Below are 57671 nucleotides of genomic sequence, written 5' to 3' on the forward strand. Positions count from 1 at the left end.
CGGAGAGGGGCTCTGATGATGAAACGTTTTACGAAACAAGAAAACAGCTGGGTATTATATGACTGGGCAAATTCTGCTTACTCAATTGTCGTGACCACCGCGGTATTTCCGTTATTTTATAAATCAGCAGCTGCGGAAAGCGGTGTCAGCGCCGCTCAATCGACTGCCTATCTGGGCTATACCATTGCGATTTCAACGTTTATTCTTGCGATACTCGGCCCTATTTTAGGCACAATCGCCGACTATGAAGGGTGCAAGAAAAAGTTCTTCGGTTTCTTTGTGTCAGCCGGTGTCGCCAGCACCGCGATGCTCGCCTTTATCCCTAGTGAACATTGGCTGCTATTGTTGCTGTTTTATACAATATCGGCTATCGGTTTTTCCGGCGCCAATGTGTTTTATGATGCCTTTCTCGTTGACGTCACGCCTGAGAAACGAATGAATCTCGTCTCGGCACGGGGATTTGGCTTAGGATACATTGGCAGCACGATTCCATTTATCATCAGTATTGCTGTCATCCTGCTCGCACAAGCAGAGACTATTCCAGTGTCTGTATCGGCAGCAAGCCAGCTGTCCTTTTTCATAACGGCTGCCTGGTGGGGGCTGTTCACTATCCCAATGATTAAACATGTCCATCAACGCTATTACATCAAAAGAGAACCTCATATTGTCATCAACAGCTTTAAGCGGCTCGGCCAGACGATGAAACGGATCAGGCAATACCGGGCACTTTTCCTCTTTTTGCTCGCTTATTTCTTTTATATCGACGGAGTCGGCACGATTATTACGATGTCGACATCCTATGGATCAGATTTAGGGATCGGTTCCTCAAGCCTCCTGATCATCCTATTTGTCACCCAGGTGGTCGCTGCGCCGTTTTCGATTATATACGGAAAACTGGCAGAACGCTTCACGGGGAAGACCATGCTGTACGTCGGGATCGTCATTTATATAATCGTTTGCGTGTATGCCTATTTTATGGAGACAACGCTTGATTTCTGGATACTGGCTATGCTTGTCGCCACCTCGCAGGGCGGTATTCAAGCCCTCAGCCGTTCCTATTTCGCCAAGCTTGTGCCAAAGCGCCACGCCAATGAATTCTTTGGCTTCTACAATATTTTTGGAAAATTCGCCTCAATTATGGGGCCGCTGCTCATTGCCGTTACCGCCCAGCTGACCGGGAAATCCTCGACTGCGGTGTTCAGCCTGATCATTTTGTTTGTGATTGGTATTGTGATTCTTGCCTTTGTTCCCGAGGAAACCAGCACAGATGTCAGCCAGCAGCAAAATGACCTGCCCCTTTAACTGGGAGCAGGTCATTCATCATTTATTCGCTTTATTCACCTTCAGCTGTTTCCCTTTGACGGTTGTGTTCTTCATCACTTTGAGAACATGAGGGCCTTTACCATTTAAAATCTCAACGTATGAGGCGTTATCCATGATCGTGATGATGCCGATGTCGTCAGCTGACACACCGTCAATTTTGGCAATCGTTCCTACAAAATCAACGGCTCTGATTTTCTTTTTCTTTCCGCCGTTAAAATACAGCTTCATAATGTCTTTATTCAGCTCTTCGCTTTTGTCCTTTTTGCTTTCCGGACGGTCATTCAGTTTAGCTAGAAATTCTGGTTTCTTCCTTGCCACTTCCTCTTGAGAAGGGGCTTCTATTTTTTGGATTTCAAATCCGATATATTCTTCAATGTCGGCTAAAAACCGTTTTTCGAAGGCCGTGACAAACGAAATGGCCTTTCCTTTGTTCCCTGCGCGTCCCGTTCGGCCCGTGCGGTGGACATAGCTTTCTTTTTCAAGCGGCAGATCATAGTTGATGACAAGGGAGATATTTTCAATATCAATCCCGCGCGCGGCGACATCCGTTGCCACTAAGTAACGGTACTCGCCACGTTTAAATTCATTCATGACGTCGAAGCGGTCTTCCTGAATCATTCCGCCGTGAATTTTATCGCATGGATATCCTAAGTCATCCAATTCATCAGTCAGCTGATTGACGTGCTCCTTCGTTCGGCAGAAAATGATGCAGCTGTCGGGATTCTCCGTCATCAGCACATCTTTCAGCAATGAAAACTTATTCTCTTCTCTTACTTGAATCACCGCATGTTCAATATTTCTTGTGGTTAGGCCGGCCGCTTTGATTTCAATATGCTCCGGGTTTTGCATGTATTGACGGCTTAATTTCTCAATATCCTCCGGCAGCGTCGCCGAAAACAGCATCGTCGTGCGCTCAGTCGGCAGATGCTTGATAATCGCCTCCACCTGCTCGATGAAGCCCATATTCAGCATCTCATCCGCTTCATCAATGACCAAATAAGAGAGACGGTCCAACGGCAGCGTTCCTTTTTCGATATGATCCAGAACACGGCCCGGCGTACCGACAACAATGTGGCTTTTTTGTTTAAGCTCAGCTTTTTGTTTGTCAAAGGAGGATTTTCCAAATACGGCTGTCGCTTTGATCCGTTTAAATCGTCCGATGTTCGTGATATCCTCTTTTACTTGCACCGCAAGCTCACGGGTTGGTGTTAAAATAAGCGCCTGCGGCTTGTTTTCATCCCAATCCGCCAGCTCACAGAGAGGAATCCCGAACGAAGCCGTTTTCCCGCTTCCCGTCTGTGATTTGACAACAAGATCCTTTCGTTCAAGGGCAGCGGGGATCACGCTCTGCTGCACCTTGGTCGGTTCTGTATATCCTAGTCCTTCCAGTGCTCGTAAAATGTCATGACTGATTTGATAGTTTTTAAAATGACTCATGTATAAACTCCTGTCTCTTGCAGATGTTCTCATTATACTCTAATTGACGAAGGCGTATGTGTTTTGTCGAGAAAATGACGTGTTAAAAGCCATCGATTCCCTGGCGTTTTAGCTCTTGAACAGCCAATCGCGCCAGTGCGTCGGCCCCCGTGCGGTTCGGGTGCAGCGTATCTCCATCCATATAAAGCCCAAGTGTTTTTTCCGGACCGATCGATGTAAAGTATGCCGAGCTGAGGACATTTAAGTCAATGAGGTGTGTTTTTTCCTCTTCGGCCAAAGCTAAAATAGATGCCCTGTACCATCTGTTTACAGACGAATGGATGCCCTCAGAAGTAAAATCGGTCGCCCGGCCCTGGGGCGTTGATAGGATGACGTCCGCTCCTTTCGCTTTCACCTGACGAATCATATCACGCATCATCTCTTTAAATTCCGCTTCAGATTCATTATGCTTCGGATTTGTGTCATTAATGCCGAGCTGCAACATAAAATAATCCCCCGGCTTGATGTACTTCAAGATCGCCTCAAGCTGTCCATCATTTCTGAACCCTCTCGCGATCTGCCCGCCGGACGCCATGTTTCTCACTTGAAAGGTGTGTTTATCGATATAGTGAGGCAGCATCTGCCCCCAGCCCGCCTGCTTGCTGCTGTTGAGCGGATAATAATTGCACACCGTCGAGTCGCCGCCGACATAAATGGTTCGGTTCGTCACCGGCTGATCAGACAATTTCTTGATTTTCAAGGCGCTGAGCGTAAAAGCAGTGCCAGCTTTTCCCTCTGTCACCAGCAGATTCAGCTGCCCGTCGGTGACAGGAATTTGGAACGTATCCTCCGCGCCATCCCCTGTCATATTAATGACCTGAAACACGCCCTCCGCCGCCACACTGGCCCTTGCCGTATTGCCAAGCGTCACCTTCACCTCATAAAGCCCATTCGGGAGATCCACTTGAAACGTGTTATTGCTTTTCGTCCCATACGCTAAAAATTGAACCGCATCACTCTTCACACCAGTTCCGGATGCCGCCACATCCTTCATATTCTCCGGTGTTTGAAAACCGTAGCCCTTTGACCGATCATACCGATCAGACGCCCTGACACCAATGTAATCAGGCTCCACTGAACCGCTTCCAAAGTCAAACTGATACACCTTCGGCTCCGCTGCCTTCACCCTCTCATTCCCGCCAAAACACAGCATCAGCATCATCACAAAAACCGCTGCCATCCATTTTTTCATCAAGACTCCCCCTCTATGAAAACGAATACATTAATGCATACTCGGTGATTGTTTCTTTATGATGACAGAAGGGAGAAAAAAATTGCGTTGACAAACAAAAAGGAAGATTTTATTATATCAATAAGTGATATATCATTAGTTGATATAAGAAATGAGGTGACCGCTTGCCAAAGCAGCGTCCGCAGGAAATGGGTCAGCTTACCGATCCAGCCTATTATATTGTCTTAACCTTGCTGGAGCCAAAACATGGATATTCGATCATGCAGGAGATTGAAGACATGACCGATGACTCCTTCACGATCGGCCCGGCTACCTTATATACATTGTTAAAGAAATTACTGCAAGAAGGGATCATTGAGCTTGTCAACAATGACAACCCGCGCCGCAAAGTGTACCAAACCACCTTGCACGGCCAAGAACTACTCAAAAAAGAAATTCAGCGCAGAAAAGTGATGGCTGAACACGGCGAACGCGCTTATCAGCAATTGAAAGGGGATTAGTCATGAAACAGAAAAAATTTATGATGTCCGAAGGCTTGGCCTTTTCAGAAGAAAAGGATATGAAGAGACTAAGTGATATGGCCAGCAAAGGCTGGTTGCTCGATTCATTTGCGGTTATGGGGTATAAGCTTAGAAAAGCTGAGCCCCGGAAATTGATCTACAGTATTGATTATCATGATGTTGAGGAAGAAAGCTTGGCGGAATACACCGTGATGTTTGAAGCGGCCGGATGGGAACATGTTTGCTCTTCACAAGGTATGCATATCTTTTCGGCTGAGCCTGGAACTTCGCCGATATACAGTGATCAATCCACCATGAGAGAGAAATATAAAAGAAGCGAAAAAGACGTTCGAAACGTAACCTGCACCTTGAGCTTCCTGACTCTCTTGTCAATTGCACTCCATTATGTAACCGGATTATCAAATTGGGTGCCTTTGGCTTTCCTGGTTGTGACTTTTCCATTTCTCATGACATATGCGGCAACAAAAGCAAGAACGCTTGGAAAGTGGGGAAAATCAATGTGACTTCTTGTCACACTTGATCACATCCCAACCTCCGCAATAGAAACTCATCTGATCTTCTTGATCATACACATAATAACGGAGCCTTTCCCATTGATCATCAGTCGGTTCAATCTCCAACTCAACCGCATCGATGGATTCAAGGTCATCCAGCTTTGATGCACTAATGTTTTCAAACCGCAATTGAATGTCACAGGTTTGAGCAGATAGTTTTAATTCAAACACAGGAATTTGAATATAACGATCATCTTCTTTCATATAGAAAGAAAACTCGTTTAATGTAAATGGACCTGTATCCTCATCAGAAAGATGCTTTTTCAATTTCTCGTATTGTGTGATATTCAAATGAATTCCCCCTATTTTTATGAGTGATCGCTAACCATATAAATGTCCACAGCATCGAATTCAAACCACATGATCCGTTCGCCTGAGTCCGTTAGGCATTGGAGTTTGCCTTCGGAAAAATAGTTTTTATCCGGTTGAGGGTCAGTGGTCAGAAAAACATCATCATTGATAGAAGCTAACAGAAAGAGCAAATCTGCAATGTCCCGGTCTGCTTCATGTACTACGCATTGGAAATGAAATTGCCTTTTCGCCAGCTTCGTCACCTTGTAAGCATAGCCTTTGACAAACTCTTACAGGTCTTCTATAAATGAACCAGTCGTTATCACCTGTATCATGATTCGCTCACAGGTAAGCCCTTGCCAAAAACGATAAAACGACTCTGCATCTTTAAGTTCGCATGACGTAACGATTTGGTCAGGTTTAAGATCAACCATGTCCAAATTGCCGATACTTATAGAGGTTTTTTCCATAAAACCTTCCCCCTTATCAGTTGGATAGCGCAACGCAAATCTCTTGTCTGACTTGTTCATACAAGAGAATGTGATGATACAGATCCTTATCGTTTTTGATCATATCCGGCGGGATGTCAGGATACAGCTCAAAAAAGCTTTTCTCCAACGAACGCCGCTGATGCCGGGGCATCCTTTTATTCGCCAGCACATAATCCAAACTGCCATCAACAAGCATAAAAAACTCATAGATGTCTGCTTCAAATCCGTACAGTTCATCAGGATACGGCTTTTCTTCAAGCTCTCGCTGTCTCTTTTTCAGCTTTTCAAACACGCGATCCTCTCCTCACCCTATTCAACTTCCATCACCTCATATTGCCGGCAATAAAAGCGGAATGTCTGCTCTTCCCATTCTTCCACAAGGTACGTGCCTTGTGGTTGCATTTCAATATGGAGAAGTCCATCTGATAGATTCGATAGGGTTTCGATTTCTCGTATCGTAACGACTGAAACGTCTTTGAATATGACAACAATCGTACGTGAATGATAAACAGCTGCTAACTCAATCGTATAAATGGCACCAAGCACGTGATCTGTTTCTCGATAAAAACGCCATTTCTTGATATGCTGAAACAAAATAGGAGTAGCTCCTGAAATACTCAATTTTGATTCCTCCGTTGATAGCGTCTCTATACTCCATACTCACAGTAAGGCTTCAAATCAGGAAAAGCATCCTGCAACATTCTTTCTATATTTTCATCGGTCACTGTAAATACAATATCTGTTGAATCAAAGAAACCGACTTCGAAAATACATTCTTTCACAGGGGAGATATAATCTTCTTCATAAAAGTCAGCATTCCCATCAACAAACGGAACTTGTGTTATATCATACAGTATCGTCTCTTTAGGCACAGCAGTTAAAATAGAAAATATCACATAAATCTCATATTCATTTAATATACGATGAAATTCCTCACCTGTGATAAAAGATAGTCTTCACGCTCGCCAATGATATCGTTCCAATGCTCCTTATCCTCGGATACATCCATCATATTCAAAATATCGCCAATAACCCAATGATACTCAGTGATACGGAGGGGGAATTGGGTAAAAAAATCACTTAAATGAAAAAGAGTAGAATCAGCATATTCCAGACAAAATCTGCTCATATGATCTCCACCATAACTTCTTACAACTCATACTTAATCAATTCCTCCATCGAGGTTCCCTTGAAATATTGATAAAGAATATCCTCAATACTAAGGTGACCAAATAACCCAATCGGATTGCTAAAGGTCTTCCCCCGTTTTTCATCAACCTCTATTAAATCACTCTCTGCCGCTAATGAATCGTCTTGGCTAATGAGGTATTTTCCATCTTCATACATGACAAATGTTATAGCAGAATGATCAAATTTTTTCATCAAATCTATCGGCACCTTGGAAACAACCTTCCAATTCCCCTGAAGAAAGCCTGTATATCCTGTATTCGCAATAAAAAGGGTTCTTTGCTTTTCTGCCATCATGAGAGAAATGTCTTTTTTACTCAAGCGTTGATCTGTAAAAATATCAAAATACTGAATGAGAAGATCATCATTTTTATCTTTTGCTAAATCTCCTTTTACCACTAATGCATATGTAAACTGATTGATTTGCCGTAAAGGAATTTCAATGACAACACCAGGCCTAACTTCACTTAAAGTAGTTCTTTTTTTCATCTTTAGGTTGATATCAGTGACTTGTTTTCCTTCTAATTCTTTAAAAAGTGAATCGCCGTCTGAGTTTAATACCTGAAAGAGAGTATAAACAAATTCATTTAGAGTAGGCTTGCGATCCAATTGTTCAAGGAACACAGCGTGAAAATCTTCGATGGCGTCGTGACAAATATCCAAACCATCATCACTTACGAATATCTTTTTATTTTTATATTTCTCTTCCCAAAAGCCCATGTTTCACCTCCGTTTTTCAGAACACTCATCTATTTTGAAACAGGATAGACGGATCATTATCTATCGCCTCCAACAGCTCTTCACCAAACACAGTGATTGTCAATTTCCACGGGTCTCCCAAAAGTCCCCAGGAGAAGTCCTGATGAAAAAAGAAATAATAGTCTCCATTTGGAAATACGGGAACAGGCCATTCGCCAAATTCATCCTGAGGCATTGTCTGATGAGGGCTAAAGATATATCCGTCATGCTGCCAGTCTAATGCATACATCACATCGTGTTTTCCAGTACATGATTGAAATGCTTTTAAAATCGAAGTCTCTAAATCATTCAGCACTCTGACCACATCATCATTACTGGCTTTACCGCTCATCCCGCTTGAGATATCAAACACTCGATATGGATCAGGCGGAATGATGTGATGACATCTGCTTCCGGGTTTCCATTTTATGAGCTTGTTCACTTCTGACCAGATGCAGTCTTGTTTTGTCTGACTTAAGGCGCGCCAATTCATCATGATCTCATCCCTACACCTATTGGATATCCTGTTTATAAACACCAGAAGAGGCCACTGCGTAAACAGCGTTGCTTGTCAGTTTCAGATGTTGAACGTCTAGGGCTTCACCGTTCGAGTCATAGCATGTTATCTCTTCCATCTCTTGACTCACATCGGCAGAAATCAAATAAAGAGACGACTCAAGCTCTTCACTGTAACAATTGAACGTCCCAACCAAAAAACCTTCTTCAGATATCGCAAGCTGATCAAATGCTTCTGAGTTCGGCTCTTTATCCGACAGAATCCATACTCGTCTCACGACCGTTTCATCAAATGCGGCAATGACTGCATCTCCGTAATACAGCATATAAATCAAGCCGTTTTTTTCTGCAAGTCCATAACAATCATCTACAGCCGGCGCATCCATTTCTTCGAGCTTTCTATCAATGTGTATTTCCTTCTGCTGACCATCTAACGTAAAACACCACACACTATGGCCGTTGGGATTCTCATCATGATAAATCCCTTCATCACATAAACCGACCCAAAGCTGTTGTTTCTCATCCAAAAGACAGCAGGAAACCCCTGAAGGTAAGTGAAAAGCACTTTTCACCCTTCCCTCTTCTGAAAAAACCTTTACCTTCGGCTCATACGATTCGTAATAAACGAAGACATAGCCATCTGCACATTGTTGAAAGAGCAGAATATCACTGTATGCAATCTGCTCTTTCACTTTAAAATCCCGAACATCACCGGAAGGATCATAGGTTGTAATGGTGATATCACCTTTCAACCCTTTTCCAATGTAGACACGCCCCTGTGGATCAGCATGGAAAAAACAATCTTGGGTGTCCTTGTTGATGATTTTATTCATTTTTAATTTTTTCATTGGTTACGCTCCTAGGTTAGAAATGAAATGATAAGAATAAATCATTTAGTGTTTAATTGGTATGCATAAAACGATTGATCATCAAAGCAAACTGTTTCAGCTTCTATAGCAATCAGCATTCTGTTCATGTCAATGAGAAAGTTAGCATTTGATTGATACTCCGGAATGATAGAATTTGATAGATTCCCGATTCCTTCTGGATGATAACTCATCTCAAATACTTGCCAATTGTATTCTTCCGGATCTATTTTTTCCAATCTCATGTCGCCAACATCTGCACTATAATAAGCGGATGCCACATTTTGAAATAATATTTTATGGGTATATTCAGCTTCACTTTCAAAAACCTTTATATTAAGTGAGAGCTCTTTTTTAAACACATTAAAATCTAAATAAAGGACACTGCACCCCTCATCAATGTAATCAACCCATTCACTAATTGATTTGTACATTGTCATCTCCTGCCTCTTTTTTAATCAATAACACCTTACCACCAATCACAAATTACTCCATATATTGTTTGATCCAATCATTTAAATCATCTGTTGAATGTAAATAAGTTTCAGGAGAATCTTTCAAATCAATCCCACTTAGAAGGATTAACATATCCCAGACTCTATCGTCTTCTACTTCGGGGTCATCCGCATGAACATAAGTTCCAGCCCAATCCGACGCTTCTTCTCTTGTTGTTTGTCCATTTAACACACTTTTGATTTTATTTATGCATTCTAGTAGTTTTGGCTCGGTCAAATTGATCACCACGCACTCAATCTTCGTTTGGTATACCGATAATTCTATTTATTATTAAAGCCTGCTAAGCAATCAGATGATCAACAGACAATTCGGTAAAGATCCTCTACCGAATGAATTCTATTATTCGCTTTGAAGATCCAAACAAATTATTAAATAATTGTTAAATGATATTTAGAATATTTTCTCTGTTTATTGTCCCTATTCTGATAGTCTCGGTCTATTATTTCTATTTGGCAGAAGACCCCATTCAGTAAATCTTTAACAAGTGTTTTTTCTGTTAAATGAACTCTGCTCAATATATCCTTTAACTTAACGTCTTTTTAGTAAAATGATATTCTCATGAGCAACATTTGCATTTTTAGATTCTTGCAGAGTATATATAATCATTACTATCGCTTTTTAATATTAACTAAGTTTTCAATATATTATAGCTCTATTGTTTTATATTTTTTTCAAGCCAATCATAGTCATTAAGAGTTGATATTTCATCAAAATAGTACATTCACTTTTCCTTTTACTAATTGAGAAAGCTTTTTTTTGCACCAAGAATTTGAAATAACTGTATTATTGATTTAACATGTTAGCTTCATTTTCCATTATTGCATTTGTTCAATATCCGTACCCTCAGCTGTCACATTCGCCTTCCCCTGCCTCCTGACAAGCGTCAAGGCCATACCCGCAAAGATCAGCATGATGCCAAGCGTTTGATAGAGGTCAGGGCGGAAGCCTGTGAAGACGGTATCTAGCACGATCGCGACAGCGGGGTCGAGAAATACAATGATTGAAATAAATTTCGTTGATAAAAATCGCAAACTGTCAAAAAACAACAAATATACAATACCCGTATGGATGATGCCGGTAGATACCACCATAATCCAGTTTCCCTGAGATAGGTCAGCAAAAGCACCAAAGTGAATAAACGGAATCAGGATGATAACCCCTAAACCCGTCTGCAAGAAGGTGGTCGTGTAAGGACTGAGATTGTGAATGCCTTTTCCCAATAAAGTGGTGAACGCATAAAACAGTGCGGCGAGAACTGCCCATATGATCCCTGATCCCATCAGCTGTGTCAATGAAGTGCTGCCGTTAATCCCGGAAATCAGCGCAGTTCCCAGAAAGCAGATGATAATGGAGCTGACGGAGATCACATTTAATTTCTCTCTGTAGAAGAAGCTCCCCAGAAGAAGAACAAGCACCGGCGCTAGATGATAAACGGAGATGGCAATTGTAACGGACGTTTCTTCAAAAGACTTAAATAAGAACACCCAGTTGAATACAAGAAAGAAACCGCACGCCAATGTTTGCAGCACGTCTCTCTTGCTCCATTTTTCAGTTTTATACTGGCCGGACGCCAGCCAGCAAAGGCCTAAAAACAGCGTCGCGCAAAGGCAGCGGACAAAGACCAATTCAAATGACGGCAGATTGGTATGCTCTGAGAAAAAGCCGATGGAGCCGAAAATCACCATAGAGATGACCATTTTGATTACGGCTGTTGATTTTTGTTTTGACGATATGGAAAGATCCTGTTGCATCAAACGTATTCTACCTCCAATACTGTATATCATAAACTGTTTTTTGTGAATTCAGAAATCTACACATAAAATTCCTCTTTTTTACATGTAGATATTATAACACTTCTATTCTAAATAAAAAAAAGCGCCCTTGGGCGCTTTTTTTACAAATCTATCGAACAATCAAAACCGGGCATGTTGATAATTGAGACACTTTATGGCTGACGCTTCCAAGCATCATTTCTTTCAGGCCGCTGATCCCCCGGCTGCCAACTACAATCAGGCTGACGCCTTTCTCTTTTGCGTGATTTAGTATCTCATGCGCCGGCTCGCCATTCGCGTAAATGGTTTCAGCTTGAACGCCTTTTTCGGCTGCTTTTTCTTTTGCATTTTCAAGGATTTTCAGGCCCTCTTTTTTAACCTCGTTCCTGATTTCATCAATAAAGTGTTCAGGCACATAGACAATTCCCGTCAGAGAAGAAGTCGTGACGACGGCTTCTCTCCCCACATGAAGAATGCTTAGTTCCGCTTGCTGCTCTTTTGCCAAATGCACTGCGGCATCAAGCGCTTTTGCACTCATGTCTGATCCGTCAATCGCAACTAACATTTTGTTAAACATGCTCTTCCCGCCTTTCGGACTGTGGGTGGTTCATCTTTCTCTTTTATTGTCCGCCTGCATTTCGTTATTGTCAATTGAAGCGCATGAGTTTTCAAAAAATTGTCAGATACTCTCTCCGTTTGTGGCGATAACCTGCTGATACCAGTTGAAGCTTTTTTTCTTGATGCGGTTAAATGTTCCATTTCCTTCATTGTCCCGGTCCACATAAATGAAGCCGTAGCGTTTTTTCATTTCCGCAGTAGATGCGCTGACAAGGTCAATTGGCCCCCATGATGTGTATCCGATTAATTCAACGCCGTCCGCAATGGCTTCGCGTGCTTCAATTAAATGATCACGCAGATAGTTGATTCTGTAATCGTCCTGAATCGTGCCGTCCTCTTCAACCTTGTCTACAGCGCCAAGGCCGTTTTCAACGATGAACAGCGGCTTCTGATAACGGTCGTATAAGGTGTTGAGCGTGATGCGCAAGCCTTTCGGATCAATTTGCCAGCCCCACTCTGATGATTTGAGGTAAGGGTTTTTGACTCCGCCCAGCAGGTTGCCCCCTGATTTTGCAAGCTCTTCCGGATCTGTGCTCGCCGCCATCGACATGTAGTAGCTGAATCCAATATAATCCACCGTATGTTCTTTCAAGAGCTCTTCATCGCCTTCAGCCATTTCAATTTCAATATTGTTTTCTGCCAGATAGCGTTTCATATATCCCGGGTATGCGCCTCTTGCCTGAACATCTGAGAAGAAAAGTGTTTTGCGCTCATTCTCCATTGCCGCGAAGACATCCTCCGGCTTAGAAGTCATCGGATAGGTTGTCGTTGCCGCTATCATACAGCCGATTTTCGAATCAGGAATGATGTCGTGACCCGCTTTGACAGCAAGAGCACTGGCCACAAATTGGTGGTGTGCCGCCTGGTACATCGCGTTTAATTTGTTTTCTCCTTCTTCAAAAACAAGACCGCCTCCGGTAAACGGCGCATGGAGCACCACGTTAATTTCATTGAACGTCATCCAATACTTCACTTTGTGTTGATAGCGTTTGAAAACCGTTTTGGCATAGCGTTCATAAAACTCTATGACTTTGCGATTCTTCCAGCCTCCATAATTTTTCACTAAACCGAGCGGCATTTCATAATGAGAGATGGTTACGACAGGCTCAATATGATGCTTTAACAGCTCATCAAACAGATCATCATAAAATCTGAGACCGTCTTCATTGGGCTCCTCTTCATCGCCATTCGGAAAAATTCTCGTCCACGCAATCGATGTGCGGAACGCCTTAAATCCCATTTCTGCAAATAAGGCGATATCCTCTTTATAACGATGATAAAAGTCAATCCCGTTGTGATACAGATTCAAGGAAGTCATTGATTCATCAAATGGAGACATGATCCCGTTCGGCGATACGTCAGCTGTCGAAAGCCCCTTACCACCCTCGTTATAAGCACCCTCCACTTGGTTGGCAGCAACTGCGCCGCCCCATAAAAATCCTTCTGGAAATCGTTTTGCGTTTGAACTCATATTGATCACCCCATTAGTTTTTTCAAGATAAAGCAAGCAGCGCTTCTTTTGTCTGTACTTTACCGATCTCTTTCACCGGCGAAAATGAATATTGGTCTGTGTTGGTCACGATCACCGGGGTAATGACGTCATATCCCGCGGCTTTGATTTGCTCCAGATCAAAGGACACGAGCGGATCTCCCGGTGCGACCTTGTCGCCTTCATGTACGTGAGCCGTGAACCACTGTCCCTCCAGCTTAACGGTGTCCAATCCAATGTGTATGAGAATTTCAGCTCCCTGATCACTCGTAATGCCAATTGCGTGTTTTGTTTTAAAAATGGTGGTAACGCTTCCATGAACAGGCGAAACCACTTCTCCTTCTTCTGGCTCTATGGCAAATCCTTTTCCCATGATCCCGGCAGAAAACACTCCGTCTTTGACTTCGCTTAATGCTTTCACTTCTCCCTTAATCGGGCTGTGAATGATCTCTCTGCTGCCTTCATGCAGTGCCGGCTGCTGGCTGCCGTCAGAAGGCACATCCTCGAATCCAAGCAAATACGCAGCTGCTGTTCCCGCCACAAATGCAATCACGAGACCGATCATCGCGTAAATAAACGTTGGGCCGATAAAGACAGGGATGCTCGGGAGACCTGCATTCCCTCCGACGATATAGGAAGCAACACCCGTCATGCCGTAAAACGCGCCACCGGCTGCACCGCCAATCAAAGCGGCCGCAAACGGCTTTTTCAATCGCATATTCACGCCATACATCGCAGGTTCTGTGATCCCCATCAGCGCCGTGATGCTTGTGGTAAGCGCGAGTGATTTAAATTTTTTATTTCTGGAGCGAAGGAAGACGGCAAATGATGCCCCGGCCTGCCCCATATTCGCCAAAAACATAGCTGGCAGTAAATAATCGTGTCCGTTTTGAGCGATGTTGTTGATCATAATTGGCACAAAGGCATAATGCATGCCCGTCATAATGATTAAAGAGAACGTTCCCGCCAGCAAAATCATCGCCACAAGCCCTGCATGATCAAACAAATAATTGACCCCAGAAGACAAGTATTCTCCTAAAATAGCGCCAAGCGGACCGACTGTAATCAATGTCAGCGGCACGACAATCAATAGCGTGAATGTCGGAACCACAATCAATTTGAGAGATGCGTGTGTAAAACGGTCAATCCATTTTTCTACGTACGAAGCAATCCAAATCGCCAGCAAAATCGGGATGACCGTTGACGAATAAGTGGCAGCGGTTACAGGAAGCCCGATAAAGGAAATCGGTTTCCCCGCACCGAGCAGGGCTGTCAAATCCGGATGCAGAATCGCCGCCGCAATGGCTGCCGCTACGTACGGATTGCTTCCGAATTTTCTCGCCGCACTCATCGCTAGCAGGAGCGGCAGGAAGTAGAACGCGCCATCACCGACAGCCGTTAAAATGACATGAACCTGGCTCTTCTCCGCCATCCAGCCAAACGTAACTGCCAGCGCAACAAGCCCTTTGATCATCCCCGCTCCCGCAATCGCAGGCAGAATCGGAGTAAACACACCAGAAATCACATCAAAGACCGCACTCAGCACATTCTTTTTCTGAGAGGATGAACCAGCGCTCTTTTCATCACTGAGATTGCTGTGCCGCACAATCGCCTGATACACCTTTGGCACATCGTTTCCGATAATGATTTGAAACTGCTCGCCGCTGATATTGGTGCCCATCACCCCCGGCAGCTGCTCCAGCTGACTGCGATCCGCCTTCGCGTTGTCATGAAGATTAAAACGCAGCCTCGTCATGCAGTGGATCACGCGCTGAACGTTGTCTTCACCGCCTACAAGTTGTAATATGTCCTTCGATAATTTATCATAATCCATGTGTAAACCTCCTTTTTATGGGGGACTGCTGGAAGAAAGGTGGCCGCCTTTCACCAGCTTTTTTTGTATCAAATGCTGCATCACCTCCTAAAAGAGAATAAAAAAAACCTAAATGACACAGATTGCGAGAGTCTCCTCCTGCACCTGCACCATTTAGGTTTTGCCTGCTTTAGCAGTAACAATCCTGACGGGTCGTTTTATTTGTTTGTAGGTATACTTTAGCACTAGATTTAAGGGATGTCAACGCTTTCATTTTTGGTGTTGGATATCGTTTCTAGAAAAAAAGTAATCATAAAGATTTGAACATAGTATTAACTTCAATAAAAAATTATTGTGATTAAAAACCTTGAAAGGCATTTTTCCAATCAAGGTTAATAATCGTTACCATTAAATTTTATTTAAAGACTTCTTTATCTGCACTATTACATTCTTTAGCCAATCTATTGGTTCTAAATTAAACGCAGGAAAATACACGCCATCTGCGCAAGATTGAATGTATTCATTTTTCTCATTATCTGAATGCTCACTTTCAATAAAATCCGTTAAAAAGACAATAGCATCCTCCAAATATTCTTTACTTTCCTCTGTTAATAACTCTTGTATAGCGTCATCAGGAGTTTCAATATCTTGATGGAAAGTCCCAGCAAAAAATTGAAAAACAGGGTCCTTCTGTTTATTGATCAATAACATGTCATCTTGCTCCTTTAAGGGAGAGGTAACGGGATAATAACCCTGATAGTATTTTATTTTGGGGTAATTGTTTAAATCATTCATCATCTAATAAATTATAGAAGATCATTTGTTCTTCAAGTGTATGCTCACCCTTTAGAAACTCTATTGATATCCGTCTATATCATTTAATTTTTTTATAAGTATTCTTTTCCTAAATATATAAATACCTAAAGGGAACAAAAAGAAAAATACACCATATGAAAAACCAGCAATTACATATAACTCTATATCGTTAACTTGATTGGCATTTGCTAACCAGATTGTCATGATAGTTAGAACTATTCCTGCTAGGGGGAAAACAATCTGGATGATTAATAATGATTCATTTATTTTTCTCAATAAAAATTTCTCATCTATCTTCTTCACTTTTTATATTTAAACAGAATCTCTTAAAAATTCTACGCTTATCCTGTCAACCTTCATCTCAACATTTTTCCCAATTAAATAAGGATATTCAGAAAAATACTCATCTTCATCAGTAAGAACGATTCCTGCATCAATTGAATCCTCTTGTAAAACCCCCCTAATATAATATTGATATCCTAAACCAATCCGTTCTAATTCTTTTGTTTTTTCTATACTTTCACGAATAACTAACTCATCCAAAATCGTAAAACCAACTAACACAGGATATTTTTTCCCCACTTCAATTTCATAAGGACAGACAGATGAAAAACCTGTGAATTCAACCCCTTCAATTTCGAGTATCACTTCCTCTTCTATATGTGGATCAAGTCCTTTAATAAGTGCTTTATATATCATAGGAGAACCTCTTTGATTTTTATTATATTGAATGCGTTAAAACCTTGAAGGGCATTGTTGTCAATAAAAGCTTCATTATTTGCTAAGACTCAAAAGCCGTTTTTTCTGGAAATACACCCTCTTCTTTTACTAAACAAACTGCTAATCTATGTGCAGCTCGATCAAAATAAAATGTTGACGGGAAGTCTTTAATTTCTTCTAACTCTGAAAATTCCCTAATTATTTTATTTAATTTTATTTTGCCCATAGTATTTTCATGAGGCCCCAATTTGTAAACCACAGTTTCATTATCTTCATATTCTTTTAGTAATAAAATGTATACCGCCACTGTTTATTCCTCAATTAGTAAAATTCAATTCACTCCACTTTTCTTTTATCCAACCTATTCTTTCATCAGCTTCTTCTGCTGATAGAACGCCTCTTTTGTTTTTGTACTTAATACTTTCTTTTGCCCAGATTAAAATGATCTTGGTATATTCCACCGTCTCTATTGTGCATATACAATCTCCTTCATCTTCATCTGCGAAAATATCTTCAATCACTGTTTTATGTTTATCAGAACTAATTAAATTTAAATTCCCGCCACTTTCGAATATTGGTAATTCCCCAGACAATACTTTTAATAATTGTTCAATTTCTTCCTTTATGCTATCGAAATCACTAAATATATCAGATCCTAACGAATTACTAATAAGGTAACCATTTTTAAGTATTTTCTCTTTTTCCAAATCCAAAATGACTTCATCATAATCATCTATATATTCAATTGCATATTTATATCTGAGCAATATACTATCTCCGTTATTTCTTATTCACCGGTAGATGGTGTGAGGTAACGCAAGCAATATAATGAGTATTTCCCAATCATAATTAATTAAAAATTATTTTCCTCTCAGTTTCCAAAAATTCTTTCAGTAGTTCTTTTACTGTATATTTCAAATCAGAAGGATAATAGAAAACAGGCGATACAGTTCTAAAAAAATTGTTCATATGTTCAGTTGTGTTAACCATATAAACAATGTTTTCAATGTCGCTAAACATACTATCATCAGAAGAATTATTATATATTCTTCAAAACAGTGTATAACCACTTATGATACTCTCTATTCAAGACTTCAGAACGGCTATTAGAGACTATGTGGTCTAATAATGCATCTGCTCTTTCTTCAGTTTGTTCCCACGCCAATTCAAAGATATTCTCATCTTTAATATTAGGATTATTCACTAGATAATTAACCGCATAATTTGTTACTTCTTGTGAAGAAATTAACTTAAACTGCCTACTAATAAACAATGTAATCCAGTTACATTCAAATTCGTTTTTCTTGATTATCTCAACTGTATACACCATCTATCTCTTCCTTGTGGTTATTTTACCTGAGTCTTTAAAATTATAAGCTGATCCTGCAATAGGAAAAGCTTATTCCACTTCACATCACTGTGTGAGAATAAGCTTTAAAAAGTTATCATTGACTTTTAAGCATTGTTGTATAAACAATTCTATAACAAATTATTAAGAATGAACCTTCTCAAGGAAGTCTTCAAGTATTTTCTTTACTGGGGCACTTGCTTTTGGCAACTTATCATTTATTCTCTGAAGTATGGATGGATCGTTCAATATCATTTGTTTACTCTCGGGAGTCACAAAGCTTCTTAGAGAATCTATGCATACCTCAAATAGCTCTTCATTATCAATACTAAGTAGTGATAGTAATATTGAAAATTCATGTGAACTTCCGTTATTATCCATACAGTATGCCAGTTTTTTTTGCCATTCCAAAGGTTTAGTAAGTGCTTCGTTTTTTAATTTTCCCCAATCATCTGCTCTAAAGTCTGACAATATATCACTTGCAATTATACAACCATCATCGTACCATGAGTCCTCAGTTGTTTCAGCAGATAAAAGATTATCTAATTCTCTATACATTTTTTATCACCTTTCAATTTACATCTCAAAAACCTGATGGACGAGGCGCATTTACCTTTCCTGTTGGGTAACCACTAGTTACCTCGTCACCATTTTTGATAACATCTATTTCCACTCCATTTTTTGATGCTCTATGCCAAGTTGATCTATCCCTCAACCTTGTAGATATAGGTGGTGTATTTCCAACCTCTATAATACTCTTAAGAATCTGATCATCATTCCACGATTCCGGAAATAATGTACTCTTTTTAATTTTAGAAATATTACCATCTACAAATTGCTTAGTAAACATAACACTTTTCGTCCCATCTGCATTAGTAGATAGTACTTCCACTGCGAAATTATCATTAGCGTTGTTTATACTTGAGGAATGTCCACCTATTAAAATATTTTTTGGAACTTTACGTTGTCCTTCCAATATTTTCGCTTCCATATCTGAGCTAATAACCGTCTTTGAAGATACCAATTTCTTACCTTCACTCGCACCCTTTGAAGCAACCTTATTAACCTCACCCTTACTTTCCTTCTCCGCAACATGTTTAGCCACATCTGTGACAACACGCTTCCCGCCTCGGACCGCCAATTTTTTAACAGCACCCTGAGGGCTTACCCACTCAATAAATTCATATTGAGTTCCGGCAAGAAACGAATCAATTGGCTTAGCTCCGCCTACTTTATCCTCTGGAATGTAAGACACTTCTTCTAGCCGCTTTTTCCCTCCAGCGTAGAGTTCTCTCACAATTTGGCCGTTTTCATATACATAATATTTGCCGCCGACGTAGTCGATGCTTGCAGTATCACGAGTTAGTTCGTCAATCACTTCTATCGTATCTATCTTTTTTAATCCTTTATGATTATATATTTTATCATTTATCACCCGTATGTCTCCATAGACTTTCGGGTGGGCTGCTGCTTCTTTCTGTAATACCGTTAAGTTACTATCATCAGCATGAATCTCACGCTCGATCTTCTGTTGTTTGTCATCCATCATCACAGAATCAACGTTTGATTGCTTATGTTTCTCCAGTTTCTTCAACATCAACTCCATCGGTGAATCATCCGCCTGCTTCATTTGCGGGTTAATCGCGCCGAAGGTTTGGTTGATGTTTTCTTCTTCCTGTGATTTCAGGATAGAGCCGCTTTTGTAGCCTGTGATTTCAATTTTCGGACCGGTATACATGGTTTCGAGCTGGTCTATATATTTTTTCATCGTTTGAAAATCTGATTTTGCGGTTTCTAGTGCTTGAGTTTGATGGCCGTCAAATTGAAAGAGCTTATTCAGGGTGTCTGAAATCAGTCGCTCAGCCTGTTCTGTTTCCATTCGGAAAAAGGTATCATTGACTGTCGGCAGGCTGACGATGTGATCTATGGTCGATGTCTGGCGATTGACTGCATCAGTGAGCTGTTCTGTCACTTCTCGTGCATGCTTGACCCCATGTCTCGCATCGTGTGAGAGAAAAGCCTCTGCGATCATGCCGTGGGAGTCAGATTCTACAGAGGAAATCGCATGCTGTGTTTGTTTCAGCACTTTTTTGTATTCGTCGATAAACATGCCAAAGAAAAGGAGAAAAGGCTTGTGGCACTCCTCGTAAAAGGTCCGGATGGCATCTCCGCCTTTTCCTTTCAGCGCATCCTTCATGCCTGCCAGATGCTCAACGCTTTTTTCCAGCTTCTCCAGCTGTTGTTTTTGCTTGTCCAGTTTCTCAATCGTATGCTGAATGCCCTCGTGAAGAGCGTGGACATCTAATGTTTTCAATCCCTTGTCCTCCCGCGCTTTATTTCATGGAAGATGATATGTTTTCGTCCGTTTCCTTCATGGCGTTTACCGCGCTTTCCGTTTGTGCGATATGCTTGGCCAGAACAGACGCATATGCTTCAGTGAGCTCTTTGATGTCCTTATTTAATTGCTCGATGGACTTCACAACATTCAAATGGTTTCTGCCTGAGAGATGGCCGGGTAAGGAGGACTTGAGTTCAGCTGAATTCTTGAGCTGAGAAAGCCCTTGCTTCACTGTGCCATACACCATTTTAATTTCCTGTGCCATTTGTGCTCACCTCACTTTTTATGTTTTTCCTTCTCTATTTCATGCTCTATCCTCGTAATTTGGCGTCTTATGGAATAGACATCGCCCTCTAATGAGTGGATTTTTCCTTCTATGCTTTCGATGATTCCGCTGACTTGATCGCTTTTGATTTGCTGATATGCTTTGTTCATACCTTCACGAATATCTTCAAACCGCTGAGCATGTGTTCCTCTCCATGCCTCCCGGTTAAGATGAGGCCGGTGAATGAGATGCTGGGCCTCGGAGAATTCGTGTTTGATTTGCCTGATTTCGTGCAGCACTCGTTTTAATTGATGGATCTGTTCCTGCTTTTCATGTAAGTCGGCTTTTACCGAATGTAACAACATTTCACTATGCATGCCGCAACACCTCGTGTTTCTATCAAACTGTGTCAATTCTTTACAATACAGACTATTTTCATATTACATGATGGGTCATATTGGATAAATAGGTAAAAAGGATTGTCTTGAGGAACTTTATCCCGGTTCTAAATAGCTAAAAATTCAATTTCATAACTTTGCAAGAGGGAGAATCACCATAATGGGGACTTTTCGTTTAGGTCTCGAACCCCGCTATCACTTCTGTTTTTTCTCTCGCTCAACCATTTCTTATAGTCAATAAAACTCATAAAAAAGCGCCTTCTCTAGAAGGCGCTTCTCCATCTTATTTAGATCCCCAAACAGCCTCACCGCTGTCATTCAGCACACTAAACGTCATGACGTTCTTCTCTCTCACCGAATCCCACTGGCGTAAAAATACCCCGTTATACTTCTTGCCCGCTAACGTGATGTCGGCTGTGTTTTTTCCGGTTTTCTTCCATGTTCCCGTCATTTCCCCGGAAATGCTGTGGTTTTTGTTGAGCTGGATGTTGATGGTTTTTTTGATGTCGGCTGAGATGTCTTTTCCGTGCTGGATGACTTTGTATGTTCCTGTAATGTCTTTTTGTTTTACTTCTTTCAGTGTTTCGCCTGCGTAACGATATGGCGCTGTTACCGGCCAGCCGTCTTTGTTCATGAACAATTGGTGGACTCTGACTTCGTGTTCTTCACCCCTGCCCGGGAAGCGGGTGTGGAAGATTAAATAAGAGCGTCCGGTTTTTTCGTCATAGTATGCGGAGTTGTGGCCTGGTGAGACGTACCCGGTGCCTTTTTCATTTTCTGTTTCAAAAGTGTAGCTGCCCATGAGTTTGACGCCGTATGGTTCGATGGAACGGTCGTCGAAGAATGTGCCTTCCTTGCCGCGGACGTCGAGCATTGGATTGCCTTCTGCATCATAGTAAGGGCCGTCCGGTTTCTTGGAGCGGGCCACACGGATGTTGTAGCCGCCTGTTGCATCGAGACCGCCATATGATAGGTATAAGTAGTAGTATTGGGTGTCTGGATTATAGAGAACATACGGGCCTTCGATTCTGCTGTGGTTGCCGCCGAGCAGTTTTTTCCCGTATCCCTGTCCAGGAAGCGGGAAGCCCGTTTTCGGATTCATTTCAAGTATGAAAATGCCGCCTGAGTATGATCCGTACACCATCCACAGCTTGCCGTCTTTATCAAAGAAGGTATGCGGGTCGACGACATTCGGGTGTTTGGTTGCGTCATACGGTGTTCCATCGCTGCTTGTGCCTTCCATTCCTGATTTCAAAAAGATGCCTTTGTTTTTGTATGGGCCTTCGATGTTGTCAGCAACGGCAACACCCATGGCGGACCTAGGCGAGTCGCCGCGGCAGGCGTTGTAGTACATGTAGTATTTGCCGTCCGCCAGCTGCGTGACGTCAGCCGCCCACAGAGTGTCAGATTGGGCCCATTCGAAGGTTTCTTTTAATTCTTCATAGACATTCGGAATCAGTGGGTTGTCATTGCTTACGCTGGTGGTCAGCTGCTGCCATTGCATGAGGTTATTCGTTTTTGCTGAAGCGAGATGAGATCCAAAAACATAAAAGGTGCCATTTGTTTCAATGATGGAAGGGTCATGGACGCTGACTTCTTTAAATACAGGTTTTTGTGCATAGACGGAGTTTGGGAGGGTGAAGGCCATGATAAGAGCTGCAAGAAAACATACACGGAACAATCAGTTGAACATCTAAACAATTCGCCTCTCTTTTTCATTAAATTTTAAACGCTTACATTTCACTATGAAAATACCCCGGCCTATTAAAACAGCCGAATGTTTTCAAATTCAAACAGATAGGTGATTTCTCACTGTTCTCTTACATAGTCAGACTGATGTCCGTCAGTCTTGCGCAGGACTGCTGCTTGCATATCCTCTCTTTCATAGTTCAACTCTTTTGCTGTTTCTCCTTCTTGCATCACTTCTGTTTCTTCATTTGCGTACGTAATGAACGCTTTGTCCGGCCTTGTAAGTCGTCGACTTTTCTCTGGCAACTACGCCTCTTTTGGCCATTTTAGCCCTCATTGTCAGGAATATGACAGCGGCGCTTGCCTCCTTGTCTGGATATCGTGTGCAATCGCTGAAAAAACCTGTTCTGCTCTCTGCGTCGCGCTATTACAATAGCAATCTAACTTGTTAAAGACTGTAAAAAATCTTTTGACTTCTGCTGCTGAACCAATTAATATAATACTCAGTTAATAGTTATCAGAATTTTTAGGAATTGAGTGATTCATATGACACTGCATAAAGAGCGTCGGATCGGACGGCTGTCTGTTCTTCTGTTGCTGAATGAGGCGGAAGAGAGTACACAGGTCGAGGAGCTGGAGCGAGACGGATGGAAGGTCTGTCTTGGCAAGGTAGGATCAATGGACGCGCATAAAGTAGTAGCCGCAATTGAAACCGCTTCCAAAAAGAGCGGTGTCATTCAATCTGAGGGTTATCGGGAGTCACATGCGCTTTATCATGCGACGATGGAGGCTTTGCATGGCGTGACCAGAGGTGAAATGCTGCTGGGATCGCTGCTTCGGACGGTGGGCTTGAGGTTTGCCGTTTTGAGGGGAAATCCTTATGAAAGTGAAGCGGAAGGCGATTGGATTGCTGTCTCGCTTTACGGAACAATCGGGGCGCCGATTAAAGGTCTTGAGCACGAGACATTCGGTGTTGGAATTAATCACATATGAAACAGCCCATAGATCTTAGACGATAGGGGGCTATGCGTGAAAACAGAAGTTCACAGCATAGCTCCTTTTTGTATGGGCGCTTTACCAAAGTAAAGAAAAAGGAGTTGGGCTTATGGTGACTTTAGACGGTTCTTCATTGACAACAGCCGACGTCGCTCGTGTGCTGTTTGATTTTGAGGAGGCAGCGGCTTCCAAAGAAAGTATGGAGCGTGTGAAAAAAAGCAGAGCGGCAGTGGAACGGATTGTACGCGACGAAAAGACAATCTACGGCATCAACACCGGATTTGGCAAATTCAGCGATGTCCTGATTCAGAAAGAAGACTCGGCGGCGCTGCAGCTGAATTTAATCCTTTCTCATGCCTGCGGAGTCGGCGACCCTTTTCCTGAGTGTGTTTCCAGGGCAATGCTGCTTTTGCGCGCCAATGCGCTGTTAAAAGGCTTTTCCGGTGTACGCGCTGAGCTGATCGAACAGTTGCTTGCTTTTTTAAATAAACGCGTCCATCCGGTCATTCCCCAGCAAGGATCACTTGGCGCAAGCGGAGATTTGGCGCCGCTTTCCCACCTGGCGCTTGCGCTGATCGGACAAGGAGAAGTCTTTTTTGAGGGGGAAAGAATGCCGGCAATGACAGGCTTGAAAAAAGCAGGCATTCAACCGGTAACGCTGACATCCAAGGAAGGGCTTGCCTTGATTAACGGGACTCAAGCCATGACTGCAATGGGGGTGGTCGCTTACATTGAAGCTGAGAAACTAGCATATCAAACAGAACGCATTGCCAGCTTAACGATTGAGGGGTTGCAGGGAATTATCGATGCATTTGACGAGGATATTCACTCAGCACGCGGCTATCAGGAGCAGATCGATGTCGCAGAACGAATTCGCTTTTATCTATCTGACAGCGGCCTGACAACCTCCCAGGGAGAACTGCGGGTTCAGGATGCTTATTCATTGCGCTGTATTCCGCAAGTACACGGTGCGACTTGGCAGACACTAGGCTATGTCAAAGAAAAATTAGAGATTGAAATGAACGCAGCTACAGACAATCCGCTCATTTTCAATGACGGTGACAAAGTGATTTCCGGCGGAAACTTTCACGGACAGCCGATCGCCTTTGCCATGGATTTTCTGAAAATCGCAATATCAGAGCTTGCGAATATCGCAGAGCGCCGGATCGAACGACTTGTGAATCCGCAGCTGAATGACCTGCCGCCGTTCCTGAGCCCTCATCCCGGTCTGCAATCCGGTGCAATGATCATGCAGTACGCCGCGGCCTCACTCGTTTCTGAAAATAAAACACTGGCCCATCCTGCAAGTGTGGATTCCATTCCGTCATCCGCCAACCAAGAGGACCATGTCAGCATGGGAACCATCGCCGCTCGGCATGCTTATCAGGTGATCGCAAATACAAGGAGAGTCATTGCGATCGAAGCGATTTGCGCATTACAGGCGGTTGAATACAGAGGCATAGAACATGCAGCGTCCTATACGAAACAGCTTTTTCAGGAAATGAGAAAAGTCGTGCCGTCCATTCAGCAGGACCGTGTTTTTTCCTATGACATTGAACGCTTGACTGACTGGCTGAAGAAGGAATCTTTAATACCTGATCATCAGAATAAAGAACTAAGGGGGATGAACATATGACTGATGTAAAAAAATCAATCCGTGCCAACAGAGGAACAGAGCTTGAATGCTTAGGATGGGAGCAAGAGGCAGTGCTTCGGATGCTTCGAAACAACCTTGATCCAGAAGTCGCCGAGAAGCCGGAGGACCTCATCGTATATGGCGGGATTGGCAAAGCCGCACGGGATTGGGACGCTTTTCACGCCATTGAGCATTCCTTGAAAACATTAAAAAATGATGAAACATTGCTCGTGCAATCCGGAAAGCCCGTTGGCATGTTCCGTACACACCCGCATGCCCCGCGCGTGCTCCTAGCAAATTCTGTTCTTGTTCCGAAGTGGGCAGACTGGGAGCATTTCCACGAACTTGAGAAAAAAGGGTTAATGATGTACGGACAGATGACGGCTGGCAGCTGGATTTACATTGGCTCACAAGGCATATTGCAAGGAACCTATGAAACCTTCGCTGAGCTGGCGCGACAGCACTTCGGGGGCAGCTTAAAAGGAACGTTGACGCTGACAGCGGGTCTCGGCGGAATGGGAGGCGCCCAGCCGCTGTCAGTCACGATGAATGAAGGCGTCGTGATTGCCGTCGAGGTTGACGAGAAACGCATCGACAAGCGGATCGAAACAAAATACTGCGATCGAAAAACAGCATCGATTGAGGAAGCCTTAGCTTGGGCTGAAGAGGCAAAGCTGGCAGGAAAACCTTTGTCCATTGCACTTCTCGGAAACGCAGCTGAGGTGCATCACACACTTTTGAACCGAGGCGTCAAAATTGATATTGTGACAGATCAGACATCTGCCCATGACCCTTTAATCGGTTATGTTCCCGAGGGCTATTCCCTTGATGAAGCTGACCGTTTGCGTCAAGACACTCCAGAGCTTTACGTGCGCCTTGCGAAGCAAAGCATGAAAAAACATGTCGAAGCCATGCTGGCCTTTCAGCAAAAGGGCTCTATTGTATTTGACTACGGCAACAATATCCGGCAAGTCGCAAAAGATGAAGGGCTGGAGAATGCCTTCGATTTTCCGGGGTTTGTCCCTGCCTACATACGCCCCTTATTCTGTGAAGGAAAAGGGCCGTTCCGCTGGGCGGCGCTTTCCGGAGATCCGGCAGATATTTACCGTACGGATGCGTTATTAAAAGAGCTGTTCCCGACAAATAAAGCCCTTCACCGCTGGATTGATATGGCACAGGAAAAAGTCACCTTCCAAGGCTTGCCGTCCCGTATCTGCTGGCTTGGATATGGAGAACGAAAAAAGATGGGCCTCGCCATTAACGAGCTGGTTAGAACCGGGGAGCTAAAAGCGCCTGTCGTTATTGGGAGAGATCATTTGGACTGCGGGTCTGTCGCCTCTCCAAACCGGGAAACAGAAGCGATGAAGGACGGAAGTGACGCTGTCGGTGATTGGGCTGTGCTAAATGCGCTTGTCAACACGGCGGCGGGTGCAAGCTGGGTTTCCTTCCACCATGGCGGCGGCGTCGGAATGGGCTATTCCCTGCATGCCGGTATGGTCGCAGTGGCCGATGGAAGTGAGCTGGCTGACGAGCGGCTCGCCCGTGTCTTAACGAGCGACCCGGGAATGGGCATTATCCGTCATGCGGATGCGGGTTATGAACGTGCCGTTGAAGTAGCGAAGGAACAGGACATTATCGTGCCGATGCAAAAATAAAGGAGTGATGACATGCCAAAGCAAATTGATACGATTCTCATCAACATCGGTCAGCTTTTGACGATGGAAAGCAGCGGCCCGCGGGCAGGCAAAAGCATGCAGGATCTTCATGTGATCGAAGACGCTGTTGTCGGCATCCATGAACAGAAAATTGTGTTCGCCGGACAAAAAGGGGCTGAAGCCGGTTACGAGGCAGACGAAATCATTGACTGTTCGGGACGCCTTGTAACGCCTGGCCTCGTTGATCCGCACACCCATCTTGTATTTGGCGGATCTCGTGAAAAGGAGATGAACCTTAAGCTTCAGGGCATTTCCTATTTGGATATTCTGGCGCAGGGCGGCGGGATTCTGTCTACAGTCAAGGATACCAGGGCGGCTTCAGAAGAAGAGCTGCTGCAAAAAGCCCATTTTCATCTGCAAAGAATGCTGTCCTACGGCACAACCACAGCAGAAGTGAAAAGCGGCTACGGCTTAGAAAAAGAGACAGAGCTCAAACAATTGCGTGTCGCAAAAAAATTGCATGAAAGCCAGCCTGTTGATCTTGTTTCCACATTTATGGGAGCACATGCGATTCCTCCCGAATATCAAAACGATCCAGATCAATTTCTGGATCAAATGCTTTCCCTTTTGCCGGAAATCAAAGAACAAGAACTCGCCAGCTTTGCTGATATCTTTACAGAAACAGGCGTTTTTACAGTCAGCCAATCCCGCCGTTATTTACAAAAAGCAGCTGAGGCGGGCTTCGGATTAAAAATACACGCAGATGAAATCGATCCGCTTGGAGGAGCTGAATTAGCAGGTGAGCTAAAGGCCGTCTCAGCCGACCATTTGGTAGGTGCATCGGACGAAGGCATAAAGAAATTGGCTGAGGCAGGAACGATCGCCGTCCTCTTGCCGGGCACGACATTTTATCTTGGCAAAAGCACATACGCCAGGGCAAGAGCTATGATTGATGAAGGGGTATGTATCAGCTTGGCAACGGATTTTAACCCTGGCAGCTCGCCGACTGAAAATATCCAGCTGATCATGTCGATTGCCGCGCTTCATCTGAAGATGACTGCAGAAGAAATATGGCACGCGGTCACAGTCAATGCCGCATATGCCATAGGAAAAGGAGAAGAAGCCGGTCAGCTCAAAGCTGGCCGCTCAGCTGATCTTGTCATTTGGCAAGCCCCGAACTATATGTATATTCCGTATCACTACGGGGTCAATCATGTACATCAAGTCATGAAAAACGGAACAATTGTTGTCAACAGGGAGGGAGCCATTCTTGGATAAGTACCCTTTTCTCAGAGAGGCCGGATCTTCGTTTAAAGACCGGGATGTCACAAAAATGAGCGACCTGATCGCAACATGGGACGGCCAGGACATTAAGGGACCGGCGTTGATAGGTGTCCCCCTATCAAAATCATCCATCAGTCATTCAGGCGCTTCCTTTGCACCCGGAACAATACGCCAGGCTCTGAAACATTCATCAGCCTATTCTGCTGAGCTTGGAGAGCATGTCGTATCAGAGCTTCTATATGATCTGGGGGATATCGATATTCATGTCACTGATATCGTAAAGTCACATCATCACATTTTCCAAACCATGCACGCTCTGCTTTCGGATCATCCGGATTGGGTGCCGCTCATACTCGGGGGAGATAACTCTATCAGCTACTCCACCATAAAAGCGATAGCACAAACAAAAGGAACGACAGCGGTGATTCAATTTGATGCCCATCACGATGTTCGCAATACGGAGGACGGGGGGCCGACAAACGGCACCCCCTTCCGCCGCCTTTTGGATGAAGAGATTATTAAAGGTCAACATTTGATCCAGCTGGGGATCAGAGAATTCAGCAACAGCCAGGCCTATGAAGCATATGCAAAAAAACATAACGTGAACATTCACACGATGGACATGATACGGGAAAAAGGGCTCATCTCCACGATAAAAGAGGTTTTGCCAGCCGTTCAAAATAGAACAGATTTCATTTTTATTTCTGTTGACATGGATGTCTTAGACCAGTCCCATGCACCCGGCTGTCCAGCGATTGGCCCGGGCGGCCTCTATACAGACGAATTGCTTGAAGCAGTCAAGTACATTGCACAACAGCCCAATGTTGCCGGGATTGAAATTGTTGAAGTCGACCCTACCCTCGATTTTCGAGATATGACAAGCAGAGCTGCAGCCCATGTTCTGTTACACGCATTAAAAGGAATGAAACTCTCCCCATTCAAGTGATCTTCTGGCAGGTTGTATTTTGGGTATAAGAAACTCATCTGCCTTAGGAATGGCAGCTAAAAGGAGGGCGAGACAGTGAATCTTCAGGAGAACAGCAGCCAACAGCTAAAACGCACAATGAAAAGCAGGCACCTATTTATGATCTCATTGGGAGGCGTCATAGGCACAGGACTTTTCCTCAGTACGGGCTATACGCTGCATCAAGCCGGACCCGGCGGTACGATACTCGCTTATGTAATCGGCGGGTTGATGATGTACCTCGTCATGCAATGTCTCGGCGAATTGTCGGTTGCAATGCCGGTAACCGGCTCTTTTCAAAAATATGCTACAACATTTATCGGTCCATCTACCGGTTTTATGGTCGGCATCATGTACTGGATCAATTGGGTGGTGACGGTAGGCTCTGAGTTTACCGCATCCGGTATTCTCATGCAGCGCTGGTTCCCTGACAGCAGTGTATGGATGTGGAGTGCGATTTTTGCAGCCCTTCTTTTTATATGCAACGCATTTTCAGTTAAGTTATTTGCGGAGACTGAATTTTGGTTTTCCAGCGTAAAGATTCTCACCATTATTTTATTTATCATTTTAGGAGGAGCCGCCATGTTTGGCCTGATCTCTTTAAACGGAACGGCGGATGCTCCTATGTTGTCAAACTTCACGGACCATGGCGGGCTGTTTCCGAATGGCTTTCTTGCCGTTTTTATCGCGATGATATCTGTGAGCTTCGCCTTTTCCGGTACAGAGTTAATCGGCGTTACAGCAGGAGAATCAGCAAATCCTCAAAAGGATATACCGCGATCCATCCGTAATGTCGCATGGAGAACCGTGATTTTTTTCATTGGCGCTGTCTTCATATTATCCGGATTGATTTCGTGGAAGGACGCAGGCGTGATTGAAAGCCCGTTTGTAGCCGTATTTGCGGAGATCGGAATCCCTTACGCTGCTGATATTATGAATTTCGTGATATTAACAGCCTTGCTGTCTGTCGCCAACTCAGGCTTATATGCTTCAACCCGTATGATGTGGTCGTTAGCAAATGAAAACATGATCAGCTCCCGTTTTAAGAAAGTCACATCTAAAGGCATTCCTTTAAATGCCTTAATGATCAGTATGGCTGTATCTTGTTTATCTCTCATTTCCAGTATCGTAGCCCCTGGAACTGTCTATGTTGTGATGGTCGCAATTGCTGGATTTGCAGGAGTCGTGGTCTGGATGAGCATTGCCTTGTCCCAACTCTTGTTTCGAAAGAGATTTCTGAAAAAAGGGGGGAATGTAAAAGATCTGACATTTCGCACGCCGCTTTACCCTCTGATGCCTATAGCCGCTCTTTTATTATGCTCAGCTTCTTGTATCGGTCTTGCTTTTGATCCCAATCAAAGAATCGCACTATTCTGCGGAGTTCCTTGTATCATCCTTTGCTATCTCATCTACCATTTCAAAAGAAATGCTACAAAAGCGAAAAAAATCAGCCAAGAGGAATATCCGGCCGATCACATCCTATAATTAAAAAAGCACACCCCGCTCAGCATGGGATGTGCTTTATTTTTTATTCTGTAATTAACGTATGAATCAGCTTCGGCGCCTTCGCTTCCGCGGCGATGCGGATGTTGTCATAGACTTTTGCAATGACTTCATCAACGTTTTCGCGGTTGGCGTAAAGCGTCACGAGCGGTTCGCCTTTTTCTACTTTGTCGCCGACCTTCTTGCGGAGCATGATGCCGACGGCTAAATCGATCTCGTCTTCTTTTGTGGCGCGGCCGGCACCTAACAGCATCGCCGCGACGCCGATTTCGTCCGCAACGATTTCAGAGACGACACCCGCTTCTTTGGCAGGCACATCAATTTGATATGCGGCTTGCGGAAGCTTAGACGGATCGTCAACAATTGAGCTGTCGCCGCCTTGGTTTTTCAGGAAATCCTTGAATTTCTCAAGTGCTTTGCCGTTTTTCATGACTTCTTCCAGCTTCGCTCTCGCTTCGTCCAATGTATCGGCTTTTTTCGCAAGCACAACCATCTGGCTGCCGAGCGTTAAGACAAGCTCATGAAGATCCTCAGGCCCCTCGCCTTTGAGTGTGTCGATCGCTTCTTTGACCTCAAGCGCATTTCCGATCGCAAAGCCGAGCGGCTGGGACATGTCTGAAATGACAGCCATTGTTTGACGGCCGACGTTATTTCCGATCCGTACCATCGCTTTGGCAAGTTCAGCTGCGTCTTCTTCTGTTTTCATGAAAGCGCCCGCTCCCGTTTTTACGTCAAGCACGATGGCGTCCGCCCCGGCAGCGATTTTTTTGCTCATAATCGAGCTTGCAATGAGCGGAATGGAATTGACCGTTCCCGTTACATCACGAAGCGCGTACAGTTTTTTATCAGCCGGCGTTAAATTGCCGCTTTGGCCGATGACCGCAACCTTGTCGCGGTTCACAAGTTTAATAAATTCATCCTTCGTCAGTTCCACGTGGAAGCCATCGATTGCCTCTAACTTATCAATCGTGCCGCCCGTATGGCCGAGGCCGCGGCCGGACATCTTAGCAACCGGCACGTCAAGAGCCGCAACAAGCGGAGCGAGAACGAGTGTTGTCGTGTCGCCGACGCCGCCGGTGGAGTGCTTATCCACTTTAATTCCTTCAATGGCAGAAAGATCAATCGTTTCACCGGAGTTCACCATAGCCATCGTCAAGTCCGCGCGTTCACGGTCACTCATATCCTGGAAGAAAATCGCCATAGCAAGCGCGCTTGCCTGATAATCAGGAATGCTTCCGTCTGTATAGCCGTTCACGAAAAATTGAATTTCTTCAGTGGTGAGTTCTTTTCCGTTTTGTTTTTTGATGATGATATCTACCATTCTCATGTTTGGTCACCGATCCTTTTCGATTAAGTTCAGTAAATCAAGCCCACAATTGCTGCTGATAAAAAGCTGACAAGCGTAGCACCGTATAATAATTTCAAGCCGAAACGAGCGACGACATTTCCTTGCTTTTCATTCAGTCCTTTTACGGCACCGGCAATGATTCCGATTGAGGAGAAGTTCGCAAATGACACAAGGAATACCGATACGATCGCTGTTGTACGGCCGCTGAAATGGAAACCGTTTTGCGTAAGCGACGTCATGGCGACAAATTCATTCGATACCATTTTTGTTGCCATAATGCTTCCCGCATTAACAGCTTCATTCCATGGGATACCCACAAGAAAAGCGAATGGAGCAAACACATATCCAAGAATGCCTTGGAACGAAATACCGAATACTGCATTAAAAATGCCATTGATCAAGGCAATAATCGCGACAAATCCAATCAGCATAGCAGCGACGACAACCGCTACTTTGAAACCGTCAAGGATGTATTCTCCGAGCACTTCGAAGAAGGATTGTTTTTCCTCTTCCTCAACACGAAGCATATCCTCTTCTTTTGCAACCTCGTACGGATTAATAATAGAAGCAATTATGAAACCGCCAAATAAGTTCAAGACCAGCGCTGTTACAACATATTCCGGTTTCAGCATTGTCATATACGCGCCGACAATCGACATTGATACAGTTGACATCGCAGATGCACAAAGCGTGTACAAGCGCTGCTGATTTAAAAGACCGAGTTCTTTCTTCAAGGAGATAAATACTTCTGACTGCCCTAAAATCGCAGAAGCCACTGCGTTATACGATTCCAATCTTCCCATACCGTTTACCTTGCTGAGGGCAAGGCCGATATATCTAATAATAAACGGGAGGACTTTCCACTTTTGCAGAATCCCGATCAGAGCGGAAATAAACACGATTGGTAAGAGAACATTCATAAAGAATGTCGTTTGGTCCGCATTCACCAAGCCGCCAAACACAAAGTTAATTCCCTCTGCCGCGTATTCAAGCAGGTAACCGAATCCTTTTGCAAATCCTCCCACGAGGAAATTCCCTATTCCGGTATTGAGGAGAATGTAGCCAAGAATAAATTGCAAAATGAGCATAACAACAATTGGGCGGATCTTAATTCTTTTTTTGCCGCTGCTCGCGATCCACGCGAGGCCTAAAAACACGATTAAACCGATAATCCCAATCAAATACTTCATATGTGTTTCTCCTTTATTTGTATTCGCTTACAATCACTGTTTCCTCAGAAAACGGAAAGCAGTCTGCCTTCCGTCAGCTCTTAATAGTTGTCTCCGCCTGATGCATTTTCTCCTTTTACGATAGAAACGCCTGCGCTGGCGCCAATTCGGCTTGCTCCGGCCTCTACCATTGTGTCTACATCTTCTTTCGTTCTGACGCCGCCAGATGCTTTCACGCCGATATCAGGCCCTACTGTTTTGCGCATTAAGGCGATATCTTCCTTCGTTGCGCCGCCTGTAGAAAAGCCTGTTGATGTTTTTACGAAATCCGCTCCCGCAGACACCGCTAAACGGCATGCACGTTCTTTTTCTTCATCAGTCAGAAGGCACGTTTCGATAATGACTTTGACAAGCGCTTTTCCGGCTGCAGCTTCCACTACACCGCGGATATCAGCTTCCACCACATCGTCTTCCTTGTCTTTTAAAGCGGCAATATTAATGACCATATCCACTTCAGTGGCGCCTTTTGAAATGGCGTCTTTTGTCTCGAACGCTTTTGTTTCAGTTGTATTGGCACCGAGCGGGAAGCCGATGACCGTACAAACGTCGACTCCAGTTCCCTTAAGCTCTTTTGCAGCAAGCTCCACCCATGTCGGATTGACACATACTGAAGCAAATTTGTATGTTTTCGCTTCTTCAATTAGTTTTAGAATGTCCGCTTTTTGTGTATGCGGTTTCAAAGCTGTATGATCAATTATGTTGGCTAATGACATCCTTCGCACACTTCCTTTTTTGTTAAGATATTTTTTAGCATAACCGACTTTTGAACATATGTAAATTGGTAATTGAAATTTTGTTCAACGAAAGGTTTGAACGTGTCACAAATCATTAACAAGCGCCCTTGCGGTATGCTGGTCAATGATTAAAACGTTGGCATATTTTCCGGTTAATGCTCCGTGAATGGAAGATACTTTTCTGCTTCCGCCGGCAACTAAAATGGAGCGTTCCTTCAGTCTGAGGTCTTCAAGCTCAACGCCGATGGTCCGGTCATTGATGGCGCTGCTGCAAATATTCCCTTTCGCATCAAAAAAGCGTGAACAAATATCCCCCACGGCCTGTTTTTTCAGCAGGGCTTTCTCTTCTTCGTTAAAATATCCGAGCCGGAACAACAGCGCTTCGTCACGGACAGTCCCCACCGTGAAGAGAGCGATATTCGCCTGCTTTCCCATCTCGATGATCCGCTCAATATGACGGTCTTTCTCCACCATTCGCTTCACATCCGCATTATCAAACACGACGGGAAGCGGGAGATAGCGCGGCATCGTTTGAAAAGCCTCTGCAAACAGCTGAATCGTTTCAGCCGAATACGTGTTCACCCGGGAATGGCTGATGCCGCCTTTCAGCTGGACGACCTCGACGCCTTTTACCTGCTTCGGCTGCATGTTTTGCGCGATTTGATACATGGTGGTTCCCCAGCTGACGCCGACAATGTCGCCGTCTTTTACCGTTTCATGCATATATTCTGCACCATAGCGGCTTAGGTCATGTGTAATTCCTGCATAATCGGGTGTCGGGGAAAACACAACATGCGCCTCGAGGAGACCATATTTCTCTTCAAGCATGGAACCGAGCGCATCCAAATCCTCAAAAGGGTCTATGACGCGAATCTGGACATATCCTTTTTCCTTTGCATATTGCAGCAGCCGGGAAACGGTTGGCCTTGAAATGTTGAGCTGCTCAGCAATTTGCTGCTGACTGTAGTCAGACTGATAGTAAAGCCTTGCCGCTTCTATGCTTAATTGTTGTTTTTCCCGATCCATTCTGCACCTCCCTGTGGATCAGTCCTGATAAAACTGCTTTTGATTTGCTTTTATTATACAGGCTGGCGCCGGCTTTCATCCACCTGATTTCTAAGAAACTGAAAAACGCTCTGGGCGCGGACCTGCCCAGAGCTTATTTCTCCCAGGTCATATGCTGATAAATGCCTTTCATAATGGCGTACATTCCATATAGGATCAGGCCTAATGCCAATATAGACAGAATCAATTTGCCATGCGGCTGCTGCGCGAGTTCGGCGAGCGCGCCGTCAAAGCCTCTTGTGTCGTCAGGATCAGCGGTCATGGCTGTCTTAATGAGAAAATAGCCGATGGCTGAGAAAATAATGGCGCGGGCGATATTGCCTGCGCGCCCGGTGTTTTTCGTGATGCATATCATCTGTTTGTTCATTTTTGATGTATCGAATTCTTTCATAAAAGCAGCCCGAACGCCTTTCATAAATTGAACAATCGCAAATACGATAAAACCCGCACCCGTAAGCCCTGTGAGCCATTGGCCGAATGGCTGCGCCAATACATAAGCGGACCACGTCTGTTCTGAAGTGCCGCCGTCCCCTTGGCCAAACACAAATCGCAAGGCATTCCAAGCGATGGATGTATAAACGGCGGCACTGAAAAAGTTTCCTATTCTCCGTGACAGGCCTCGCCTGCTGTTTCCGTGCCCCTCTGTGTCCTTGATTGCGCTTAACACCATCCAGATCACATAGCCGATAAGGCCGATGCCTATTAAAAAAAGCAATAGTGACCCATACGGCATGCGTGATAGCGTTTGGAGAGCTCCGCTCGAATCTTTCGCGCGGCCTGCCCCGGCAGCCGTCATAAAGGCCAAAACCCCAAGCAGAATAAAAACGCCGCCGAATGCAAAATAACCAAGCCTCCCGAATCGCTTGATCCAAGGCTTGGTTTCCTGTTTTATTTTTGACATGTACCGGTCTTTCACCGCCATGTGTCCAACCCTCTTTCACAGAAGTCTTTACCGTAACATTCCCGATTGGACAAAGTTGAAACAGCTTCTGCCTCAGCTATGGCCGGCTGAGATACGTTTTTGCTGATTAGCTGATTGTGCAGGTGTCATCCAAGCAGCCGCTGCGGCAGCTGTGACTCCGCCTGCTAATTTCCCAATGATCATGGCCGCCGCCATTTCTTTTTTCATTCCAGCCACAAAACCGAGATGGCTGCCGAGTACAAAGGCGCCGCTGACCGCAAACGCGACATTGATGACCTTTCCTCTCGGCGTCATATCCTTTAATGAAGCCAACATTGGGATATGATGTGCCAAAGAGGTCACTAAGCCTGCTGTTGCTGTCTCATCTAAATGAAGGTGTTTCCCCAGGGCCTGAAGCGGTTTTTTAAAGGTTTTTGTAATAAAAGCCGTCATTGGAAACGCCCCTGCCAAGGCAATGGCGATGGTCCCTGTCGTTTGTATCCCTGTCTCGACATTCTCCATTCCCGGAATCAGCACAATGCCGGTCATCGTTTCAACAGAAACAGCTGCAAGCCCGATAATCGCAACCACACTGACCGCTTTCCCGAAGAGATGAAACAACCGAATCATTCTGTCGGTGTATCGCCATAACCCAAAAGCGATCACAGCAGATAACAGACTCGGGATCAGAAGATTTTTACCTATCATGCCGATGTCAAAGCCTGCGCATAATCCGCCGATTAAGCAACCGATCGGCACTGTGCACAGCCCGATTAATATGCCTTTCGCAAAATACGGCTGATCCTCTTTTTCGATGATGCCAAGAGCGACGGGAATCGTGAAGACGATTGCCGGTCCCATCATTGTTCCTAAAAACACCCATGAAAACAGCCCGGCCTGCGGATCTTTCGCCATTTCTCCAGCCAGCGCATATCCTCCCATATCAATCGCCAAAATGGTGTTCGCAAAGGAAGAAGGGTCCGCGCCAATCGCTGTGTAAAACGGAGCAACAATGGGAATCAAGATTGCTGCCAGCACGGGCGCCAGCGACACAATTCCGATCATGGACAGCGCCAGCGGCCCCATAGCCTTAAAGCCGTCCGCAAACCGCTCGCCTAGCCCCCATCTGTTTCCCAAACAATAATCCGCCGCTCCCCATAGTAAAAAGGCAGCCAAAATGAATACAACCGCGTCATTCACCGTCATGGTTTTCTCCTTTTTCAAATGTATGATTGATTTTATCATATCATCTGAAATCACCGAATAGAGTTGATCTTATTCAATATGAGCTAAAAATTCTTTTATATCGGCTTTTTCAACGGCTGTTATGATTCTCCGCGCTTTTTCTTGCGGGACCGTTAATGTCAATTTTTCTTTTAAGTCTTCTTCAGACAGCTCATTTCCTGGCGCCCCTTTTGGGCAGTCCACACGCGCTTCGCAAATCCGGCCGTCTGATAAATAGGCCCGGACAATCGTGAAACGGCCTTTTGGAACGGCATGAGGAGCCGGCTGAATAGCATTGTCATATACGCGCTGAATTCGCCCCATTGTCGTTTGAACCCCGCTTGGGATCGGCTGGCTGCTGAAATGTTCAACGGTCAGGCCGTGTCCATGCAAAGCAAGAGCAATCACATATTCAACGCTGAAACGGCCTTCCTCTCCAGTTTTTGGAGATCTTTCCGTCAATGCAGCATCTCCGCCTGGCGGAAATATCACTTCAATACGTTCGGTATTGGCAGCAGAAATGGTTTCTTCGGAGATAAGCTGTCGTACCGCATCTGCAGCATGGTGTGCCGCGGAACAAAATGGATAGATTTTAAACCATAGACCCGGCTGCACAATTCTCCACGGTGCCCCCCAATCGTTTAGCAAAGTGTGTTGTGCTTTTTCAACGTCACCGTACAGACTGAAGAAACCAGTTTCTCCATCAAATGCCGTGCGGGACCCGCCAAATTCTGATTGGGCCAGCTTAACGGCCAGCAAGCCAGCCTGAGCCGCCAAACCGGCGTGCAGCGGTTTCATTTCTGTTCCAAATTGCACCCTCATCCCAGCAGATTGCGTAGCCGCAAAACCAATTGCTTTTTCCAGCTCTTCCTGAGTCAGCTCCTCAGCATAACCTACGGCGCAGGCAGCAGCGATGGCACCAAGCGTTCCTGTATTATGCCAGCCCTTTTCATAGTGGCGGCTGCCAATTGATTCTCCCAGCCGTCCCATCACTTCAACACCAACAATATAAGCGCCAAGAAGCCGCTCGTCATGTCCGCGAGCGGCAGATGCAATAAGGACCGGTACGATGACTGCACTGGGGTGTCCTCTTACATCGGAGTGGACATCATCAAAATCCAATGCATGGGCGATAAATCCATTCAGCATCGCGGATTGTAATGGCGCAGCCTTTTTGCCCTGTCCGATAATAGGAACAAGGGGCCGGCCTCCTTCATCCTCTATCAGACGGAGGAGCTTTTGAATTCCTTTATCTTCTCTTCCTGCGAATGAAGCGGCAGTAAAATCAAGTAATCCTTTTTTTGCTTCGCGAATCGCGTCAACTGAATGCTCAGGTTGTGATGTTCTCACAGCCGCTGCAAGACCTGCTGTCAGCCCTTGTTTGCTCATTTGATGGTCTCCAATACAATAACCGCCAGCTCCGCAAAGTATTGTGAGGCAACCGTAAGGGCATCTTCATCCAGTGTAAAGGCCGGATGATGCCACTCCTCCGTCCCGTTCGTTCCCATCCAGACAAAAAATCCCGGAATCTTCTCTTGATACAGAGCGAAGTCTTCTCCGCCCGGAGACTGCTCAGCGTGAACGGTTTGATAGCCAAGCCGTACCGCAGCTTCGGATGCTGCATTCAAAAATGTGCCGTCATTCTGAACGGAAGGCAAATAAGGAAACCACTTGAATTCTGCTTGTGCCCCATAGCCCGCTGCAATTCCTTCAGCCACTCTTCTCATATGCTCCGGAACAGCCTGCCTCGCTTCTTTTTGAAAGGTTCGAACCGTCCCCTCCATTTCAGCTTGGTCTGGAATTACGTTCCACGAGGTGCCCGCCTGTACTCTTGTAATACTGACGACTGCGTTTTGCAGTGAGCTGATATTGCGGCTGACCACAGATTGAAGCCCGCTGATGATTTGTCCGGCTGCAGCGATTGGATCAATACTGTTATTTGGGATGCCGGCGTGTCCGCCTTTCCCTTTGATGACGATCTCAAACCGGTCAACACTTGCCATAAGCGGACCTTCCTTTACACCAATGGTTCCGACAGGCAGATCCGGCTTATTGTGCATGCCGAAAATCGCAGAAACGTCATTAAGTACGCCAGCTTCTAGAACCTTTCTTGCTCCTGCGGCAATTTCTTCGGCTGGCTGAAAGATAAAGCGGACTGTACCTTTCAGCTCGGCCCTTCTTTGATTCAGCAACATCGCTGTGCCAATAATAGAAGCGGTATGAAAATCGTGTCCGCATGCATGCATTGTGCCATCAACCTTAGATGCAAATGGGAGATTCGTCTGTTCTTGGATCGGGAGCGCGTCAATATCCGCTCGTATTGCTATCACGGGGCCGTCTTCCCGTCCTTTGATTTCTGCAATCACACCAGTCTCCAATTGAGGAACATCAAGTATTTCGATTTGCTCCTCCTCAAGCCAGCGGCAGATTTTTTTCGTCGTTTCAATCTCTTGAAATGACAGTTCAGGATGTTCATGAAGATCACGCCGCATATTGATTAAACGGGTATGAAACGCTTTGTCGGCCATTGTTCTTCTCTCCTTCTTATATAAGCTCTGCAGGCTCTCCCACCTGCTTGATAAATCGTTTCGTCCGTTCGTTTTTCGGATGGTCAAACAATTCCTCTGGCGTTCCCTGCTCGATAATATGGCCGTCTGCCATAAAAATCACTTGATCAGCAACCTCTTTTGCAAACGCCATTTCGTGTGTAACAATGATCATCGTTGTTTGTTTTTCCGCAATGGACTTGATGACCTGAAGCACCCCTGTGACGAGCTCAGGGTCAAGCGCTGACGTTGGTTCATCCAGCAAAATCGCATGCGGATTGACCGCAAGCGCCCGGGCGATGCCGATTCGCTGCTGCTGGCCGCCGGACATTGTGATCGGATAGCTGTCAGCCTTATGCTCCAGACCGACTTGTTTCAGAATCTCCATTCCAATACGTTTCGCTTCGTCGCGTGGTTTATGTTGAGCCACGATTAAAGCTTCTGTAATGTTTTGCAGAGCCGTTTTATTTTTAAACAGATTGTAGTTTTGAAAGACCATGGCCGTTTGCTGGCGAAGCCGATATGCTTCCTTGCGTGTAAACTTTTCCGCGTTCAGTTTGGCTTCTCCGATTTCAATAAGGCCTTGATCCGGACGCTCTAATAAATTTAAGCACCGGAGAAGCGTTGACTTTCCGGAACCGGACGGACCGATGACTGCCACCACTTCTCCGCGTTTCACTTCTAGATCGATTCCGTCGAGCACGACGAGATCTTTAAACGCTTTGCGAATATTTTTTACTGTTATCAACTGATTTCACCTCTAAGTCCGGTATGGCTTGCTCATGGCACGTTCAAACAAGTCCTGCAACATGCTGTAGATCATGGTAAGAACCCAATAGACGATCGCAACCGCCAAGTACGTCTCAAAATATTTGAGGTTTCCTGAAGCGTACATCTTCCCTTGGGCGAACATCTCCATGACCCCTAATGTAAAGGCCAGTGACGTTTCTTTCAGGAGCCCGATAAATGTATTACCCGTTGCCGGAATCGCATTTCGGATCGCTTGCGGCAAAATAATACGTCTGTATGCCTGAAGTTTTGTCATACCGACAGACAGGCACGCCTCCAGCTGCCCGTCATCAACAGAATTGAGGGCGGCCCGGAAGATTTCTGCCAAATATGCTGCATTTTTTAAGCTTAACCCGATGATGGCAGCTGTGAGAGCTGTCATTTTGCTCATCTCTGGAAACAGCTGCGGCAGCCCGTAATAGATTAAGAACAGCTGCACCAGTGTCGGCACGCCTCGGAAAAAGGATATATACAGCTTTGACAGCTGATGAAGCACTGGAATTTTGTTCTTTGTAATGAGTGCGAGAATAAGTCCTCCGATAATGGCAAAAATCATAGCCGCTATGGCCATAAACAAGGTGATCGGAAGGGCCTGAATTAAAGTCGGGAACGCTGATATCATGAATTCCCAATCAATCGTGTTCATTCTGGTGATTCACCGCCGTTTCTTAATGCTTCTGTTCTACTGTGATATCTTCATTAAAGTATTTTTCAGAGAGTTTTTTCAGTGTTCCGTCTTTACGCAATTCATCTAGCGCCTTATTGACTTTTTTGCGGAGCTTGTCGTGCGCATCGTCCTTGGCAAATGGGAATGCAACCTGTTCGTAAACAATCGGATCTCCTGCAAGCTTTAATGGCAAACCGGTCTTCTTGATTTGCGCGATCAATACAGTTCGGCTGTTGACATAAGCGTCTACACGGCCGTACGCAACATCCTTCAGCGTACCCTCTTGTGTTTCATACGTTTTGATATTGATTTTTTTATCAGGATCTTTGCTTTCAAGGTTTTTCGCGTGGTTTGAACCGAGAACGGCTGCGACTGTCTTGCCTTTTAAATCGTCTACTGATTTGATGTCAGTATTGTCTTTTTTGACGACAATCTGTGTTCCCGCATAAGCGTATGGTTTCGTAAAGTTATACGTTTCCTTACGTTCGTCTGTCACAGCTACCTGGTTGGAAATGGTGTCAAGCTTGCCTGTTTGAAGCTCTCCCATCAGCCCGCTGAATTCAAGCAGCTTCCAGTCCAGTTTCATGTCAATTTTCTTAGCGACTGCTTCCATCACTTCCACGTCAAAACCTGTCAGCTTTCCGTTTTCTTTATAAGCAAATGGGTAACTTTGTCCTGTCGCACCGACATGAAGCACATTGTCATCCTCTTTACTGCTGCTGTTTCCGTTGCCGCAAGCTGAGAGCACCGCTAATAATGCAGCAACGACCAGCACTGTCCATTTTTTCATCTTCATTTGATTTTCCCGCCTTTTCTATTTTTATAGATCATGTCGCAATTGTTTTTTCATATAGACTGTGATATGCCCTTTTCCAAGGTCTTGTTCACCTGAGCGGACATATCCTTTTCGTTCGTACATCTCAATCAGCCACGGATGCTTATCCGCTGTTCCGAGTGAGACAAACGGAACCTTTAACGTATCGCGAAGGATTGTTTCCTCCAGCCATTGAAGCAGCTTTGTTCCGATTCCTTTTTTACCGGTGTCGGGGTCCACAGCAAACCACCAGATATGCGGAACGCCATACGGTCCCGGCTGTTTTCCCCAAGGCATTCTCAAGGTGATGGTCGCGATGATCCGCCCGTCTTCTTCCATGACGTAGCAAGCATTTTCCCGAATATTTTTCAGCACCAAATCCAAATCCGCATGAGCGGCAGCAAAACGAATGCCGAGCTTTCGAATCGGTTCATAAGCCCGCAATGTCAGCGCGAGAAGCTGTTCGGCATCACGTTCAACTGCAAGGCGATATTGTGGCTTCATCTAGCGTTCCTCCTTACTTTGTATAGCGGTTTACCGGCTTTTCCAAACCGAAGTGCTCTCGTAATGTTGTGCCTTCATATTCTTTTCTGAACACGCCGCGCTCCTGTAAAATCGGAACCACTTGATCAACAAACACTTCAATTCCTTCTGGAAGAAGTGGAGGCATGATGTTAAACCCGTCACACGCTTTCTTATCCACCCATTCCTGCATCTTGTCGGCGAGCTGCTCCGGCGTGCCGACGAAGATATGGTGGCCTCTGGAGCCTGCAACGTATTTGTAAAGCTCTCGTATCGTCATATTGTCACGTTCAGCCATCTCCTGAACAAGCTTGAAGCGGCTCTTCACAGCATTTGAAGCTTCTGCGTCAAGCTTCGGCAGCGGCCCATCAAGCGGATATGCCGACAAATCAATTCCGCCTAAGTAATTTTGGAGAATTTGCAGACCGACAGATGGGATAATCAGATCTTGAAGCTCCTTGTATTTGGCTTGCGCCGCTTCTTCTGTATCAGCAATGATAGGGAAAATACCCGGCATGATTGCAATTTTTTCTGGATCACGTCCGAATTCCGCAGCCTGTTCTTTAATGGATTGATAAAATTCCTGAGCTGATTCCAGGTGGTTTTGTGCTGTGAAGATCACTTCTGCTGTTCTGGCAGCCAGCGCTTTTCCGTCTCCTGATGATCCTGCCTGGATAATGACCGGCTGGCCCTGCGGCGTTCTTGAAACGTTCAGAGGTCCGCGAACCGAGAAATATTCTCCTTTATGGTTCAGCTCATGCATTTTTTCTTTGTCAAAGAATTCACCCGTTTCTTTATTACGGATAAAGGCGTCCTCTTCCCATGAATCCCAAAGCCCCTTTACAACCTCGACAAATTCCTCTGCCCGCTGATAGCGCAAATGGTGTTCAAGGTGCTTTTCCCCGCTGAAATTCAGCGCTGTGGATTCAATAGATGAAGTGACGACGTTCCATCCGGCACGGCCATTGGAGAGATGATCCAATGACGCAAACTGTCTGGCAATATGGAATGGCTCGCTGTATGTAGTGGAGGCTGTTGCTGTCAGTCCAATTTTTGATGTGACCTGCGCCAAAGCAGAGAGCAGGGTGAATGGCTCGAACCTTGTTAATACATTTGGATGTGATTTGCTGTCAATTGAAAGACTGTCCGCTAAAAACAGCATATCCAGCTTGCCTCGCTCCGCTGTTTTCGCAAGCTCTTTAAAATAATCCAAATTCATGCTCGCATCTGACGGCGCGTCCGGGTGCCGCCAAGACGCAACATGATGGCCTGTACCTGCTAAAAATACCCCTAATTTGATTTGTTTCTTTTTGCTTGTCATGACGATACTCCTTTTATCATGTTTTTAGGCTGAATAATCCGAAAAATAAACTCCTATATTCCTAGTCGTTTAATATGAATAAATCAAAATGTACCTTTGTCTTGGACGTTTGTCAATGAGTTAAGATTAAATTTTTCTTTTTAAGCTGAAAAGAATCTCGCAGAATCATGGGGCGGCATTTGTGCAACCTGTATACTGGCAAAACCAGTCTGATACTGAGACTCGTTTTGATCCAAAGTTTATATAAATGTAGCTTGTACCTTATCTGTACTTCCGACCATACGCATTTTGCCGCCGCTTTTGCTCTTTGCTAATAAACGCGCGTGATCGCCGTCGTAGAACGGTCCATTTTTCCACTCATTCAGAAGCTGAGACATCACATAAAAAAATAAGCTGATCCCGGACTCATACCGAAATCAGCTAATTGAATCTTAATTAAGTTCTAGAATACTTTCTTCTGCTTTAGCAGAAAACACTTTAGGCTCAAGGCGGTCTAGGTCTTCATGAAATAAACTCACTTTTTGGATTTGCCGATTGTCATAGTGGTGGAAATAGTAGTTTCCAGTTTCGTTGCACATCACGGAAGTATATTGCGTATAATGAATTTCGTCTTCTTCCGTTATCACTGCGCCCTTTGGTATCGTCATATTTGCCAAAATGTGAAAAGCGGCTGTTACACCTTTCGTTTCATCGGCCGCCGGCTCTAGATGTTCTTTCAAATAAACAGCTCTGACAAACCGGGAAGGCGGTGTATAATCCCCCGGCAGACCAACAGTTCCTAAGCCTTGGCCAAAAGCAGAAAGGGCTAATCCGCCCATCTCTTTGCTCTCTAATTGCTTCGGTCTGATTCCTGTATATTGCTGCAGATTGGTTACATGCCATATAAAGTCGGGGCTGTTCGTCATGACACCAGGTTGATTGTCATAGACTTTGAGGCCGTCTGCTCTCGGTTCTATCGTCAGGCTTCGGCCCGTCCGGTCTGACAATATCCAGTGAAGCGGTAAAACTGTATCCAATAGATCTAATTTTTTCTCTACAATCGTTAAAGATCGAATCTTTTCTTTTACGTCTTCCAAAGACTGACAGACTGACAACACCCATGTCACAAACTCATGCGGGGCAATGTGAACGGTATCTTCCCGTATCGTTTTTTCGTACTCTGCATAGCCCGGAAAATAAAGTGCAGCACACGATAAACCGTTTTCATTAACGCCGTCTGCAAATAGAATATTACCAAGTTTTCTTCCCATACCGATAAATGCGTACTGTGTCTTATGAGCCTTTCCGTCAGCTTCACTATTCCAGCTGTAACGCCGTGGATAGAGAATGACCTCCGTCCCCAGCTGAAATGCAAAATCCATTGTTCTCGCTAATACATGTTTACGGTCAGCAGTTTCCAATGTAAGACTTGTGCACATCTGATTCAATCCCCTTTCAATTAAATCGTACATTTTGTGAACAACTTGTTTTATCAGCATAACGAAAGTCAAATCGATTCGTCAAAGAATTGACATTACATCTAATAAAACGAAAAAATCCAGCCTTTAGAAGGCTGGATTTCATTATTTCGACAAAACAAGCTCATGAATCGCATGTGCAACGCCATGTTCATTATTGGAGCGCGTTTGAAAGTTTGCGGCTTCCAATACTTCTGGAATGGCGTTTGCCATGGCAACCCCGCAGCCCGCCCATTCGATCATTGTCAGGTCGTTCCCGTTGTCGCCTATGCTCATGACTTCAGCCTGCTCGATTCCGAGCAGCTGTGCCAGCTGGCGTACAGCATTTCCTTTGCTGGCTTCCGAGTGCAGAATTTCATAAAAGAAAGGCGCGCTTTTGACCATTGTATATTTTTCTCTCACGTCTTTTGGAATCGAAGTAATGACGCGGCTTAAGTTCTCCGGTTTATCAATAAACATCACTTTCGGGATGAGGATATCTTTTGGCACCTCGTCAATCTTGCGGAAATGAAGCGGCACCTGTGTCACATAGGATTCGTATACAGTAAATTCGCTAATATCCCGGTTAGGCGTATACAAATTAGATGAATCAAAGAAATGCATCGGCGTCTTCAGCTCTAAGCTTAGGTCATATAATGAAGTCAAATCATCATAGCCGAGAGACAGCTCCGAGACCACTTCATTTGTATGCGTATTTTGAACAAGCGCTCCATTATACGCAATGACATAGTCGCCTTCTTCAATTAAATTCAGTTCATCTAAATATCTCTGCACACCCCCGATAGGCCGGCCGGTGCAGAGCACAATTTTGACACCTTCCGCTTTTGCCGCGTGAAGGGCGTCGCGGACCTCCTCTGTTACTTCATGATGATCATTTAAAAGTGTTCCATCCATATCAATTGCAATTAGTTTGTACATCCTGCATCTCCTTCATGTCGTTTTCAGCCTATAGTCCCATCATATCGTTTTTTCTTTTTGATATTCAACCGGAAGAGATGGTTTTCTCCGGATTCTGTTTAGACGCCGCCCTTGTCTTCGGATACGCAAGCGCGGTTTCCGCTTTCTTTCTGCCTTGACGCCGTTTTCTGCTTTTTTCTGTTTCATCAGCAGAAAGCCGGCAGCTAGAAAAGGAATGCCGGTTATATTCAAGATGGCAAGCTTCACACCCGCAGCGATCAAAAAGAACCCCCATAAAGATGAAGAATTCCGTCTGATCATGACGTAAGCCGCCATTTCCAGAACGATCAGGATGGCATGAAGCACTATGCCATAAATCAGCAATACAAGGGCAAAAAACAACACATAATTCACGATTGCCCCTGAGTACATCATAGCGCGCATCATTTGTATAAACGATAAGGAATGCATGGAGCCGCTGATGACATTAGGGTTATAGATCGTATAGTCACTAAATACATGTTTGACTTTGAGAAAAGCCCATAATATAAATATCCACTGAATGATATGTAAAACAAGCCCCGCTGCCACCAGTCTTTCAGCTTTTTGATTTCTCATCTTTCTCCTCCCTGCCGGTCTTTGATTCGATTCTTGTCATCGTTTTTGTCTGGCCATTTTGCTCCCATATCAATGTCCCGTTTTCTCCTCTTTTCAGCGTGCTTTTGAGCGGATAATAGGGGCCGAGGTACTGAATCTCGATAGACCCGTCAGTGCTTTGGGAAATCACCTTGTATGCCATAAAAGGCAGCTGTACCTCTCCTCTTCCTTCCATCACTTCCGTTTCCACAACCTCGTCTTCGGTAAATGTGACTGTTGCTGATTTCACGCCATCCGCTGGCCCGGGGGCAAGCCCCTCATCCCACGTTCCGTAATAAAACGGTGTCTCTTCTTTTTGCTGTTGGCAGCCCGATACCATAATGCATACAGCAGTTAAAAGCAAAATGCCATATTTGTTTCTCAAGGGGATCACATCCTTTCCTCCTCTTTTTGGGCGAATGCCGTGCCGCTGTGCCAATGACTACATAAGTTATAAGGAATTCACCCACAAGGAGATTGATCATAATGAACCCTTATCAATATTACAGCCCTCAGCTGCCTCAGCAGGAACCTTACTATAGCCACTATGAGTACAATTCTTATCCGCAGCAGGATGTATACGATCCATACCAAATGGATAGACAGCCGGCCTTAGAAAGAAGAATCGCAGCACTTGAACGGCAAAATGAACAGCAGTCGAGAGAATTAACCCGTCTAACAAACGAAGACCGCCGTCAAAACCGCGAAATTGCGCGGCTGGCCGAACAGGTCAATCAGCTAAGCCAGACTGTTGAACGCCATACACGCCGCCTAAATCGGCTCAATCAGCGCCTCCGTACAGTAGAAAACAGGCTGAATATCCCATTTACTGCAGGGGAAGGCGGTTTCTGAGCAAACAAAGAAAAAAAAGCGGAATACGATTCTCCCATCTCAGGGTTTCGTTTTCCGCCATTCTTATATGTTAAAACGGAACATTTACATAAAAAGGGATTGTACCCAGTATACAATCTTTACCGTTTTCATTCAAAGACAGAGGGGCTGAGGAAAATAATTGTAGTTCCTCATTTGCAGAATTTCTTTTCAATCAGGTTGCATGATAATACCGACTCACGTCAATCGATACATGGAGGGATCATTCATGCATAATACACAACACGGCTTGCAGCAGCTGAATCAATGCCGCCAGACTGCTCAGCAGCTCATTCAGCAAACACAGCAAAGCAGCCAGCAATATCGCCAAATGCTTCATCAGGAACAGCAAAACATCCAAATGCTGCAGCAGATTCTAAACCACGAACAACAAGCTGCACATACCATTCAGCAAGCACTGCACGGGCATGACATGGCGATTCAAAAGTGCCAGCAGGTTGTCAACATGTGCAACCAAATGCAACAGGAACTTACTGGACAATCCAGCGTCATGAATACAAATGTGTCTACACTTCCATTCGGCCAAAACACGCCATTTCAGCAGCAATCCTATCAGCAGTAACATATAAAAAGCTCAACACAATGCGAGTGTTGAGCTTTTTTTCTTACTGTTCTTTGCGAATATGTATATCCTGAATAGACTGTTTCGGTGCATGAAATCTGCTCTCGGCTTCACTTCTTGCCTCGGCAAAAGCCCGCGCCTCCACATGATCTTTGTAGACATCCAGCTGAATCAAATACAGCGGGCGCACTTTAAATCCATGAATAATGGTCACCGCCCATAACGGGACCACAATAAAAACACCGGGCAGATCGGGCAAAACAAAACCAAATGCAAAAATGAAAAAATAAATGATGCCGTACATGATCCACTTTCTATTTCTAACCTTGATGCCAATAAATAAAAAGGCAAAAAAACTGGTAATGGCAAAAGGCATGAAAATAAACAGCATCCACCAGCTATGCAGCCATTCCCAAGCGGAACCTCTTTTTGTAATCCCCATATTTTTCTCCTCCTATTTACCTATAATAATCGATTAGGCATACCGCGTCACCCATAAACGGGAAAAACTTTCTCCCTTAAAAATAGTGATAGACGGAGAACAGGTTTCTTGCTATATTATTAATTGATAATGATAATCATTACTAATCTATTGAGATACATAGTGGGAGGGTTCTTGATGAAAAAGAACATATTACTCGTGGGCATGCTTGTGCTGCTTCTCATGTTTGTCAGCGCTTGCAGCGGCACGGCTTCTAAAGGGAGCTCAAGCGATTCTGCTTCCGAAAAAACAGAAATGAGAACATACAAATCACCAAAAGGGAACGTCAACATTCCTGCACATCCGAAACGCATCGTCACTGATTTTTATGCCGGTGAATTGCTGTCTGTCGGGGCCAATGTGGTCGGCTCAGGCTCATGGTCATTTGATAATCCGTTTTTAAAATCAAAGCTGAAAAATGTGAAGGATGTTGGTGATCCAATCAGCGTTGAAAAAGTGATGGAGCTTCAGCCTGACTTAATTGTTGTCATGAATGAAGAGAATGTTGATAAATTAAAGAAAATCGCTCCGACTGTTGTCATACCTTATAACACAGCGAAAAACGTAGAAGACACAGTCAGCATGTTCGGAGATATCGCCGGAGCGAAAGACAAAGCAAAATCCTTTATGGCTGACTTTAACAAAAAAGCGGAAGCAGCTAAGAAGAAAATTGCCGGCGTCATCGACAAAGATGCGACCTTCGGCATTTATGAAAACACAGACAAGGGCGAATTCTGGGTGTTCAATGACAATGGCGGACGCGGCGGCCAAGCTGTATACAATGCACTTGGGTTAAAAGCGCCTGAAAAAATTGAGCAAGATGTCATCAAAAAAGGAGAGATGAAACAGCTCTCTCAAGAGGTTATTCCTGAGTATGCCGCAGATTATATGTTCATTACGGATTACAACCCGAAAGGCGAAAGCAAAACACTCGACAAGCTGGAGAATTCCTCTATTTGGAAAAATCTTGACGCTGTTAAACATAATCGCGTGTTTATCAATGACTTTGACACGTTCTACCCGTACGACCCGATTTCTGTCAGCAAACAGGTGGATATCATCACCGACATGCTGATCAAACGGGCCGAAGAAAATAAAAAATAAAAAAACGGCACAGTCATGACGCTGTGCCGTTTTTTATGATTCACTTTAATTTTGACTGTACGGAGTCCGGCATATCTTCAAACTTGACTTCTTCCCAAGTCTCGACATACTTTCCTTTCGCCCTCACCTTCAAATACGCGTTCTTCCGAAGCTCTTTGCCGGCGAAAAAGGTCACTTCTTCTTTTTTTCCGGATGCATTGTATCCGTCTAATGTATATTCAGTACCGCCCGGGCTAAGATGTCTGCCATCTCGGTCAATCTGCACATAGACATCTTGCTGGTGAATAAACGGATTAAATCTGTCTGTAACATCGTTATGAAAAAAGAGAAGCCCGCATATTACGGCAGCAGCCGCCAAGACGGCCAGGATTGCCATTGCTTTTTTCATCTTTGCACTCCCCTTACTTGTTCATTTTTTTCAAATAGCTTGACCGCACCGCGAGGAAGAATAGAAGCTGAAAAATGAAAAAACCTCCGATGGTGAGACTGAGCGGCCCCGCGACATCGGAATAGCCTTCCACAGCCAATGTTCTCAAGGCAAACAGTGTATGCATGACGGCAATGACAAATGGAAAGAAGAAAAGAATGGCCAATTGTATTGTCACGCTTTGTGCCATTTCACGCTCACTCAGGCCGATTTTGGCCAGTGAACGGTAGCGCTCCCGGTCTTCATCTAAATCAGTGAACAGCCTGAAATATAAGAAACTTGCTGCCGCGACAAAGAATACAATTGCGATAAACAGGCCGATAAATAAACTCAGGCTCGGCAGCTGCACCGTATCATAGTAAGTCCCGGCTTTTGAAGCAAAATCAGAATGCACGTCGATATAATTGCCGTAAATCTCATTTTGCAAGGATTGGCTGATCTCAAGACTGTCTTTCCAATGATCATAGCTGTAGCCGTATAGTGACGCTTTATCACCGAGTGATTTCAGCTGATCAAAGGTTTGATCATTCACCGCGATGATGGCGTTCAATGAGATCAGCGGTTTTTTGACTTCTTTTACCGACAGTTTTTGATCAGACAGCTCCCCTTTTTGGTTCAGCAGCTTCAGCTGATCCGGCGCTTTGTTTTTGAAATTGCGGTCATACGTGCCCGGGAAGTAGACAGCCTCGTCTTCTTTCAGGCCGTTCACTTTGACATGGAAGTATTTTGCCGCATCCGATTCACTGATCATGTAAACAGGGGGAACAGTTTCTCCTTCCTGATAGCGAACATAGGAAACATCTATTTTGTCTTTCTTATACGTAAAGCCGTGTGTTTTCAGTTCATGGTCAATATCTTTCAAATGAGTCTGTTCTTTTGGATTGTTGCTGTAAGATAAATACTCCATTTCATAAGAGGACTCTTCCGCTCCGACGGTCGATTTGTACATTGCGAGCACGCCTGTCGCAGTAAACGCAACCGCGGAAATAATGCTGACAATAAAGAACAGGCGGGCGTTGTCTTTTAAACGATAGACAAGGTCAGAAACCCAAATGACGTTTTTCCCGCGCAGATAAAAGGTTTTCCACTTCTTCAGCGCGCGCAGAATCCATATGCTGCTTTGGCTGAAAAAGAAATATGTTCCGATGACGGTGAGCAGTAAAATGATAAACGGTTCGGCCCCGTGGACATTGCCTTTCAGAACCATGCCGTACCCGCCGCACAGACAGGCGATGCCGAATAAGGACAGAAGCACGGACGGCTTAGGCTCCGGCTTAACCTTGTCAGTGCCCTTTATTAATTTGATAACCGTATTTGATCTGACAAAAAGGATCGTAAACTGCGATAAAAAGAAAAATAAGAGCAGAAATCCGCAGGCCGTAATACCGAGCGCTTTCCAAGGCATATACAAAGGCAGCGCGTCCATTTCTAAAATATAAGCGCCGACCGTAAAGAACGTCTTTGAAAAAATGAATCCTCCGATAATGCCGGCTGCAATTGACATGACGCCGATGATCATATTTTCCGCAGTAATGAGCTTTCTCAGCTGCCCCGGCGTGATGCCCTGCATGAGCAGGATGCCGAATTCTTTATTTCTCGATTTCAAAAATGCGTTAACCGAATACAGAACAAATAAGAAAGAAAAAACAAAGATCATCCATTCCGCAGCGGTTAAGCCTTTTTTGGCGATATTATTCAGGTAGCCTTCCTTTAATGCCGGATGAAACAGGAACATCGCAAAGGTAAAGAAAATCAAAACGGAAAAGGCGCTGCTTAAAAAGAATGCAAGATAGGCCCTTTTGTTTCTCGTGACGTTTTTATAAGCGAACTGAAGAAAGGTCATTTGCGTTTCCCCCCAGCATAGACAGCACATCGAGAATTTGTTCATAAAATACTTGGCGGTTTTCCCCGCGGTAAATCTCATTAAACAGTTCGCCGTCTTTTATAAAGATGACGCGGCGGCAGTAGCTTGCCGCAACAGGATCGTGGGTCACCATCAAAGCCGTGACATGATCATCCTGATTCAGGCTCTGCATCGTTTCCATGACGTCTTTTGACGCTTTGGAATCAAGGTTGCCCGTCGGTTCATCGGCCAGGATGAGTGACGGCTTATGAATGACCGCTCTTGCGATGGCGGCACGCTGGCGCTGTCCTCCGGATACTTCAAACGTCCGTTTGTTGAGCAGGTTTTCGATTCCGAGCTTTGCCGCGATGCCTTGCAGTTTTTCTTCCATTACAGACGGTGCTTCTTTTTCAAGCGTTAACGGCAGCATGATATTTTCACCGATTGTCAGCGTGTCCAGAAGGTTGAAATCCTGAAACACAAATCCGAGCTGCTTGCGGCGGAAATGAGCGAGCTTTGTCCGCTTCAGGCGATGCGGGTTTTCTCCGTGAATCAGGATATCGCCTGAATCCGGACGGTCGATCGTTGAAATGATATTCAAAAGCGTTGTTTTTCCGGACCCGGACGGCCCCATCACCGCCGTGAACTCGCCTTCTTCTATTGAAAATGAAATTTGCTTTAAGGCTTGATAGGACACTTGTCCTTTATAGGTTTTATTTATATGTTTGACTTCAAGCATATTCGCCATGAAAATCCTCCTTATGGTTTTATTCTTGTTGATCTGGGCTGCTTTCATGTAGTGCCGGGACGTTCAACATAAAAATCCCCTTGACATAAATCCATGTTATCAAGGGGAAACAAAGCGGGCTATGTTGTTTTCTTAACGCAGCCTTACATTTTTGTAAGAAATGAAAATCGAACTGATGTCCCTTCACCGGGAGACGAGCTGATGTCCACCGTATGATTGAGCTTACCTGTAATTTCTTTGACGAGATGGAGGCCGATTCCCGTAGATTCTTGGAAACGCCGCCCGTTTTCCCCGGTGTAATAAGGGTCAAACACCCGCTTGATGTCTTGCGAGGGAATCCCGACACCGTAATCTTTGACTTCAAGCACCGTCCTGTCTTCATCGCGGAAGACATTCAGCTCAAGTCTGTCACTCTTGCCCGCTGAATACTTGACCGCATTTGTGACCACTTGGCCGATCGCAAATTTGAGCCATTTGGCATCGGTGTAAATCTGATGATCATCGCAAACGTTCATTTTCGGATAAACGCGATATTGAATAAAAAATCGTTTATAGCTTTGAATGACTGATTGGAGAAGCTCGGACAGGGAAACCGCTTCGATTTTAAAATCCCGTTCAAACAAGTCGAGCCTTGAAGAATAAAGAAGCGTCTCCAGCCCGAATTCAATCTGCCGGACTTCTTTTTTGATTTGTTCAAAAACGGGCTCATCCTCTTCTTGAATGATTAAATTAATGACCGACAGCGGCGTCTTTACTTGGTGCACCCATTGATTCATATACGTCACCCGCGCGTCCAGCTTGGCTTCAGTCTCATGGAGCTTCTGGTGCTGCAGCCGCATCAGCTCCATCTGCTTTTCATACAGCTCTGAACAGAACACTGAGGAACCGAGATACGGGATATCCGTCCCTTCCTGCCCCGAGCTGAGCCAATGATACACGCCGCGGTCTTTGTACCAGCGATAGGCAAGATACCCCGCCAAAATAAGAAGCTGCACGCCCAATATGTAAAACAAGTGAGAAAAAGAATGAAGACCCGCAAACCAGTAATAAAAGAAGACAAACAGCCCTTGAAGGAGAAAAAGCAGAATCAGCACTGCATGAGACCGGAGAAACAGCTTCATGACTGCGCCCTCAGCTGGTAGCCTTCGCCCCGCACCGCTTCAATAGAAACAGGCGCATTCAGCTCTCGCAGTTTTTTTCTGAGCCGCGTGATATACACGTTAAGTGTATTATCATCGATGAATATGTCGGTGTCCCACGTCTTTTCCATGAGACGGTCCCGACTCGTCACCTTTTCTCCCCGCTCAAGCAGCACTTCCAAAAGCTTGCTTTCTTTTTTAGAAAGCTCGCTTTTTTCATCCTGAAAACGCAGTTCAAACCGTTCCACAAAGAGCTGAACGCCGGCATATTCAACCACTTTCTCTCCCTGCTTTGCGGCGTACTCCCCGTACGCCCTCCGGATCTGGCTTTTGATTTTCGCAAGCACAATATCATAAGAAAACGGTTTTTCAATATAATCGTCTCCCCCATTTTCAATCGCCATCACCTGATCCATTTCCCCGCTTCTGGCAGAAATAAAGATGATCGGGCTTGTGGAGTGCTGGCGGATCTGCCGGCACCAATAATATCCGTCATATGCCGGCAAATTGATATCAAGGAGCACCACATCGGGCTTTTCCCGCAAAAAGACATCAAGAACAGCTGTAAAATCCGCGGCGACCACTGTTTGATATCCGTATTTTTCAAGGTAATTCTGCAATAGTCCGCGAATGTCTTCACTGTCTTCCACAATCATGATTTTATTCAAACTGAACCACTCCCGTTTCTTACACTGCTGCCATCATCATAATCGTTTTGGGCATATGGACGCAACACCGCACAAAAAAACCGCCATCTCGGCGGTTTCTGGTCTCTTTAGCCGACCTGCTGCTTAGCTGCTTTACCGGCTGATCCGAACTCTCTCATTTTGCTTCGCACTGTCTCTTCCACGGCTTCAATGCCGGGTGTCAAATAGCCGCGCGGTTCGTACAGATCGCTGTTTTCCTGAAACATGCGGCGTGTTTCGTCTGTCCACGCTACCATACATTCCGTATTGATATTGATCTTCGCATGGCCGAGTGTGATGGCTTTTTTGATCTGATCCTGCGGAATCCCGGATGCCCCGTGAAGAACGAGGGGAATATCAGTCATGCGGGAGATAGCCTCCATTTCCTTAAATCCGAGATTCGGCTCACCCTGATATTTGCCGTGTACAGAGCCGAGGGCGGCGGCCAACGCGTCGATATTGGTTTCTTTGACGATCCGCTCACATTCCGTGATATCGGCATAGCAGACCCCGCCGACAAGTCCGTCTTCCATTCCGCCGACCGTGCCGACTTCGGCTTCTACTGACACGCCGTGTTTTGCGGCATAATCGGTGACTTCTTTTGTCATCGCGATATTCTCGTCAATCGGCTGATGGGAGCCGTCAATCATCACTGAGCTGAATCCGGCATCAATGGCCTGTCTGCAGCGTTCCGCACTGCTGCCGTGATCGAGATGAAGCACGACCGGAACGGTAATTGCCATGTCCTCTATTAACGCCCCTACCATGGCGGCAATCGTTTTAAATCCGCCTAAATAGTCGACCAGGCGATCGGAAGCCGCGGCGATGACCGGTGATTGCTCCTTTTGCGCCGCCTGCAAAATCGCCTTCGTCCACTGCAAACCATTGATATTAAACTGGCCGATCGCATACTGCTCCCGCTTTGCATCTTCAAGAAGCTCTTTCATCGATACAAAAGCCATATTCACCCCTCCTTTATCCGTTACATGTTGAAGTATTTTGATACAACATCAACCGTTGTTTTTTTCGCTGTTTGAATGGCTTCCTCAGCAGTCAGCTTATAGTATTCAGGCCGGAAGAGCTCAACCGATACAACATCAGAGAAGCCAATTTCCTTCAGTGCTGATAAGTGGGCATCTAAGTCAATTGCCCCTTGTCCCGGCCATACACGATCCTCATCTGTTAAAAAGCCGATTGGGAAATCTTCTGTATCATCAATATGATAGATGAAGATTTTCTTTCCGTCCGCCTGCTTTAAGCTCTCAATATTTGAACCCATTGCATGGAAGTGAAAACTGTCAAGGACAAGTCCGACATTGTCACGGTTAACTGTGTTTACGATGTCATACGCCTGTTCAAACGTATTGACCGTACATTGCGGATGGCCGACAAATTCAAGCGCGATTTTTACACCGTATGGCTCCGCGATATCTGACAGCTCAGTCAGCACGTCTACACTGCTCTTTTTGATCTCTTCTTTTACAATCTTCTGCTCTGTCACAAGCGGAACGGCCACCACATATTTCACACCGAGGGTATTGCATGTTTCCATCATGCCTTTAAATTCAGTGATGATCTCGTTGTGGCCCTTTTCATCACGGTTGTTGAAGAAAACGAGTGCGTTTAAGGCAAGCGGTTTGATGTGGTGGGTTTGAAAATATTCCGCAAGGTCATCCAATGAATGATCTTTTAAGTACTCCGGCAGCTTATCCATTGTGCGGATTTCAATATAATCATAGCCGTGCTTTTCGCATAGTTCTAAATCCTGTTTAAGGTTTGAGTTTTCCAATGTTGTCGCTTCATTAAAACAAAGTTTCATGCCAGACTCCCCCATCTGCGTTTTAGATATGAAGGGAGTTCGGCAGGAAGGCTGTCGCCATATCCCGCCGAACTCCATGCTCAGCTTATGCCAGACCTAATTCTTCTTTCATTTTCTTAAGCATAAATCGGCTTGATTCATCCGCTCTTTCATCGACCCAAGCAAATACGGCATTCGTCGCAATTCCGTCGAACTTCATCTCTCTCAGTTTTCTGAAAATCGTATCAAAATCAACCTCGCCTTGGCCAATGTCCAAATGCTGGTGAACCGTTACTTTCGCGTCAGGCGGATTGACGATGTAGCGAAGGCCATGAGCCGCTTTATGATTATAGGTATCTGCAAATAAAACATGTGTGAGGCGGTCGCCGGCTTCGTCAAACATGGTCTCGATGTCGCCTTTGCCGTCATCATAGAAGAACGTATGCGCAGTCGAGTAGACAAGATTGATCCAATCCTTGTCAAGCGCGCGGATCATATCCATCGCACCTTTGTGCGTTTCGATAAAATCGTATGGGTGGGCTTGAAGATTAAGTTTAATACCTTCTTTTTCAAAGACTGGCAGAAGCTCATCCATGGATTTGATAAATTTTTCTTCACTTGTTAAAGGATCATATTTTGAACCGCTGAATTCGCTGTTCATCAAATCCACTTCAAGTTCAACCGCAATTTCGATTGCCCGTTTCCAATTGCGCACCGCTGCCTGCCGGCGGTCTTCATCAGGACCCGCCCAGTGGTAAAGAGGAAGAAGCGATGAAAGCTTAACACCTGTATCTCTTAAAAGGCGCTTTAATTGTTTGATCTTTGCTGAATCGACTTTCGGATATTTATAAAACGGGCAAAAATCC

At 44.8% G+C, this 57671-nt stretch carries 63 protein-coding genes and 4 pseudogenes (1 of these 67 cut by a window edge); 12 read left to right on the forward strand and 55 right to left on the reverse strand.

Annotation, left to right across the window (positions count from 1 at the left end):
• Positions 1-15: 15 nt before the first annotated feature.
• Entirely contained in the window at positions 16-1302 is a 1287-nt protein-coding gene (locus NYE53_RS19800) for an MFS transporter (RefSeq protein WP_339246416.1), read from the forward strand.
• A gap of 18 nt (positions 1303-1320) precedes the next feature.
• On the opposite strand, the gene dbpA is transcribed toward NYE53_RS19800, so the two are convergent.
• Both dbpA and NYE53_RS19810 read right to left on the reverse strand, forming a co-directional pair.
• Positions 1321-2760 carry an ATP-dependent RNA helicase DbpA gene (dbpA, locus tag NYE53_RS19805; protein ID WP_339246419.1) on the reverse strand — a complete coding sequence of 480 codons (1440 nt, stop codon included), beginning with the start codon at positions 2758-2760 and terminating at the stop codon, positions 1321-1323.
• Between the two features lie 82 nt (positions 2761-2842).
• Positions 2843-3991, reverse strand: a complete 1149-nt coding sequence (locus NYE53_RS19810; RefSeq protein ID WP_327828868.1) for a GDSL-type esterase/lipase family protein — start codon at positions 3989-3991, stop codon at positions 2843-2845.
• A gap of 164 nt (positions 3992-4155) precedes the next feature.
• Here NYE53_RS19810 and NYE53_RS19815 point away from each other — a divergent pair, with 164 nt between their 5' ends.
• Positions 4156-4491: a PadR family transcriptional regulator gene (locus tag NYE53_RS19815; RefSeq protein ID WP_327828867.1), complete on the forward strand. Its 336-nt coding sequence runs from the start codon at positions 4156-4158 to the stop codon at positions 4489-4491.
• Positions 4492-4493: 2 nt separating this feature from the next.
• Positions 4494-5015 carry a DUF2812 domain-containing protein gene (locus NYE53_RS19820; protein ID WP_327828866.1) on the forward strand — a complete coding sequence of 174 codons (522 nt, stop codon included), beginning with the start codon at positions 4494-4496 and terminating at the stop codon, positions 5013-5015.
• Between the two features lie 213 nt (positions 5016-5228).
• Here the strand turns inward: NYE53_RS19820 and NYE53_RS19825 are convergent.
• From NYE53_RS19825 to NYE53_RS19955, 27 genes and pseudogenes are all read right to left on the reverse strand, one after another.
• Positions 5229-5357, reverse strand: a pseudogene (locus NYE53_RS19825) (hypothetical protein); the annotation flags it as partial.
• A gap of 17 nt (positions 5358-5374) precedes the next feature.
• Positions 5375-5827 (reverse strand): annotated as a pseudogene (locus NYE53_RS19830) (hypothetical protein).
• Positions 5828-5843: 16 nt separating this feature from the next.
• Positions 5844-6140, reverse strand: a complete 297-nt coding sequence (locus tag NYE53_RS19835; RefSeq protein WP_339246424.1) for a YxiJ family protein — start codon at positions 6138-6140, stop codon at positions 5844-5846.
• A 17-nt stretch (positions 6141-6157) separates the two neighbouring features.
• Positions 6158-6469, reverse strand: coding sequence for a hypothetical protein (locus NYE53_RS19840; protein ID WP_032725070.1), 312 nt, complete (start codon positions 6467-6469; stop codon positions 6158-6160).
• A 26-nt stretch (positions 6470-6495) separates the two neighbouring features.
• A complete protein-coding gene (locus tag NYE53_RS19845) occupies positions 6496-6744 on the reverse strand; it encodes a hypothetical protein (protein ID WP_339246426.1) in 249 nt (82 codons plus the stop codon).
• Positions 6745-6761: 17 nt separating this feature from the next.
• Positions 6762-6977 carry a hypothetical protein gene (locus NYE53_RS19850; RefSeq protein ID WP_339246429.1) on the reverse strand — a complete coding sequence of 72 codons (216 nt, stop codon included), beginning with the start codon at positions 6975-6977 and terminating at the stop codon, positions 6762-6764.
• Positions 6978-6997: 20 nt separating this feature from the next.
• Positions 6998-7756, reverse strand: a complete 759-nt coding sequence (locus NYE53_RS19855) for an Imm26 family immunity protein (protein ID WP_339246431.1) — start codon at positions 7754-7756, stop codon at positions 6998-7000.
• 25 nt (positions 7757-7781) lie between these two features.
• Positions 7782-8270, reverse strand: a complete 489-nt coding sequence (locus tag NYE53_RS19860) for a DUF2716 domain-containing protein (RefSeq protein WP_339246434.1) — start codon at positions 8268-8270, stop codon at positions 7782-7784.
• Between the two features lie 16 nt (positions 8271-8286).
• Positions 8287-8739 (reverse strand): hypothetical protein, encoded by a 453-nt coding sequence (locus NYE53_RS19865; RefSeq protein WP_327828908.1) that lies wholly within the window; start codon positions 8737-8739, stop codon positions 8287-8289.
• 72 nt (positions 8740-8811) lie between these two features.
• Positions 8812-9138, reverse strand: a pseudogene (locus tag NYE53_RS19870) (DNA-binding protein); the annotation flags it as partial.
• A gap of 41 nt (positions 9139-9179) precedes the next feature.
• Positions 9180-9596, reverse strand: a complete 417-nt coding sequence (locus NYE53_RS19875; protein WP_339246437.1) for a hypothetical protein — start codon at positions 9594-9596, stop codon at positions 9180-9182.
• A 46-nt stretch (positions 9597-9642) separates the two neighbouring features.
• Positions 9643-9909: pseudogene (locus NYE53_RS19880) on the reverse strand (hypothetical protein); the annotation flags it as partial.
• A gap of 578 nt (positions 9910-10487) precedes the next feature.
• On the reverse strand, positions 10488-11423 hold the full coding sequence (locus NYE53_RS19885) for a DMT family transporter (protein ID WP_038828926.1): 936 nt from the start codon (positions 11421-11423) through the stop codon (positions 10488-10490).
• Between the two features lie 151 nt (positions 11424-11574).
• The gene (locus NYE53_RS19890) at positions 11575-12021 is read right to left on the reverse strand and encodes a universal stress protein (protein ID WP_003227162.1); all 447 of its coding nucleotides are present in this window, start codon (positions 12019-12021) and stop codon (positions 11575-11577) included.
• Between the two features lie 102 nt (positions 12022-12123).
• On the reverse strand, positions 12124-13533 hold the full coding sequence (bglH, locus tag NYE53_RS19895) for an aryl-phospho-beta-d-glucosidase (RefSeq protein ID WP_046664053.1): 1410 nt from the start codon (positions 13531-13533) through the stop codon (positions 12124-12126).
• Positions 13534-13555: 22 nt separating this feature from the next.
• Positions 13556-15385 (reverse strand): PTS beta-glucoside transporter subunit IIABC, encoded by a 1830-nt coding sequence (gene bglP / locus NYE53_RS19900; RefSeq protein WP_339246440.1) that lies wholly within the window; start codon positions 15383-15385, stop codon positions 13556-13558.
• A 387-nt stretch (positions 15386-15772) separates the two neighbouring features.
• The gene (locus tag NYE53_RS19905; protein WP_339246443.1) at positions 15773-16075 is read right to left on the reverse strand and encodes a contact-dependent growth inhibition system immunity protein; all 303 of its coding nucleotides are present in this window, start codon (positions 16073-16075) and stop codon (positions 15773-15775) included.
• A gap of 417 nt (positions 16076-16492) precedes the next feature.
• Entirely contained in the window at positions 16493-16879 is a 387-nt protein-coding gene (locus tag NYE53_RS19910) for a hypothetical protein (RefSeq protein ID WP_339246445.1), read from the reverse strand.
• Positions 16880-16961: 82 nt separating this feature from the next.
• Positions 16962-17207 carry a hypothetical protein gene (locus NYE53_RS19915; protein WP_339246447.1) on the reverse strand — a complete coding sequence of 82 codons (246 nt, stop codon included), beginning with the start codon at positions 17205-17207 and terminating at the stop codon, positions 16962-16964.
• Positions 17208-17217: 10 nt separating this feature from the next.
• Entirely contained in the window at positions 17218-17667 is a 450-nt protein-coding gene (locus NYE53_RS19920; protein ID WP_015385077.1) for a hypothetical protein, read from the reverse strand.
• 272 nt (positions 17668-17939) lie between these two features.
• Positions 17940-18230: a DUF2247 family protein gene (locus NYE53_RS19925; protein WP_224588581.1), complete on the reverse strand. Its 291-nt coding sequence runs from the start codon at positions 18228-18230 to the stop codon at positions 17940-17942.
• Positions 18231-18392: 162 nt separating this feature from the next.
• On the reverse strand, positions 18393-18806 hold the full coding sequence (locus NYE53_RS19930) for a hypothetical protein (protein WP_015483915.1): 414 nt from the start codon (positions 18804-18806) through the stop codon (positions 18393-18395).
• 25 nt (positions 18807-18831) lie between these two features.
• Complete coding sequence (locus NYE53_RS19935) at positions 18832-20562, reverse strand: T7SS effector LXG polymorphic toxin (RefSeq protein ID WP_339246450.1); 1731 nt, start codon at positions 20560-20562, stop codon at positions 18832-18834.
• A 19-nt stretch (positions 20563-20581) separates the two neighbouring features.
• Positions 20582-20851 (reverse strand): YwqI/YxiC family protein, encoded by a 270-nt coding sequence (locus tag NYE53_RS19940; RefSeq protein WP_003218942.1) that lies wholly within the window; start codon positions 20849-20851, stop codon positions 20582-20584.
• A gap of 11 nt (positions 20852-20862) precedes the next feature.
• On the reverse strand, positions 20863-21228 hold the full coding sequence (locus NYE53_RS19945) for a DUF5082 family protein (protein ID WP_003218945.1): 366 nt from the start codon (positions 21226-21228) through the stop codon (positions 20863-20865).
• A gap of 304 nt (positions 21229-21532) precedes the next feature.
• Positions 21533-22897, reverse strand: a complete 1365-nt coding sequence (gene abnB, locus NYE53_RS19950) for an arabinan endo-1,5-alpha-L-arabinosidase AbnB (protein WP_339248585.1) — start codon at positions 22895-22897, stop codon at positions 21533-21535.
• A gap of 161 nt (positions 22898-23058) precedes the next feature.
• A complete protein-coding gene (locus NYE53_RS19955; RefSeq protein WP_339248587.1) occupies positions 23059-23199 on the reverse strand; it encodes a hypothetical protein in 141 nt (46 codons plus the stop codon).
• A gap of 285 nt (positions 23200-23484) precedes the next feature.
• On the opposite strand from NYE53_RS19955, the gene hutP reads away from it, so the two are divergent.
• The 6 genes from hutP to NYE53_RS19985 all read left to right on the forward strand — a co-directional run bounded on the left by hutP (position 23485) and on the right by NYE53_RS19985 (position 30958).
• Positions 23485-23931 (forward strand): hut operon transcriptional regulator HutP, encoded by a 447-nt coding sequence (hutP, locus tag NYE53_RS19960; protein ID WP_003243875.1) that lies wholly within the window; start codon positions 23485-23487, stop codon positions 23929-23931.
• A gap of 112 nt (positions 23932-24043) precedes the next feature.
• A complete protein-coding gene (gene hutH, locus NYE53_RS19965) occupies positions 24044-25570 on the forward strand; it encodes a histidine ammonia-lyase (RefSeq protein WP_339246452.1) in 1527 nt (508 codons plus the stop codon).
• Positions 25567-27225, forward strand: a complete 1659-nt coding sequence (gene hutU, locus NYE53_RS19970) for a urocanate hydratase (protein WP_069703580.1) — start codon at positions 25567-25569, stop codon at positions 27223-27225. Before hutH ends, hutU begins: the two co-directional genes overlap by 4 nt.
• Before the next feature lie 12 nt (positions 27226-27237).
• The gene (gene hutI, locus NYE53_RS19975) at positions 27238-28503 is read left to right on the forward strand and encodes an imidazolonepropionase (RefSeq protein ID WP_339246455.1); all 1266 of its coding nucleotides are present in this window, start codon (positions 27238-27240) and stop codon (positions 28501-28503) included.
• Positions 28496-29455: a formimidoylglutamase gene (gene hutG / locus NYE53_RS19980; RefSeq protein WP_327828852.1), complete on the forward strand. Its 960-nt coding sequence runs from the start codon at positions 28496-28498 to the stop codon at positions 29453-29455. Before hutI ends, hutG begins: the two co-directional genes overlap by 8 nt.
• Positions 29456-29530: 75 nt before the next feature.
• A complete protein-coding gene (locus NYE53_RS19985) occupies positions 29531-30958 on the forward strand; it encodes an amino acid permease (RefSeq protein WP_339246458.1) in 1428 nt (475 codons plus the stop codon).
• A 43-nt stretch (positions 30959-31001) separates the two neighbouring features.
• On the opposite strand, the gene NYE53_RS19990 is transcribed toward NYE53_RS19985, so the two are convergent.
• The 17 genes from NYE53_RS19990 to NYE53_RS20070 all read right to left on the reverse strand — a co-directional run bounded on the left by NYE53_RS19990 (position 31002) and on the right by NYE53_RS20070 (position 47466).
• Positions 31002-32303 carry a pyrimidine-nucleoside phosphorylase gene (locus NYE53_RS19990; protein ID WP_003227132.1) on the reverse strand — a complete coding sequence of 434 codons (1302 nt, stop codon included), beginning with the start codon at positions 32301-32303 and terminating at the stop codon, positions 31002-31004.
• Between the two features lie 29 nt (positions 32304-32332).
• A complete protein-coding gene (gene nupC, locus NYE53_RS19995) occupies positions 32333-33514 on the reverse strand; it encodes a nucleoside permease NupC (RefSeq protein ID WP_003244143.1) in 1182 nt (393 codons plus the stop codon).
• An 80-nt stretch (positions 33515-33594) separates the two neighbouring features.
• On the reverse strand, positions 33595-34266 hold the full coding sequence (deoC, locus tag NYE53_RS20000; protein ID WP_003227127.1) for a deoxyribose-phosphate aldolase: 672 nt from the start codon (positions 34264-34266) through the stop codon (positions 33595-33597).
• A 105-nt stretch (positions 34267-34371) separates the two neighbouring features.
• Positions 34372-35313: a DNA-binding transcriptional repressor DeoR gene (deoR, locus tag NYE53_RS20005; protein ID WP_339246460.1), complete on the reverse strand. Its 942-nt coding sequence runs from the start codon at positions 35311-35313 to the stop codon at positions 34372-34374.
• 133 nt (positions 35314-35446) lie between these two features.
• On the reverse strand, positions 35447-36274 hold the full coding sequence (locus tag NYE53_RS20010) for a DUF1206 domain-containing protein (RefSeq protein ID WP_015385093.1): 828 nt from the start codon (positions 36272-36274) through the stop codon (positions 35447-35449).
• 72 nt (positions 36275-36346) lie between these two features.
• Positions 36347-37459: an ethanolamine utilization protein EutH gene (gene eutH / locus NYE53_RS20015; protein WP_339246462.1), complete on the reverse strand. Its 1113-nt coding sequence runs from the start codon at positions 37457-37459 to the stop codon at positions 36347-36349.
• 69 nt (positions 37460-37528) lie between these two features.
• Positions 37529-38866: an MmgE/PrpD family protein gene (locus NYE53_RS20020; protein ID WP_339246465.1), complete on the reverse strand. Its 1338-nt coding sequence runs from the start codon at positions 38864-38866 to the stop codon at positions 37529-37531.
• Positions 38863-40005: an N-acetyl-sulfur-metabolite deacetylase SndB gene (gene sndB / locus NYE53_RS20025; RefSeq protein ID WP_339246468.1), complete on the reverse strand. Its 1143-nt coding sequence runs from the start codon at positions 40003-40005 to the stop codon at positions 38863-38865. The genes NYE53_RS20020 and sndB overlap by 4 nt, the downstream gene beginning before the upstream one ends.
• A gap of 16 nt (positions 40006-40021) precedes the next feature.
• A complete protein-coding gene (locus tag NYE53_RS20030; protein WP_339246470.1) occupies positions 40022-40771 on the reverse strand; it encodes an amino acid ABC transporter ATP-binding protein in 750 nt (249 codons plus the stop codon).
• Positions 40772-40783: 12 nt separating this feature from the next.
• Positions 40784-41458 (reverse strand): amino acid ABC transporter permease, encoded by a 675-nt coding sequence (locus tag NYE53_RS20035; RefSeq protein ID WP_339246473.1) that lies wholly within the window; start codon positions 41456-41458, stop codon positions 40784-40786.
• Positions 41459-41480: 22 nt separating this feature from the next.
• On the reverse strand, positions 41481-42275 hold the full coding sequence (locus NYE53_RS20040) for an amino acid ABC transporter substrate-binding protein (RefSeq protein ID WP_003227109.1): 795 nt from the start codon (positions 42273-42275) through the stop codon (positions 41481-41483).
• A gap of 24 nt (positions 42276-42299) precedes the next feature.
• Positions 42300-42797 (reverse strand): sulfur-containing aminoacid acetyltransferase SnaB, encoded by a 498-nt coding sequence (gene snaB / locus NYE53_RS20045; protein ID WP_043858340.1) that lies wholly within the window; start codon positions 42795-42797, stop codon positions 42300-42302.
• A gap of 13 nt (positions 42798-42810) precedes the next feature.
• Positions 42811-44136, reverse strand: a complete 1326-nt coding sequence (locus tag NYE53_RS20050) for an LLM class flavin-dependent oxidoreductase (RefSeq protein WP_042976841.1) — start codon at positions 44134-44136, stop codon at positions 42811-42813.
• Positions 44137-44567: 431 nt separating this feature from the next.
• Positions 44568-45554 (reverse strand): penicillin V amidase, encoded by a 987-nt coding sequence (yxeI, locus tag NYE53_RS20055; RefSeq protein ID WP_339246475.1) that lies wholly within the window; start codon positions 45552-45554, stop codon positions 44568-44570.
• A 144-nt stretch (positions 45555-45698) separates the two neighbouring features.
• A complete protein-coding gene (gene yidA, locus NYE53_RS20060; RefSeq protein ID WP_133954152.1) occupies positions 45699-46511 on the reverse strand; it encodes a sugar-phosphatase in 813 nt (270 codons plus the stop codon).
• Between the two features lie 39 nt (positions 46512-46550).
• Complete coding sequence (locus NYE53_RS20065; protein ID WP_327828845.1) at positions 46551-47108, reverse strand: hypothetical protein; 558 nt, start codon at positions 47106-47108, stop codon at positions 46551-46553.
• Positions 47089-47466 carry a DUF3255 family protein gene (locus tag NYE53_RS20070; RefSeq protein WP_336155444.1) on the reverse strand — a complete coding sequence of 126 codons (378 nt, stop codon included), beginning with the start codon at positions 47464-47466 and terminating at the stop codon, positions 47089-47091. Before NYE53_RS20070 ends, NYE53_RS20065 begins: the two co-directional genes overlap by 20 nt.
• Before the next feature lie 146 nt (positions 47467-47612).
• Here NYE53_RS20070 and cotNE point away from each other — a divergent pair, with 146 nt between their 5' ends.
• Together cotNE and NYE53_RS20080 are read left to right on the forward strand one after the other, a co-directional pair.
• On the forward strand, positions 47613-47978 hold the full coding sequence (gene cotNE, locus NYE53_RS20075) for an inner spore coat protein CotNE (protein WP_123374112.1): 366 nt from the start codon (positions 47613-47615) through the stop codon (positions 47976-47978).
• A gap of 247 nt (positions 47979-48225) precedes the next feature.
• On the forward strand, positions 48226-48579 hold the full coding sequence (locus tag NYE53_RS20080) for a hypothetical protein (protein WP_003236356.1): 354 nt from the start codon (positions 48226-48228) through the stop codon (positions 48577-48579).
• 43 nt (positions 48580-48622) lie between these two features.
• Here the strand turns inward: NYE53_RS20080 and NYE53_RS20085 are convergent, their stop codons facing one another.
• Positions 48623-49021, reverse strand: coding sequence for a hypothetical protein (locus NYE53_RS20085; protein WP_003227087.1), 399 nt, complete (start codon positions 49019-49021; stop codon positions 48623-48625).
• A gap of 177 nt (positions 49022-49198) precedes the next feature.
• Between NYE53_RS20085 and NYE53_RS20090 the strand changes: the two genes are divergently transcribed.
• Entirely contained in the window at positions 49199-50164 is a 966-nt protein-coding gene (locus NYE53_RS20090) for an iron-hydroxamate ABC transporter substrate-binding protein (protein WP_015715010.1), read from the forward strand.
• Positions 50165-50204: 40 nt separating this feature from the next.
• Here the strand turns inward: NYE53_RS20090 and NYE53_RS20095 are convergent, their stop codons facing one another.
• From NYE53_RS20095 to NYE53_RS20130, 8 genes are all read right to left on the reverse strand, one after another.
• Positions 50205-50552, reverse strand: coding sequence for a YxeA family protein (locus NYE53_RS20095; protein WP_123374111.1), 348 nt, complete (start codon positions 50550-50552; stop codon positions 50205-50207).
• Between the two features lie 13 nt (positions 50553-50565).
• Complete coding sequence (gene yxdM / locus NYE53_RS20100) at positions 50566-52434, reverse strand: ABC transporter permease YxdM (protein WP_339246484.1); 1869 nt, start codon at positions 52432-52434, stop codon at positions 50566-50568.
• Positions 52409-53182, reverse strand: a complete 774-nt coding sequence (gene yxdL / locus NYE53_RS20105) for an ABC transporter ATP-binding protein YxdL (RefSeq protein ID WP_014115765.1) — start codon at positions 53180-53182, stop codon at positions 52409-52411. Before yxdL ends, yxdM begins: the two co-directional genes overlap by 26 nt.
• Before the next feature lie 143 nt (positions 53183-53325).
• Complete coding sequence (gene yxdK, locus NYE53_RS20110) at positions 53326-54303, reverse strand: two-component system sensor histidine kinase YxdK (protein WP_339246488.1); 978 nt, start codon at positions 54301-54303, stop codon at positions 53326-53328.
• Complete coding sequence (gene yxdJ / locus NYE53_RS20115; RefSeq protein ID WP_003243527.1) at positions 54300-54989, reverse strand: two-component system response regulator YxdJ; 690 nt, start codon at positions 54987-54989, stop codon at positions 54300-54302. The genes yxdK and yxdJ overlap by 4 nt, the downstream gene beginning before the upstream one ends.
• A 107-nt stretch (positions 54990-55096) precedes the next feature.
• On the reverse strand, positions 55097-55969 hold the full coding sequence (gene iolJ / locus NYE53_RS20120; RefSeq protein WP_014478478.1) for a 6-phospho-5-dehydro-2-deoxy-D-gluconate aldolase: 873 nt from the start codon (positions 55967-55969) through the stop codon (positions 55097-55099).
• A 20-nt stretch (positions 55970-55989) separates the two neighbouring features.
• On the reverse strand, positions 55990-56826 hold the full coding sequence (gene iolI / locus NYE53_RS20125) for a 2-keto-myo-inositol isomerase (protein WP_339246490.1): 837 nt from the start codon (positions 56824-56826) through the stop codon (positions 55990-55992).
• An 85-nt stretch (positions 56827-56911) separates the two neighbouring features.
• On the reverse strand, positions 56912-57671 hold the 3' portion of the coding sequence (locus NYE53_RS20130) for a sugar phosphate isomerase/epimerase (protein ID WP_015250852.1). The gene runs 110 nt beyond the window's last position; only the last 760 of its 870 coding nucleotides appear in the window; the start codon falls outside the window, past its right edge — the gene reads right to left on this strand; its stop codon occupies positions 56912-56914.

Origin of the sequence: Bacillus sp. FSL R5-0523 (genome assembly GCF_037975295.1) — a bacterium.
Taxonomy (GTDB): Bacteria; Bacillota; Bacilli; order Bacillales; family Bacillaceae; genus Bacillus; species Bacillus subtilis.

Bases quoted from the DNA above. Each gene is read 5' to 3' on its own strand.
- NYE53_RS19800 (WP_339246416.1), top strand. From the start codon at position 16: ATGATGAAACGTTTTACGAAACAAGAAAACAGCTGGGTATTATATGAC.
- dbpA (WP_339246419.1), bottom strand. From the start codon at position 2,760: ATGAGTCATTTTAAAAACTATCAAATCAGTCATGACATTTTACGAGCA.
- NYE53_RS19810 (WP_327828868.1), bottom strand. From the start codon at position 3,991: ATGAAAAAATGGATGGCAGCGGTTTTTGTGATGATGCTGATGCTGTGT.
- NYE53_RS19820 (WP_327828866.1), top strand. From the start codon at position 4,494: ATGAAACAGAAAAAATTTATGATGTCCGAAGGCTTGGCCTTTTCAGAA.
- NYE53_RS19850 (WP_339246429.1), bottom strand. From the start codon at position 6,977: ATGAGCAGATTTTGTCTGGAATATGCTGATTCTACTCTTTTTCATTTA.
- NYE53_RS19855 (WP_339246431.1), bottom strand. From the start codon at position 7,756: ATGGGCTTTTGGGAAGAGAAATATAAAAATAAAAAGATATTCGTAAGT.
- NYE53_RS19860 (WP_339246434.1), bottom strand. From the start codon at position 8,270: ATGATGAATTGGCGCGCCTTAAGTCAGACAAAACAAGACTGCATCTGG.
- NYE53_RS19875 (WP_339246437.1), bottom strand. From the start codon at position 9,596: ATGACAATGTACAAATCAATTAGTGAATGGGTTGATTACATTGATGAG.
- NYE53_RS19885 (WP_038828926.1), bottom strand. From the start codon at position 11,423: ATGCAACAGGATCTTTCCATATCGTCAAAACAAAAATCAACAGCCGTA.
- NYE53_RS19890 (WP_003227162.1), bottom strand. From the start codon at position 12,021: ATGTTTAACAAAATGTTAGTTGCGATTGACGGATCAGACATGAGTGCA.
- bglH (WP_046664053.1), bottom strand. From the start codon at position 13,533: ATGAGTTCAAACGCAAAACGATTTCCAGAAGGATTTTTATGGGGCGGC.
- bglP (WP_339246440.1), bottom strand. From the start codon at position 15,385: ATGGATTATGATAAATTATCGAAGGACATATTACAACTTGTAGGCGGT.
- NYE53_RS19905 (WP_339246443.1), bottom strand. From the start codon at position 16,075: ATGTTATTGATCAATAAACAGAAGGACCCTGTTTTTCAATTTTTTGCT.
- NYE53_RS19910 (WP_339246445.1), bottom strand. From the start codon at position 16,879: ATGATATATAAAGCACTTATTAAAGGACTTGATCCACATATAGAAGAG.
- NYE53_RS19925 (WP_224588581.1), bottom strand. From the start codon at position 18,230: ATGGTGTATACAGTTGAGATAATCAAGAAAAACGAATTTGAATGTAAC.
- NYE53_RS19930 (WP_015483915.1), bottom strand. From the start codon at position 18,806: ATGTATAGAGAATTAGATAATCTTTTATCTGCTGAAACAACTGAGGAC.
- NYE53_RS19940 (WP_003218942.1), bottom strand. From the start codon at position 20,851: ATGGCACAGGAAATTAAAATGGTGTATGGCACAGTGAAGCAAGGGCTT.
- NYE53_RS19945 (WP_003218945.1), bottom strand. From the start codon at position 21,228: ATGCATAGTGAAATGTTGTTACATTCGGTAAAAGCCGACTTACATGAA.
- abnB (WP_339248585.1), bottom strand. From the start codon at position 22,897: ATGGCCTTCACCCTCCCAAACTCCGTCTATGCACAAAAACCTGTATTT.
- hutP (WP_003243875.1), top strand. From the start codon at position 23,485: ATGACACTGCATAAAGAGCGTCGGATCGGACGGCTGTCTGTTCTTCTG.
- hutH (WP_339246452.1), top strand. From the start codon at position 24,044: ATGGTGACTTTAGACGGTTCTTCATTGACAACAGCCGACGTCGCTCGT.
- hutU (WP_069703580.1), top strand. From the start codon at position 25,567: ATGACTGATGTAAAAAAATCAATCCGTGCCAACAGAGGAACAGAGCTT.
- hutI (WP_339246455.1), top strand. From the start codon at position 27,238: ATGCCAAAGCAAATTGATACGATTCTCATCAACATCGGTCAGCTTTTG.
- NYE53_RS19990 (WP_003227132.1), bottom strand. From the start codon at position 32,303: ATGAGAATGGTAGATATCATCATCAAAAAACAAAACGGAAAAGAACTC.
- nupC (WP_003244143.1), bottom strand. From the start codon at position 33,514: ATGAAGTATTTGATTGGGATTATCGGTTTAATCGTGTTTTTAGGCCTC.
- deoC (WP_003227127.1), bottom strand. From the start codon at position 34,266: ATGTCATTAGCCAACATAATTGATCATACAGCTTTGAAACCGCATACA.
- deoR (WP_339246460.1), bottom strand. From the start codon at position 35,313: ATGGATCGGGAAAAACAACAATTAAGCATAGAAGCGGCAAGGCTTTAC.
- NYE53_RS20010 (WP_015385093.1), bottom strand. From the start codon at position 36,274: ATGGCGGTGAAAGACCGGTACATGTCAAAAATAAAACAGGAAACCAAG.
- eutH (WP_339246462.1), bottom strand. From the start codon at position 37,459: ATGACGGTGAATGACGCGGTTGTATTCATTTTGGCTGCCTTTTTACTA.
- NYE53_RS20020 (WP_339246465.1), bottom strand. From the start codon at position 38,866: ATGAGCAAACAAGGGCTGACAGCAGGTCTTGCAGCGGCTGTGAGAACA.
- sndB (WP_339246468.1), bottom strand. From the start codon at position 40,005: ATGGCCGACAAAGCGTTTCATACCCGTTTAATCAATATGCGGCGTGAT.
- NYE53_RS20035 (WP_339246473.1), bottom strand. From the start codon at position 41,458: ATGAACACGATTGATTGGGAATTCATGATATCAGCGTTCCCGACTTTA.
- NYE53_RS20040 (WP_003227109.1), bottom strand. From the start codon at position 42,275: ATGAAGATGAAAAAATGGACAGTGCTGGTCGTTGCTGCATTATTAGCG.
- snaB (WP_043858340.1), bottom strand. From the start codon at position 42,797: ATGAAGCCACAATATCGCCTTGCAGTTGAACGTGATGCCGAACAGCTT.
- NYE53_RS20050 (WP_042976841.1), bottom strand. From the start codon at position 44,136: ATGACAAGCAAAAAGAAACAAATCAAATTAGGGGTATTTTTAGCAGGT.
- yxeI (WP_339246475.1), bottom strand. From the start codon at position 45,554: ATGTGCACAAGTCTTACATTGGAAACTGCTGACCGTAAACATGTATTA.
- yidA (WP_133954152.1), bottom strand. From the start codon at position 46,511: ATGTACAAACTAATTGCAATTGATATGGATGGAACACTTTTAAATGAT.
- NYE53_RS20065 (WP_327828845.1), bottom strand. From the start codon at position 47,108: ATGAGAAATCAAAAAGCTGAAAGACTGGTGGCAGCGGGGCTTGTTTTA.
- NYE53_RS20070 (WP_336155444.1), bottom strand. From the start codon at position 47,466: ATGGTATCGGGCTGCCAACAGCAAAAAGAAGAGACACCGTTTTATTAC.
- cotNE (WP_123374112.1), top strand. From the start codon at position 47,613: ATGAACCCTTATCAATATTACAGCCCTCAGCTGCCTCAGCAGGAACCT.
- NYE53_RS20080 (WP_003236356.1), top strand. From the start codon at position 48,226: ATGCATAATACACAACACGGCTTGCAGCAGCTGAATCAATGCCGCCAG.
- NYE53_RS20085 (WP_003227087.1), bottom strand. From the start codon at position 49,021: ATGGGGATTACAAAAAGAGGTTCCGCTTGGGAATGGCTGCATAGCTGG.
- NYE53_RS20090 (WP_015715010.1), top strand. From the start codon at position 49,199: ATGAAAAAGAACATATTACTCGTGGGCATGCTTGTGCTGCTTCTCATG.
- NYE53_RS20095 (WP_123374111.1), bottom strand. From the start codon at position 50,552: ATGAAAAAAGCAATGGCAATCCTGGCCGTCTTGGCGGCTGCTGCCGTA.
- yxdM (WP_339246484.1), bottom strand. From the start codon at position 52,434: ATGACCTTTCTTCAGTTCGCTTATAAAAACGTCACGAGAAACAAAAGG.
- yxdL (WP_014115765.1), bottom strand. From the start codon at position 53,182: ATGGCGAATATGCTTGAAGTCAAACATATAAATAAAACCTATAAAGGA.
- yxdK (WP_339246488.1), bottom strand. From the start codon at position 54,303: ATGAAGCTGTTTCTCCGGTCTCATGCAGTGCTGATTCTGCTTTTTCTC.
- iolJ (WP_014478478.1), bottom strand. From the start codon at position 55,969: ATGGCTTTTGTATCGATGAAAGAGCTTCTTGAAGATGCAAAGCGGGAG.
- iolI (WP_339246490.1), bottom strand. From the start codon at position 56,826: ATGAAACTTTGTTTTAATGAAGCGACAACATTGGAAAACTCAAACCTT.